Raw genomic sequence first — 57,671 nt, forward strand, 5'->3', positions numbered from 1 at the left:
CTCCACGCCGCGCGACGGCACGACGATCGAGACCGGCGGCTGCTCGTTGGACGGCGGAGGGATGAGACGGCGCGCTTTCAGCTTCGACGATGCAAGCAGGATGCTGGCGAGATTGGAAAGAAGCAAAGCGGAGGAAGCGAAGGCGGCTGTGAGAGCTGGTTCCATCGAGATCTGGTCACTCCGGAAAGGCCGCTCGCGGCTGCTTTGTCAGTCGACAGATGGGCCTTGAGTCGCCGGCAAGGTTTGCGCACACCAACATTGTCATGTGTCACTTAAATGACATTGTTTGTCGGCACCTGCGCTTTGAGGCTGGCAGGACATGCCGCTCTGCGCGTATCAAACCGCATGGCGCGACAAATGTTCCCTGCCGCGCAACCGGAGCAGCCCATGTATCGCGCCGTCACGCGCAACATCGAAGTGCAGGTCAGACCGTTCTACCTGGAGGACCGCTCGGACCCGGCGGAGAACCGCTATGTCTGGGGCTACCAGGTGACGATCGACAACCAGTCGGACGATTTCGTGCAGCTTATGTCGCGTTACTGGCACATCACCGACGGCAGCGGCCGGATCGAGGAAGTGCGCGGCGCCGGCGTGGTCGGCGACCAGCCTGAGCTCAATCCCGGCGACAGCTATCAATACACGTCAGGCTGCCCGCTCTCGACGCCCTCCGGCTTCATGGTCGGCCACTACACCATGCGCAACAAAAAGGGCGAGACGTTCGACGTCGCTATTCCCGCGTTTTCGCTGGATCTGCCGGGGACGCGGCGGACGGTGAATTAGGGGTTTTCTCCCCATCTCTATACGGGGAGAAATGCCCGGCAGTGCAACGAGGGGCGCCGCCGGACTCATGAGGTTATCTTCCACGCACATGACGCAGGCTATGCGCGGCCATTCACCAAAGTTCGCGCTGCCCCTCATCCGCCCTTCGGGCACCTTCTCCCCGTGAACGGGGAGAAGGAAGAGATGCTACTGAGTTGCAAACTCCGCCGGGTCGAAGTCGTACTGCTTCGAGCAGAACTCGCAGGCGACGTGGATGCCGCCATCTTCGGTGCTGTCCTTGATCTCCTGCGCGGAAAACCCCTCGAGGATGCCGCGTATCTTGTCCCTTGAGCAGGAACATTGGTCGGCGACCGGCACGCCGCCGAAGACGCGCACACCATGTTCGTGGAACAGCCTGTAGAGCAGCCGCTCGGCGCCGATGGTCGGGTCGATCAGCTCGGTCGGCTCGATGGTGCCGAGCAGCGCCACCAGCTCGCGCCACGAATTGTCGGCCGGCTCCTGCGTCACGTCACGCGGATCGCCGTCGCCGCCCGAAATGTCCGGCACGCGCATGCGCTCGGGTGACTGCGGCAGGAACTGCGCCAGGATACCGCCGGCGCGCCACTGCTCGCGCGCACCGCCGGGGCCGGGCGTCAGCAGCTTGGCCACCGACAGCCGGAGGTCGGTCGGGATCTGCTCCGACTGGCGGAAATAGGTGCGCGCGGCGTCTTCCAGCGTCTCGCCGTCGAGCTGGACGATGCCCTGATAGCGCTGCGTGTGCGCGCCCTGGTCGATGGTCAGCGCCAAAACGCCGCTGCCCAGCAGCGTCTGCTGCGAGGTCTGGCCTGCGGCCACCAGGGCCTCCAGCCGGTCGGCATCGAAGCGCGCATAGGCGCGCAATGCCGAGGGCGTGGAGAAATCCGCGACCAGCATGTCGACAGGCCCGTCGGTGCGGGTCTGCAGGATGAACTTGCCTTCGAATTTGAGCGAAGTGCCGAGCAGCACCGTCAGCACACAGGCTTCCGCCAGCAGGCGGGCGACCGGCTCGGGATAGTCGTGACGGTTGAGGATGGCGTCGAGCATCGGCCCGAGCTGCACGGTGCGGCCGCGCACGTCGAGCGGGCCTACCTCGAAGGGCACGACATGATCGTCGCCGGCATAGCCGAACTCGCCGAGTTTGGGGTGATGTTCAGTCACTTGATGCGTTTCCAACATGACAAAGCTCCAGGGCGCGGCCATGCGGCCCGGAGGGGTGCATGCGTCCAAACGCGCTTGATTTGCGTGATGGGGCGCAAATAGGCATCGCGCCGCCCCGGATCAAGCGTTTTGAGAGCAAGCGCCTGGAGATCAAGCGCCCAGACACCAGGCCAAAACCGCCTTCTGGGCGTGGAGCCGGTTCTCGGCTTCGTCGAAGACCACCGAATGCGGACCGTCGATGACCTCGTCGGTGACTTCCTCGCCGCGATGCGCCGGCAGGCAGTGCATGAACAGGGCGTCGGGCTTGGCCCTCGCCATCAGCGCCGCATTGACCTGATAGGGCGAGAAGACATTGTGGCCGCGGGCGCGGTGTTCCTGGCCCATCGACACCCAGCAGTCGGTGACGATGCAGTCGGCCTGGTCGACGGCCTCTTCGGGCGAGCGGGTGAAGTGCAGCTTGCCGCCATTGGTCTTCGACCAGTCGATGTGCTTCTGCGCCGGCTCGCTGCCTTCCGGTACGGCGACATTGAGGTTGAAGCGGAACCGCGCCGAGGCCTCGAGCAGCGAATGCAGCACGTTGTTGCCGTCGCCGGTCCAGGCGATGGTCTTGCCGGCAACCGGACCGCGATGCTCCTCGAAGGTCATGATGTCGGCCATCAGCTGACAGGGATGGGTGTCGTCGGTCAGCCCGTTGATGACCGGAATCGTGGCATTCTCGGTCAGCTCGAGCAGCCGCTCATGCGACGTGGTGCGGATCATGATGGCGTCGACATAGCGCGACAGCACCTTGGCGGTGTCGGCAATGGTCTCGGAGCGGCCGAGCTGCATTTCGGTGCCGGTCAGCATGATGGTCTCGCCGCCGAGCTGTCGCATGCCGACGTCGAAGGACACGCGCGTGCGCGTCGACGGCTTGTCGAAGATCATGGCCAGCACCTTGCCTTCGAGCGGTTTGGTCCGTTCGCCGGCCTTGAGTCGCGCCTTGCGTACCACCGCATCGTCCAGGATCAGGCGCAGATCGCCTTCGGAAACGGCGGAAAGATCGGTGAAATGGCGAAGGCTCATCGGGAATGGTTCTCGGGATTACTTCGCGGCGGCCGCGGCGATGGCGTCGGTCAGGCCCTTGGCGCCGGCGCGGATGCGATCGAGCGCTTCGCCGATCTCGGCGTCGGTGACGGTCAGCGGCGGCAGCAGACGAATGACGTTGTCGCCTGCCGGCACCGCCAGCAGATGCTGGTCGCGCAGCGCCATGTTGACCTTGGTGTTGGGCATGGCGCATTTCAGGCCAAGCATCAGGCCGCTGCCCCTGATGCCTTCGATGACATCGGGAAATTCGTCGGCGACCGCCGCCAGGCCCTGCTTCATCAGCAATGCCTTGCGCTGGACGTCTTCGAGGAAGCCGTCTTCCAGCACGACGTCGAGCACAGCGTTGCCGACCGCCATGGCCAGCGGATTGCCGCCGAAAGTGGTGCCATGCACGCCTGCCGTCATGCCGACGACAGCGTCGTCGGTGGCGAGGCACGCGCCCATCGGAAAGCCGCCGCCAATGCCCTTGGCAATCGCCATGATGTCGGGCGTCACGCCGGTCCATTCATGCGCGAACAGCTTTCCGGTGCGACCGATACCGCACTGGACCTCATCGAAGATCAGCAGCAGGCCGTGCTGGTCGCAGAGCTGCCGCAGCCGTTTCAAGGATTGCGTCGGCACCGGGCGGATGCCACCCTCGCCTTGCACCGGTTCGATCAGGATCGCGGCGGTCTCTGGTGTGATCGCCTTTTCGGCGGCGTCGATGTCGTCGAAGCCGACCTGGTCGAAGCCTTCGACCTTGGGCCCAAAACCTTCGAGATATTTGTACTGGCCGCCGGCGGCGATGGTCGCCAGCGTGCGGCCGTGGAAGGCGCCTTCGAAGGTGATGACCCGGAAGCGCTCGGGATGGCCCTTGACGAACTGGTAGCGCCGCGCCGTCTTGATCGCGCATTCGAGCGCCTCGGCGCCGGAATTGGTGAAGAACACCTTGTCGGCGAAGGTGGCGTCAGCCAGCCGCTCGCCGAGCCGGGCCTGCCCCGGGATCTCGTAGAGATTGGAGACGTGCCAGAGCTTGGCCGCCTGTTCGGTCAGCGCCGAGACCAGATGCGGATGGCTGTGGCCCAACGAATTGACCGCGATGCCGCCAGCGAAATCGAGATATCGCTCGCCCTTGTCGGTAACCAGCCAGGTGCCTTCGCCATGGTCGAAGGCCAAAGGGGCGCGGGCAAAGGTCTCGTAAAGCGCCGAACCGCTCATTATATGCGTCTCCGGTACCGGAAAAATCAAAAAGCCGCCAAAGCGGCGGCCTTTGCGGCTTATCGTGTTTTTCGGCCATGAAGTCAACGAAAACGTCGCGCAGAGGCGCGCGGCAAGCTCCCGACGAGACGCCGGCTCATAAGCGACCGGGCAAGTTGGGGAAAACCTAAAAAACCGATTCGTGTTGCACCTGGGACTCTTGTCACCGAGTCAACACATGAGGTAATTGTAGTCGGGAAATAACTAGATTTCGTGCGGCGGACCTAATCACCTAATATATGTGGTGTCTGCCCCGGCAAAGATTGCCGGGTCGGGAATGGATTCCGGCTGCCGCACACTTAGCAGGAGCGCGGTCTCATGAACTGGACTGACGAGCGGGTCGAACTTCTCAGGAAACTGTGGTCGGAGGGCTTGAGCGCAAGCCAGATCGCCGCACAACTCGGCGGGGTCAGCCGCAACGCGGTCATCGGCAAGGTGCACCGGCTGAAGCTGTCGGGCCGCGGACGCTCGACCGCGACGCCGGCGCGTCAGAAGAAGACAACGCAGGGATCTTCGATCCAGAAATCGGTGCCTCGCGCCGCAACCACGCAGCGCCATGTCACGACTTCGATCGGGGCGAACGCACTGCAGGCGCAGTTCGACGCCGAGCCAGTGGCGCGCCACTACATCCGCCCGGTCGAAAACGTCGTCGTGCCGATCTCGCGGCATCTGCAGCTCACCGATCTCACCGAGCGCACCTGCAAATGGCCGAATGGCGACCCGCTGTCGGAAGACTTCAACTTCTGCGGCAACGAGGCGGCTGAAACCGGACCTTACTGCAAGTACCACGCAAGGGTGGCGTTCCAGCCGGCTTCAGAGCGGCGCAGGAGCCGGTAGTTAGGAATAGGGATTGGGGACTGGGCAGTAGGGAATGGGGTAGCGCTCGTGAGGCGCCACCTTATTCTCCCTACTGCCTACTGCCTACTGCCTACTGCCTACTGCCTACTGCCTACTGCCTACCATCACAGCCACCCACTCTTCCGAAATCGCCAATACAAAAACGAGCAGATCAGCGCGATCGAGACCAATACGACGGGATAGCCGTATTGCATCTTCAGTTCCGGCATGTCGTCGAAATTCATGCCGTAAATGCCGGCGAGCGCCGTCGGCACCGCCAGGATCGCCGCCCATGAGGCCAGCTTCTTGGTGTTCGCGGTTTCCTGGCTCTGGCCGACCAGCAGGCTGGCTTCGAAAGCGAAGGCCAGAACCTCGCGCAGGCTGTCGATCTTTTCCTGCACGGTGCGGATATGATCGGTGACATCGCGAAACAGCGGATGCATGGCGGTATGGATCTGCGGCAGGTCGGCGCTGGTCAGCCGGCGGCAGACCTCGACCAGCGGCAGCGCCGCATTGCGCAGGCGCAACAGATCGCGGCGCAGCATGTAGAGCCGCTCGATGTCGGGACCGGTCATCGGCTTCAGCAGCACCCTGTCCTCGATCGCCTCGACCTCGTCCTCGATCTGCTCGAGCACCGGCATGTAGTTGTCGACGATGAAGTCGAGAATGGCGTAGAGGACGAAATCCTCGCCCTTGGCCAGTGAGTGCGGACAGCTTTCCCAGTGCTGGCGCACGGCGGCGTATGAGGTCGAGGGACCATGCCTGACGCTGACGATATAGCCTGAGCCGACGAACAGATGCGTCTCGCCGAAGGTGACGCGTCCGTCGATCAGCTGTGCAGTGCGGGCAACGATGAACAGCGCATCGCCATATTGCTCGATCTTCGGCCGCTGGTGCGGATGTTCGGCGTCTTCGATCGCCAGTTCGTGCAGATGAAATTGCGCCTTGACGCGCAGCAGAAGCTCGCGGTCGGGTTCGAGCAGCCCGATCCAGACGACATGGCCCGACTTCTTGGCCCATTCGCCGGCTTCCTCGATCGGTATATCGGCGATGCGCTTGCCGGCGGTGTAGACGCTCGACGCGATGATGCCGGACGATGCCGGCGCCGGCTTGAACTCTCGGACATATTCCATCGCAGCCTCCTGAGCGCCTGGCCTTGGCCAGGAACCGAGACGCTAACATCCGGGCAGTTTAGCGCAATATGATTAAGCGTTCGAGGGGCGCGCGATCACTTCACCGGCAGCACCGGCAGGGCAACCTTGTCGGTCTTGTCGCCCTTGGGACGCTCGGCCGGCAACTGCTCGCCGGTGACGATGTAGTAGATCGTCTCGGCAATGTTGGTGGCGTGGTCGCCGATGCGCTCGATGTTCTTGGCGCAAAACAGCAGATGCGTGCACGGCGTGATGTTGCGCGGATCTTCCATCATGTAGGTCAAAAGCTCGCGAAACAGCGAGGTGTACATGGCGTCGATCTGGTCGTCGCGGTCGCGAACGAAGCCTATTTTCTCGACCGAGCGCGAGGCATAGACGTCGAGCACTTCCTTGAGCTGGGTCAAAGCGAGTTCGGCAAGCGCCTCGAGGCCGCGAAACAGGCTGGTCGGCTGGCGGCCGTCAATGACGCTGACCACACGCTTGGCGACGTTCTTGGCGAGGTCACCGACCCGTTCGAGGTCGGCCGAAATGCGGATGGCGCCGACGATCTCGCGCAGATCCGTCGCCATGGGCTGGCGCTTGGCGATGATGACGATGGCTTTGTCGTCGATTTCGCGCTGGCCATCGTCAAGCACGATGTCGTCACGAATGACCTTCTGGGCGAGGCCGGGATCGGCATTGACCAGCGCCTGGATCGCCTGCTCGACCATGCGCTCGGCATGGCCGCCCATCGCAGCGATGCGCTTCGCCAGGTATTTCAGCTCTTCGTCATAGGCGCTGACAATGTGTACGGACTGCATGGGCGAAATGCCTTCCTTAAATCTTTGGCCTTTTGAGTCGTTTCCTCGACCCCTGTGCTGATACGCTAGCCGGATGACAGAAAGAAGAAACAGGCAGTTAGCAGATAGTACCGCCTCAGCCTGCCGGCAAATGGACCGTGAACGCCGCGCCCTTGCCAACCTCCGACTTGATCGAAAGCCGGGCGTTGTGGCGCGTCAGAATATGCTTGACGATGGACAGGCCAAGACCGGTGCCTTTCTGCGTGCGGCTGCTCTCCACGTCGACGCGATAGAAGCGCTCGGTAATGCGCGGTATGTGCTCTTCCGGGATGCCCGGGCCATAGTCCCTGATGGTGACATCGATGCCCGGTTCCGGGCCGGCCTCGCCCCGCGCGATCGACACTGTGACGCGTCCGCCAGGCTGGCCGTATTTGCAGGCGTTTTCCAAGAGATTCTCGAACACCTGGAACAGCTCGTCGCGGTCTCCGGGCACGTCGAGCGGCCCCTCGGCGTAGTCGCGTTCGATGACGACGCCGTTCTCGCTGGCGAGCGGGCCTAGTGAATCGATGACGCTGTCGATGGTCTGGCGCAGATCGACCTCGGTTCCCGGCCTCAGGTAAGGCTTCATTTCAAGCCTCGACAGCGACAGGAGATCGTCGATGAGGCGCGCCATGCGGCCGGTCTGGTTCTGCATGATCTGCAGGAACTGCTCGCGCGCCGCCGGATCGTTGCGGGCCGGGCCGCGCAACGTCTCGACGAAGCCCGAGATTGAAGCAAGCGGGGTGCGCAACTCGTGGCTGGCATTGGCTATGAAGTCAGCGCGCATGCGGTCGATGCGGCGCGTCTCACTCTGGTCCTTGAATACCAGCACATAGAGATCGGTGGCGTGGCCGACCGAGGACGCGCTGACCCGGTAGGCCCGTTCCACCGGCAGCTTCTCGGTGTAGTCGACGGCATCGGAGGCGACGGTTCCCGACAGCACGCCGTCCAGCAAGGCCTGCATTTCCGGCGCGCGGAATTTTAGCGACAGCGACAGGCCGGGCGCGATACCGACAAAGGCGGCAAAGGCGGCGGCATTGGCGTGGACGATGGTGGCGGTGCGGTCGAAGATGATCAGCGGATCGGCAACGGCAGCCGCAAGATATTCGCCGGAAAGCCGCTGCAGCCCACTCGCCTCGATCGTGGCAATGGTCTCAGCGGACCGGCTGGCGCCACCGGTTGGCAGAAGCGCGGCGGCCAGCAGCACCGTCAACGCAGCCATGACCACATAGGCGGAGATACCGGCAAACCCATAAACGGCCATGATGGCGATCGCACCGGCGGCAAGCAGCCATCGGCTGTTCCACAGCCGGCCGGCGACGGCTTGCCCCGTGGTTGTCCGCTCTGCGCCGGTGTCAGCCATTCGTGCTTTCCGTGCTTCTGTGCCGGTCTCGCCGAAACTTCCGCTGGACCGGGTTTGAGGCCCCCCATAGCATGAGTCCGCAAGCTGGAAAGGTTCGTCTCGATGAAAAAAGCCAAGGAAAGTCCCGCCGCAGAGCCGGCAAAGGGGCCGCTGAAGATCAAGGTGGACGGCAAGGAGCGGGAGTTCGACATCGAAAACCCCGAGCTTCCCAGCTGGATCGAGGACCACAAACTGACCGCAGGCGACTACCCCTACGACAAGAAAATGAAGAGCGAGGAGTATGACGAGACGCTGGAGCGGCTGCAGATCGAACTGGTCAAGGCGCAGGCCTGGCTGCAGGCGACCGGCAGCAGAGTGATGTCGCTGTTCGAGGGGCGCGATGCCGCCGGCAAGGGCGGCACCATCTCGGTGCTGCGCCAGTATCTCAATCCTCGAACCGCGCGCAACGTGGCGCTGACCAAGCCGACCCCAACCGAAGTCGGGCAATGGTACTACCAGCGCTACGTCGCCCATTTCCCGACATCGGGCGAATTCGTCACCTTCGACCGGTCCTGGTACAACCGCGGCGGCGTCGAGCCGGTGATGGGCTTCTGCACACCGGAACAGCATGCAAAATTCCTCGACGAGACGCCGCATTTCGAGCGGATGATCTCCAATGAGGGCATCTATTTCTTCAAATTCTGGCTCAACATCAGCCGCGAGACCCAGCTCGAACGGTTTCACGACCGCCGCTGGTCGCCGCTGAAGAACTGGAAGTTCTCGCCGATCGATATTGCCGGCATCACCAAATGGGACGACTACACCAAGGCGCGCGACCAGATGGTCGAGCGCACGCACAAACAGTTCGCGCCCTGGATCATCGTGCGGGCCAATGACAAGCGACGCTCGCGGCTGGCCGTCATGCGGCGCATCCTGTTGTCACTGCCCTATGATGGGCGCGATCTCGACGCCATCGGCAAGGAAGATAAGAAGATCGTCGGCGAAGGGCCGTCGTTTCTCGAGAAGTAGAGACTGGCCTCGTAGGCAGAGGCTGAAATTACAGAGCCCACCCCCACACGGAGGTGGGCTCTGTGGCCATTGTCTAAAGCGCATCGCATTTGAACGGATTCACGCGACGCGCTTTAGGTCTTTGTTTCATGCATGTCGTTCTCTCAAAACCGGGGCCACTTTGAGCGACATGCATTAAAGCGCGTCGGGTGAAGACAGTCTCACGACGCCTGCCGCATGCCGAGCATGTGGGGGGTGCCCCTGGCCAACACCGGGGCGTGATGGTTGCGGCGCGAGCGCACGACATCCAGCGTATGCTCGTTGAAGGTCAGCAGTGTGGCGACGACCTGCTGGTTGCCATAGGTGCGCTGGTAACCGAGCGGCGTCGCCAGGAAGTGCAACTGCAGCGTCCGCAGCACCCACACCGGCTCGACCTCGATAATGACCTGATCGACATTGCGAGCAAGGCCCCATTCGACGAAGCCGGCGATCAGTTCGGTGCCGACCGTAGACACGCCGCGCTTGCCATCGCGAAAGCCTGGCGCCACCGCGTAACGGGTTAGCTCCCAGACATTCGGTCCCGAAGGGCGCTTTCCCTCGCAGAGTTCCGGCATCACATCGCTAAGGAGATGCGGCCGTGTGGTCGGCAGCATCCGATGATAGCCTGCAAGCTCGCCATTGCGGATGACAAGGTGGTGTTCGGCCTCATCATGGTCGAATTGATCGATTTCGAGGCCGTCCGGGCGATCGAGATCGGTCCACCGCATCTCATCGACGAAGACCTTGTAACGCAGGCGATGGACGGCCTCCCATAGGTCGGGACGTTCCATCAGTTGTTGAGTGGTAAGGGAAAATAGCATTAGCCGTCTCCTGGGCTTAAGAGGAAGATACGGCCGGGCTTTCCCGAAAAAATTGCGCGAAGGTGTTGGCAAGGATTTCCAGGCTGCCACAGCCGACATGGCTAATATAGCTGCGTCTAAACGCCTCCGCGATGGCGTGCGCCCTGTTGGCGACGCCGAGTCTGCTTTTGGCGTTAAGAAAGCATTAGCCGTCTCAAGAGTACGACAGGGGCCGGTCTTTTCTGAAGATATGACGCCAACAATGCGGCCATAAATTTCGGGCCGCCAGAACCGGCCTAGCTGATATAGCCGTGCCTGACTGCTTCGGCGACTGCCTGCACACGGTTGGCGGCGCCTAGTTTGCTCTTGGCGTTGAGAAGGTGTTTCTCAGAGGTATGCTCCGAGATGCCGAGGATCTGCGAAATCTCCCACTCGGATTTTCCGACCGCCGCCCATTGCAGGCATTCGCGCTCGCGCGGCGTCAATTCAATGTGATCGATAGATTTGCCGGCCGTCGTTTGAAGCTGCATGGCGCGGCCGATGGCATAGGTGGAGGCCAGCGAGACCATTGCGAATTCGGCTTCGGACAGTTCGACCGCCTCACCGCCCAGCGAGACCAGCGCGATCTGGCCTTCGAGCGTGATCAGCGGGAAGGCGAGGCCGTCACGCAGCTTGAACTGGCGGGCGTCGCGCATTACCTCGGCGCTGCTCTTGTCGGCGGGCATGCTTTGAACGGCATCGCGCCATTGGAATGGCGCCCGAAACTGCTTCAAATGGCTGACGACCGGATCGTGGTCGACGTAGTTGCGCGATAAGTAACGCTCCAGCCATTCGCTAGGCCAATCGCAGAGCAGCACATGGTCCTTCGTCTGGCTGCTTGGTGTACCGGGCTGCGGCACCGTTGCGGCTATCAGGGCCGTCAATCCGAAATTCGAGGTGACACTAAGTAGCTGCTCGCACACCGCAGCCGACGTGTCGGCACGCTGCACCCGGTCAATATATTCAAGTGTCCGGTCAAAATAACCCATCGCAACATCTACCCCATGTTGCCTACCGCTCTTGAGACCGATGCTACGTGCCTGCCCCGCACTTAGCCATCAACCCCGGATTGCAAAGCCACATCCTTAGCTTTTCTAACGCCAGCGACCGCCAACCCCAGGCCGACTCTGTGCGGCTATTTGCAACCTCGCCAAAGCATAACCCGAAATTTGCCCTTTGAAATCAAAAACAATTGTGCCTGCGCCGTTTTCGTATCACAAGCCAACGGCCAAGACGGGCGGAGTTTTTTGTGACATCACGCTGGATAACCATCGCCTTGCTGTCGATGCTGATCGGAGTGCAGCCGTTTGCCGGCGCTGTGCGGGCAGCGGAACCGCAGGTGCCGGTGCTTTGGGATGCCAAGGAGCGGCTGCCGAAGCCGGACCTTTCGGCGCTGCCGAGGCTCAGGTTCCTCACCACAACCGATTTCCCGCCCTTCAATTTTCTCGACGGCACGGGCCGACTGTCCGGCTTCCACATCGACCTGGCGCGGGCGATTTGCGCCGAACTCGACATCGCCGACAAATGCCAGATCCAGGCGCTGCCCTGGGCCGAACTCGACGACGCGTTGCAGAAGGGCGAAGGCGAGGCGATCATCGCCGGCATCGCCGCCACGCCGGAGACGCGGGCGAAGTACAGCTTTTCGCGCTCCTATCTACAGTTTCCGGCGCGCTTCATCATGCCGAAGACCAAGGCCTTCGCCGAGCCGATCCTCGACAAATTGCGCTCGAAGCGGGTCGGCGTGCTGGCCGGCTCGGCGCATGAAAAGATGCTGCGCGATTATTTCGGCACCGTGCAGATCATCCGCTTCGACCGGCCGGAAGACCTCTACAGCGACTTGAAGAGCGCCAAGATCGATGCCGCCTTCGGCGACGGCATGCGCTTTTCCTTCTGGCTGGGCGGCACGGACGCCGCCGGTTGCTGCCGCTTCGCCGGTGGACCCTACCTGGCGCCGGAATATCTGGGGTCCGGCATGACCATTGCCACCCGGGCCAGCGACCCAGCGCTGGCCGCAGCCATGGACTACGCGCTGCAGGAGATATCGGTGAAAGGCACCTTCGCCGAATTCTACCTGCGCTATTTCCCGGTCAGTTTCTTCTGATCCGGTTCTCGGTCCAGCTTTTTCTGATCCGGCCCCGGTCAGCTTCCTCTACGGGCTGGATCAGGTCAGCGTGCGCAGGCGGGCCTTCGCCCCGCGCGCGATGGCCGCGGCGGTCAGCGTGTCGAGATCGAGCTCACGCCGGATCAACTGCAGCACCCGCAATTCCTCCATGCGCATTTCGAGATCGACGGCGGCAACTTCGAAGGCGACGGCATAAGCGGTGTCGTGCAGCCGTTCGGGCAAAGTCTCGGCGACACGCTCGAGCACGCCTTCCAATCCATCCTTTTCATGCAGCATCTTCTGGCAGTCCTGCGCAATGGCGATCAGCCTGTCCTGCTTGAAATCCTCGAACACCGGCCAGCTGCGGACGACGTCGCCGATGCGCGCCAGTTCGATATCGGTCATGTCGCGATCGGAAGCCGAGGTGATGACCATCAGGTAGATCAGGGCTTCATGGGTGGACGGCAACGGCATTCAAAACTCCTTGATAGTGATGGTCGAAGGTAGGGACGCTACGGCGCCGTCGCCACGAAAATGCCTGATATCGTTGACGCTCCGCCCTGTCGCGCCTAGAGACCCGGTTGAAAAATCTTACCAGCCGCGAAAGCCGGCCATGACTGGAACTTTGACATGACGGGATCAAACATCGCCGATCTCAACCCCGAAATGCTTGCGGCAGCCGCCGAAAGCAAGGCCTGGCCGTTCGAGGAAGCCAAAAAGATTATCGAGCGCTACAAAGGCGCCGACTTTCCCGAGACCGTCCTGTTCGAGACCGGCTACGGTCCGTCGGGTCTGCCGCATATCGGCACGTTCGGCGAGGTCGCGCGCACCTCGATGGTGCGCCATGCCTTTCACGTGCTGACCGGGAACAAGGTCAAGACCAAGCTGCTCTGCTTCTCCGACGACATGGACGGCATGCGCAAGATCCCCGACAATGTGCCGGATCGCGCAGCCCTCGAGCCTTATCTTCATATGCCGCTTTCGTCGGTGCCCAATCCGTTCGGCGGCGACTATCAGAGCTTTGCCGACCACAACAACGCGATGCTGTGCCGCTTCCTCGACACGTTCGGCTTCGACTACGAATTCGCCAGCGCCACGCAGTACTACAAGGCCGGCCGCTTCGATGCGATGCTGGTGTGCGCCGCCGAGCGCTACGAGCAGATCATGGCGGTGATGCTGCCGACGCTGGGGCCGGAGCGGCAGGCAACCTACAGCCCGTTCCTGCCGATCTCGCCGAAGAGCGGGCGCGTGCTCTACGTGCCGATGAAGCATGTCGACGCCAAGGCCGGCAACATCACCTTCGACGATGAGGGCACCGAGACCACGCTTTCGGTGACCGGCGGGAAGGTCAAGCTGCAGTGGAAGCCGGATTTCGGCATGCGCTGGGCAGCGCTCGGCGTCGATTTCGAAATGTTCGGCAAGGACCACCAGACGAACGCGGTGATCTACGACCGCATCTGCAACATTCTCGGCGGGCGCGCGCCCGAGCATTTCGTCTACGAACTGTTCCTGGACGAGAACGGCCAGAAGATCTCGAAGTCGAAGGGCAACGGGCTGACCATCGACGAATGGCTGCGCTACGCGCCGACCGAAAGCCTCGGCCTCTATATGTATCAGCGGCCAAGGCAGGCGAAAAAGCTCTATTTCGACGTCATCCCACGCGCCGTCGACGAGTACTACACCTTCCTCAACGCCTATCCGCGCCAGGACTGGAAGGAGCGGCTGGGCAATCCGGTCTGGCACATGCATGACGGCAAGCCGCCTTCCATCGACATGCCGGTGCCGTTCTCGCTGCTGCTCAACCTGGTCAGCGCCTCCAACGCGCAAAACAAGGATGTGCTGTGGGGCTTCATCTCGCGCCATGCATCTGGCGTGACGCCAGCGACGCATCCCGAACTCGACCAGCTGGTCGGTTTCGCCATCCGCTACTTCGACGATTTCGTGAAGCCGACGAAGACCTTCCGGCCGGCCGACGATGTCGAACGCGTGGCGCTGGAAGCGCTTGGCAACGCGCTTGCTGGCCTGCCGGCCGGCGCCGACGGCGAAGCGATCCAGAACGCTTCGCTCAACGTGGCGCGCAAGATCGAACGCTATCAGGACCATTCGAAGAAGAGCCCGGACGGCGGCCCTGGTGTCTCGGGCGCTTTCTTCCAGATGATCTACCAGGTGCTGATCGGCCAGGAACGCGGACCGCGCTTCGGTTCGTTCGCAGCCCTCTACGGCATCGCCGAAACCCGCGCGCTCATTGAGCGGGCGCTGGCTGGTCAGCTGGCGGCGTAATTTCCGTCCCGGCCGGCGGCGTGTCTATCGCCGGGGCATCGAAGATCGGTTGCGACGCCGTCGGTGCCACAACAGGCGTTGGCGCCGGTGGCAGGCCGCCAAGATCGGGCGCGGCGCCGAAGACGCCCTTCTTGGCGGCGCGCGCCTTGTCGCCCGCTTCGACATAGGGGCCGGCTGCCGTGGCGCGCGCCCAGCCGTTTTCGACCAGCCACTGGCCGACATCCAGCTTGCCGATGCGGCATTCGGCGGCGATCAGCGCACGGTCGGCCTCCGGCGGCACCTTGCAGGCAACGGCCCGGCCGCGCAGGAAAGACCGGAACGCGGTGCGCGCCCTGATACCGCAAGCCCAGGACTTGCCGCCCTCGGTGCAGGTCTCGTCTTGCCTGACGATGTCGATGCCGGAGACCGTCACGGAATAACCATTGGCTTCGATCAGGCCGGCGGCGGCCGCGACCGGCTGGAACAGTTTTGTTCCTCCCCAGTCGTCGACCGCTCTGCGCCCACGCGGCTTGGGCGGCCCGGCCAGCGCCAGGTCGCTCAGCGGCGCGCGTGGCTCAACCCGTTCAAGTTCTTCTACCGGCAGCGGCGGCGGAGCGATGGCCTCGGGATCGATCGCCCTCGAATGCACCTGAGGCGAGTGCATCGGAGGCTTGACGGGCCGGACCTCGGGGATCGCCGACGTCGCCGGCTCCTCGGGCACGGCCTCGGTGTCCGGGTCGATCTGGTCGACGGTGATGGCGGTGCTTTCGCGATGCAGCGCGCGACCGCCGGCGACGACAATGGCGACCATCACCGGGATCGCCAGGAGGGCTATGAGGATTTGAAGCAGACGCACCGCGAGACCTACTGGCTTGCCCAGACGATCCGCGCCACCCATTCGACATCGCGCATCGCGATGTCGCGGTCCGGGTGGTCGGGGTTGAGCGAAATCAGCACGATCGATTTCGTCGTCTGGCGGTCGAGCACCTTGGCCATGACTTCGCCGGCATTGGTCTTGACGACGACGCGGTCGCCCTTGCGGGTAGCGGCGCCCGGCTCGACGATCAGCACATCGCCATTGCGGTACAGCGGCAGCATGGAATCGCCCTGCACCTTCAACGCATAAGAGGTTTCGGTCGCCCGTGCCGGAAGCTCGACAAGGTCCCAGCCCTGGCCTGAGGGATAGCCGGCATCATCGAAGAAGCCGCCGGCGCCGGCCTGGGCAAAGCCGAGCAGCGGCACCGCCGAACGCTGCGCGGCTACCGAGCCCGAAGCGGCCTTGGCACGGCCTTCGACCAGCCCGGTGAATTCGTCGAGCGAGGCGCCGGTCGCCTCGATGATCTTCGCCAGCGATTCGGTCGACGGCCAGCGCGGCCGTCCATCCGAGGACAGCCGCTTCGATTTGTTGAAAGCGGTGGAGTCCAGACCGGCTCGCCGGGCCAGGCCGGAGGCCGACAACGAATAGCGCTCAGCGAGAGCGTCGATGGCTGCCCAAACTCGGTCATGCGAGAGCAATTCGCTCTCCTCAAAACAGGAAAAAATACCTTTTCCTTCTAACGCGCGGTCATCCGATTGTCCACCGGCGCGCGGCCCGATCCCCTAAAAAGCTGTGTGCGGCGAAGTCGTCATGGATGCCTCAAACTGCCTTGGCAAGGCTGCGCAATCCCTGGTCGGAGCTCATGAAACCCCGCTCGGCCTAGGTCGGCGGTCGCGGTTGAACGGAGCGGGCAAGCGTACTGTTGGACGCGCCAAGGACGCTGTAGCATTTTGATTTGGCGCATGACCCCGAAAATCGATTCCGATTTTCGGGGTCATGCGCGAGGTCGGCGAGCATCATGTAGCGGGCGTTGTTGAGATGGAGGTTGAAGTCGATCTCGGTCGGCAGGCAGCGAAAAGCCAGTCGGCTTTCGCTACCGACCGCATAAGGCCACGGCGCCTTGCCGTGGCCATCATGCGCGCAAGGCGCCCCCAGACGTACATGGGGCGCTAGCTCAAGCGGCCTTCTTCACTTCGCCTTTCGCATAGGGATCGAAGCGCTGGTAGAAGGTCTCGCCCTTCTCGGCCAGGTCGAGCAGCAGCTTTGGCGCCTTGAACTCGGCGCCGTATTTCTTCTGCAGGCCTTTGGCTATTCTGACGAACTCCCTGGCGCCGATGCCGTCAATATAGGACAGCGCGCCGCCGGTGAATGGCGCGAAACCAAAGGCGAGGATCGACCCGAGATCGGCCTCGCGCGGATCGGTGACGATGCCTTCCTCCATCACCCGGGCCGCTTCCAGCGCAATGGTGACCAGCAGGCGCTGCTGCAGTTCCTCATAATCGACCTTCTCGGCCTCCAGCTGCGGATAGAGATCCTTCAGGCCCGGCCACAGCTTCTTCCTGGCGGGCTTGGCGGGATAGTCGTAAAAACCCTTGCCGTTTTTGCGGCCGAAGCGGCCATGGGTGTCGACCAGCGTGTTGATCAACGCCATCTGCCTGGGGTCGACGGCCTTGTCGCCGAGGTCCCTGATGGTCTGCTTCATGATCTTCTGGGCAAGGTCGATCGCCGTCTCGTCGGTCAGGGCCAGGGGGCCGACCGGCATGCCGGCGGCCTTGGCGGCGTTCTCGATCATCGGCGCCGGAACGCCTTCGATCAGCATCTTGTAGGCTTCCGACATGTAGCGCAGCACGCAGCGGTTGACGTAGAAGCCGCGCGTGTCGTTGACGACGATCGGCGTCTTCTTGATGGCGCGCACGAAATCGATCGCGGTGGCCAGCGCCTTGTCGCCGGTCTTCTTGCCCAAAATGATCTCGACCAGCATCATCTTGTCGACCGGCGAGAAGAAGTGGATGCCGACGAAATTCTTCGGCCGCGCCGAATTCTTGGCCAGTGCGGTGATCGGGATGGTCGAGGTGTTGGAGGCGAAGATCGCCGACGATTTCAGCACGGCTTCGGCCTGCTCGGTGGCAGCCTTCTTGACGGCCGAATCCTCGAACACCGCCTCGACCACCAGATCGCAGCCGGCGAGATCGGCATAGTCGGCCGACGGCGTGATCAGCGACAGAAGTCTGTCCTTCTCCTCGGGCTTGACGCGGCCCTTCTTGACCTGATCGGAGATCAGGCTGTCGGAATGCGTCTTGCCCTTTTCGGCCGACGCCATGTCGCGGTCGAGCAGGACGACCGGGATGCCAGCCTTGGCGGTGACAAAGGCGATGCCGGCGCCCATGAAGCCGGCGCCGAGAATACCGATCTTCTTGAACTTGGTCTCCGGCACGCCGGCCGGGCGGCGGGCGCCCTTGTTGAGCTCCTGCAGCGAGACGAACAGCGAGCGGATCATCGCTGCTGCTTCCTTCGACTGCATGATTTCGGTGAAATAGCGCTGTTCGATCCGCAGACCGGTGTCGAACGGCACCAGCAGGCCTTCATAGACGCATTTCAGGATCGCCGCGGCGGCCGGATAATTGCCGTAGGTCTCGCGGCGCAGGATGGCGATGGCCGGCGGCCACAGATTGAAGCCGGCCGGCGTATAGATTTGGCCGCCAGGCAGCTTGAAGCCCTTCTCGTCCCAGGGCTGGACGGCTTTCAGGCCGTTCCTGATCATCGCCTTGGCGGTCTCGATCAGCTTGCCGGGTTCGGCGATCTCGTGGATCAGCCCCATCGCCTTGGCTTTCTGCGGCGACAGCGTCTGGCCGGTGGTCAGCATCTGCAACGCCTGCTGCTGGTCGGTCAGGCGCGGCACGCGTTGGGTGCCACCGGCGCCGGGGAAGATGCCGACCTTGACTTCCGGCAAGGCCATCTTGACCTTTTCGGAGTCAGCGGCAACGCGGCCATGACAGGCCAGCGACAGCTCGAACGCGCCACCCATGCAGGTGCCGTTGATCGCCGAGACCCAAGGCTTGCCCGACGTTTCGAGCTTGCGCCACAAGCCACCCATGCGGCCGGCATTGTCGAACAAAAGCTGTGCCGCCTTCTCCGGGTCCTTGGTCTTCTCCTTGGCAAATACGGCCAGCATCTTCTGCAGCATGGTCAGGTCGGCGCCGCCGGAGAAGCTGTCCTTTCCCGAGGTGATCACCGCGCCCTTGATGGCGGCGTCGGCCACCACATGGTCGATGATCTTCTCGAGCTCGTTCATCACCTCTTCGGTGAAGACGTTCATCGAGCGGTCCGGCATGTTCCAGGTGACCAGCGCGATGCCGTCTGCGTCGGTGTCGACCGTGAAGTTTGTATAAGTCATGTCTCTCTCCTTCCGGCCGAAAATCAGACGCGTTCGATAATCGTTGCGGTGCCCATGCCGGCGCCGATGCAGAGCGTCACCAGAGCGGTGTTCAAATCGCGGCGCTCGAGCTCGTCCAGCACCGTGCCCAGGATCATCGCGCCGGTGGCGCCGAGCGGATGGCCCATGGCGATGGCGCCGCCATTGACGTTGATCTTGTCGTGCGGGATTTCGAATGCCTGCATGTAGCGCAGCACCACTGAGGCGAAGGCCTCGTTGAGCTCGAACAGGTCGATATCCGACAGCTTCATCTTGGCGCGCTTCAGAAGCTTCTCGGTGACGTCGACCGGACCGGTAAGCATCAGCACCGGCTCGGAGCCGATGTTGGCAAAGGCGCGGATGCGGGCGCGTGGCTTCAGGCCCATCGTCTTGCCGGCCTTCTTCGAGCCGAGCAGTACGGCGGCCGCACCATCGACGATGCCGGACGAGTTGCCGGCATGGTGGACGTGGTTGACCTCTTCGACTTCCGGATGCTTCTGCACGGCGACCGCGTCGAAGCCGCCCATTTCGCCAGGCATGACGAAGGACGGGTTGAGCGAGGCCAGCGACTGCATGTCGGTCGACGGCCGCATATGCTCGTCATGATCGAGGATGGTGAGGCCGTTCTGGTCCTTGATCGGTATGACGGAGTTCTTGAAACGGCCATCGGCCCAGGCCTTGCCCGCACGCTTCTGGCTCTCGACCGCATAGGCATCGACGTCGTCGCGCGAAAAACCGTATTTGGTGGCGATCAGGTCGGCCGAAATGCCTTGCGGCACGAACCAGCCGGGCAGGCCGACGGACGGGTCCATGAACCACGCGCCGCCCGAGGCGCCCATGCCGACGCGCGACATCGATTCCACGCCGCCTGCAATGACGATCTCGTCGGCGCCTTGAGCGATCTTGGCGGCGCCGAAATTGATGGCGTCGAGGCCTGAGGCGCAGAAGCGCGAGATCTGCATGCCCGGCGCCTTGTTATCGTAGCCGGCCTCGAAGGCGGCGGCACGCGGAATGACGGAGCCGGCTTCGCCGACCGGATCGACGCAGCCGAAGATGATGTCGTCGACGTTTGCAGTGTCGAGGCCGTTGCGGTCGCGCAACGCTTCAAGCGTCCTGGCCGCAAGCCGCACCGCCGGCACCTCGTGCAGCGAGCCATCCTTCTTGCCCTTGCCGCGCGGTGTGCGCACGGCGTCATAGACATAAGCTTCAGCCATTTGCTTGCTCCTTGCTTTGCCGACGTCGCTCTCAGAGAGAGCGGCCGATCAGCAATTTCATGATCTCGTTGGTGCCGCCGTAGATGCGCTGGACGCGGGCGTCGCGGAACATGCGGGCGATCGGATATTCATTCATGTAGCCATAGCCGCCATGCAATTGAAGGCATTCGTCGACGACTTTTCCCTGCAGGTCCGAGAGCCAGTATTTCGCCATCGACGCCGTCACCGGATCCAGCCCGCCATTGATGTGGCGGGTGACGCAATCATTGTAGAAGACGCGGCCGATGGTGGCCTCGGTCTTCAGTTCGGCGAGCTTGAACTGGGTGTTCTGGAACTCGATGATCGCTTTGCCGAAGGCCTTGCGGTCCTTGACGTAGTCGATGGTCAGAGCAAGCGCGCGCTCGATCATGGCGATCGCGCCGGTGCCGATCTGCAGGCGCTCCTGCGGCAATTGCTGCATCAGCTGGATGAAGCCCTGTCCCTCTTCGTGGCCAAGCAGGTTCGAGGTCGGCACGCGCAGATCATTGAAGAACAGCTCCGACGTGTCGTTGGCCTTCAGGCCGATCTTGTCGAGGTTGCGGCCGCGTTCGAAGCCTTCGGCCTCGTCGGCCTCGACGACGATCAGCGAGGTGCCCTTGGCGCCTTTGGCCGGATCGGTCTTGGTGACGACGATGATGAAATTGGCCAGTTGGCCATTGGTGATGAAGGTTTTCGAGCCGTTGATCTTGTACTGGTTGCCGTCCTTCTCGGCGCGCGTCTTGACGCCTTGCAGGTCGGAGCCGGCGCCCGGCTCGGTCATGGCGATGGCGCCGATCAGTTCGCCGGTTGCCAGCTTCGGCAGCCATTTCTTCTTCTGCTCCTCGGAGCCGTAATGAAGGATGTAAGGGGCAACGATCGCATTGTGCAGGCCGATGCCGAAACCGTCGACGCCGACATGGCCGATCGCCTCGATGATGGCGCTCTCATGCGCGAAGGTGCCGCCGGAGCCGCCATATTCCTCCGGCATCGAGGCGCAGAGCAGGCCGGCGGAACCTGCCTTGCGCCAGCTCTCGCGGTCGACCATCTCGTTCTTCTCGAACTCGTCGTAGCGCGGCGCGATCTCTTCCGACATGAAGCGATGCGCCATGTCGTAGAGCATGCCGACTTCGTCCGCCGCCCAGGCGGGCTTCGGCAAGGAGAGCACTTCGGCTGGATTTGTCATGCCGTTTCTCCCGCGCCAACGTCCCCTCCCCCTCGAGGGGAGGGTGGCCGCGAAGCGGTCGGGTGGGGTCGCCGATGACGTGCTCGACCTTATCTTCGGAATTGACGCGGGTTTGGGGCATTGCGATCATCTCCTACCAAAGCGCCAACCAGCCGGCGCACTGCACGCAAGGACCCCTCCCGGCCCTTCGGGCCACCCTCCCCTCAAGGGGGAGGGGGACGCCAGCCATTTCTAGAACGCTTCCGCAGGCAGCGCCATTAGCGTGTCCGCACCACTGGAAATGCGGGCGAGATGTGCCGATGTCTCGGGCATGATCCGCTCCATGAAGAAGCGCGCCGTCACCACCTTGTTGTCGTAGAAAGCCCCATTTTCGTGGACAGATTGGGAGCCATTGGCGCCGGTCTTGCCGAGCGCGGCCTTGGCCATCTGCGCCCACATGTAGCCGAGCGCCACAAGGCCAAAGAGATGCATGTAGTCGGTGGATGCGGCGCCGGCATTGTCGGGCTTGGCCATGCCGTTCTGCACCAGCCACATCGTCGCCGCCTGCAGATCGTTGAGGCCCTTCTTCAACGCCTTGGTGAACGGCGCCAGCTTCTCGTCGGCACGGTTCTCCTCGCAGAACTCGCCGACGTCCTTGAAGAAAGCCTGCACTGCGCGGCCGCCATTCAGGCCAAGCTTGCGGCCGACAAGGTCGAGCGCCTGGATGCCGTTGGCGCCTTCATAGATCATGGCGATGCGGGCATCGCGCACGAATTGGCTCATGCCGTGTTCTTCGATATAGCCGTGGCCGCCGAACACCTGCTGCGCCATGACGGCATGGTCGAAGCCCTTGTCGGTGAGCACGCCCTTGATCACCGGCGTCAGCAGGCCTGTATAGTCGTCGGCCGCCTGGCGATCCTTGTCGTCGGCGGAGCGGTGGGCGATGTCGGACTTGATCGCCGTCCACAGCGCCAGCGCGCGGCCGGCCTCGTTGAAGGCCTTCATGGTCATCAGCGAGCGGCGGATGTCGGGATGGACGATGATCGGATCGGCTTGTCTGTCCGGCGCCTTGGCGCCAGACAGCGAGCGGCCCTGCAGCCGGTCCTTGGCGTAGGAGACCGCGTTCTGGTAGGCGATCTCGGACAGCGACAGGCCCTGCAGGCCGACGCCGAGCCGGGCTTCGTTCATCATCGTGAACATCGCCTTCAGGCCGCCATTGGCCTCACCGAGCAGCGTGCCTTCGGCCTCGTCATAATTCATGACGCAAGTCGAATTGCCGTGTATGCCCATCTTCTCCTCGATCGACCCGCAGGAGAGCGTGTTCTTCTCGCCCGGATTGCCCGAGGCATCGAGCTTCAGCTTTGGCACGATGAATAGCGAGATGCCCTTCACGCCCGCCGGCGCGCCTTCGATGCGGGCCAACACGAGATGGACGATGTTTTCCGACATGTCGTGCTCGCCGGCCGAGATGAAGATCTTCTGGCCTGAGATCTTGTAGGTGCCGTTGCCGTTCGGCACCGCCTTGGTGCGCAGCAGGCCAAGATCGGTGCCGCAATGCGGCTCGGTCAGGTTCATGGTACCGGTCCAGGACCCCTCGACCAGCTTTGGCAGCCATGTCGCCTTCTGCTCGTCGGTGCCGTGTGTGATGATCGCAGCGATCGCGCCTTGCGTCAGGCCGGGATACATCATCAGCGCCATGTTGGCCGAAACCATGTATTCGGCAACCGCGGTGTGCACGGCATAGGGCAGCCCCTGGCCGCCGAACTCGACGGGCGCCGCCAGTCCCATCCAGCCGCCTTCGCGATACTGGTCGTAGGCTTCCTTGAAGCCCTTCGGCGTCGTCACCGAGCCGTCCTCATGGCGCACGCAGCCTTCCATGTCACCGACGCGGTTCAGAGGATGCATAACGTTTTCGGCGAGCTTGGCGCCTTCGGCGAGGATCGCCTCGACAACGTCGGGCGTCGCGTCGGCAAATCCGGGAAGGTTGGAATATCGCTGATAACCCAGCACCTCGTTGAGCACGAACAGCGTGTCCTGGACCGGCGCCCTGTAGATCGGCATGTGTTCCTCCACCATGCGGGTCTTGGCCGCGAGATCGGGCCCCGAACATGAGGTTGGGGCGGCACGCCGGCCAATGTCGAAAGCGAGATAGCAAAAATTGACGTTTGCGTAAACGTCAATTTTGTCGCCGGGACAAAATTTACCTGTGCCAGCCTATCGGCACGCGCGGTGCATAGCTTTGCGCAAAGCGAGGGGGGTCAAACAAAAAGAGCCGCGCGGGCGGCCGCGCGGCTCTTAAGTTCAAAGCTTTCGCCGGGAGCTGCGGAGCAAAATCAGCTGGCGGCGCTGGCCGGGGCCGAACGCTCGGACAGCATCTGGCGCACGGCCGACATCGAGCCGCTCAACTCGTTGATGGCGTCGTCGATCAGCGCGCGCTGCTTCTGCAGGCGGGCAAGCTGCTTCTCCGACTTGTCGAGAGCCAGCCGTAATTGCTTGGTGTTGGATCCCGTGGGATCGTAGAGATCCATCATCTGCTTGACGTCGCGTAGCGAGAACCCGACCTTGCGGCCGAGCAGGATCAGCTTCAGCCGCGCCTTGTCGCGACGCGTGTAGAGCCGCGTCGCCCCATCTCGCTTTGGATTGAGCAGGCCCTTGTCTTCATAGAACCGCAGCGTGCGCAGAGTCACGCCGTATTTCTTGGCCATCTCGCCGATGCGCACGAGCTCCTCACCGGCTTCGGCAGACATATTGTTGGTGTTGGCCGCGGCTTCGCCGGGCGAAACAAGTTTCATAGTCACTGGCTTTCCCCTGTCGTGGCATCGCGGTCTTGGACCTTGCAACGCCTGAGTGGAAGCGGGGGCATGCTTCCAGTCGTGGTTTCAACTAATTCATCGCAAAAGGCACGAACGGCGCCCCTCTTACGTTTACGTCAATTCTATATCGATAGCCGCCGCATGACGCAAGGGCGTTCTGGGATTGCGAAACCTTATGCCGCACCCCCGGCGCCGGGTCCGAACGGGCACCGCCTGTATTTCAGCAATGCCGTAACTTCTTAAGCTTGGTTAACACCTTGTTTACCACGATGGGTGAAATGTGCGGATGTCGGTCACCCGTGTTTATCCTGTAGCGAATTTTTCACGGTTTTTCGGAGAGCGGGCCTGGCCCGGGAAGCTCGTCTTCCGCCGCAGCAGTGCCGCGCGGCCGCCTTCGTTCCCGACAAGGACTTGGGAAACTGGCAGCAAGCCGGCCATTCTGAAAAACGGACGCATCGATGAACAGCAAGCGGTCCTATCTCGATACACTCAACGCCGGCAGGCCGCGCAGGCCGAACACCACACTTGACGAATTGAACCGCTCGCTGGAAACGCTGGAGCAGCGGCTGGAGCGCAAGCGCGAGGACGCCGCCGAGCGCTTCGATCCGCGCCGGCCGCCCGCAGAGCCGCGCTACGCAAGCGCCCAGCCCTACGCCCCGCCGCGCTGGTACGAGGACCCGCAGCCCACGCCGCGGCCGAAAGGCGCCGGGCCGGCCGGCTTTGACCAGAACTATCAGGCGATCGCGCGCGACATCGACCGCGTGCGCGGCCAGGAAGACAGCGTCGCCGTGGTCGGCAAGATCGCCGGCGAATTGCGTGGCCTGCGCGAGGAACTGCGCCATCAGATGACGGCCGGCCTGCAGCGCGAATTCGCCGCGTTGCGCAAGGACATCGAACGGGCCTTCCAGGCGAGCAACCAATCGGGTGGTCAGGCAGGCGGCTTGCCCGGCAAGGGCAGCGCCGAACTCGGCGTCGAATTCGAGCGGCTGTCCGGCGCCATCCAGACGCTGGCCGAGAAGAGCGACGACCGAAGCGTCAACATGCTGCGGCTCGAGCTCGAGCAGGTAAAGACGGCGCTCGACACATTGGCGCGCGAGGAAAGCGTGCTCAAGGTCGACCGCCGCTGGGACGATTTCGACCGCCGCTGGAGCGCGTTCGAGGACCGTGTCGACGCCGACCAGCGCAACCGCGCCGACGGCCCCGGATTTTCGGCCCTGACCGACCGGCTCGAACAGATCAGCAATGCGGTCCACAATCTGCCGGAATCGCTGTCGCTGCGCTCGATGGAAGAAAAGGTCCGCACGCTTGCCGGCGCCGTCGATCATTTCGTCAGCCAGCAGAGCAACCGCGGCGGCGACACGCTTGGCCTGATCGATGAACGGCTCGACGAGATTTCGCGCGCCATCGTCGCCTCGACCGTCGCCGCACAGGCCAATTCCTTCGACCCCGAACCGTTCGAGCGCATCGAGAAGCGGATCGCCTCGCTGGCGCAGCAGATCGAGGAAGTCGTGCAGGTTCGTCCGAGCGGCGAGGTTCTCGACCGTCTCAGCACGCTGTCGAACAGGGTCGACGAGCTTGCCGGCCGCGCCAATCTGCCGGAACAGGCGATGGAGCGCCTCGGCAAGCAGATCGCGATGATCGCCGACAAGATCGACCGCGCCCCGGCCATGCCCGACGCCGACTATATCTTCCAGGGTCTGGAACAGCGCTTCGACGTGCTGTCGGGCATGATGGAACGTCGGCAGGGCGATGCCATCGAACAGGGCAACATGCTGTTTCGCGATCTCGAGCGGCGGCTGGACGAGGTTGCCGACCGGCTGGACCAGCGCCAGCCGCAGGCTGACAGCGCCGGCATCATGGACGCCATCGATGCACGCTTCACCGCGCTCGCCCAACGCATGGAGACGCGCATTCCCGATCCTGCCAACGAGGCGGCGATCCGCGGCCTGGAAAGCCGGCTCGAAGACATTTCAAGCCGGCTGGAATCGTCGGCCGCGCAGGTCGCCGGCATCGATCCGGCACTGATCCGCAGCCTTGAGGCGCAGGTCTCCAGCCTATCGGCGCATCTGTCGAAGCCCGGCACGCCGCTGCCGGAATTCGAGGACATCAGCCCGCGCCTCAACGAAATCGAGAAGTCGCTGGCCGGAACCCGCGAATCCATCATGGGCGCGGCACGCGAAGCAGCCGAGAGCGCCGTGCGCTCGCTGGCAGATTCCAACGCCAACACCGCGGCCGTTACCGGCCTTGCTCAGGATCTGAAGACGCTGGAAGCGCTGACGCGCCGTTCGGACGAGCGCAATTCACGGACATTCGAGGCGATCCACGACACGCTGCTCAAGATCGTCGATCGTCTGGGCTCGCTGGAGACCAGCGAACCGGCCGAGGCGGTGAGCGAGCTTCTGGATGCCCAGGCCGAGCCGGCGCGGCGGGCCCGCGCTGCACGCGCCTCCAAGATTTCGGTGCAGGACGCGCCATCGATGGATATCGACCAGCCGCTGCCGCTGACCGGAGACATGGCCGATCTCGACGGCCGCGCCGCCGCCATCATGCGCAGCGAGCCGGATATGCGCAGCGACCCGGGTACGCGTAGCGACCCGGGTACGCGTAGCGACCCGGTCATGGGCAGCGAACCCGTACGGCGCTCGCCAGCCGAGGCTGCCGCGGCCGCTGCCCAGGCAGCGCTCGGTTCCGACAGGATTGCCGAGAAAGGCGAAGCCACGGCCAAGAAGTCGCTGTTCGGTGGATTTGCGCGCGCCTTCAGGGGCAAGAAGCCGGCTGACATGCCGCCGCTTGCCGGCTCGGGGCCCAATGTCGACCTGCCGAGCGTCGATCTCGACGAGCCGCTCGATCCGAAGCTCGCCAACCGGCCGTTGGAGCCGGGCTCCGGCGCGCCCGACCTCAACGCCATCATGAAGCGCGTACGCGACGAACGTGGCCCACCGGTGCGCCAAAACTCCGGCGATGCGTCGAAATCCGACTTCATTGCCGCGGCCAGGCGCGCGGCGCAGGCCGCGGCCGCCGAGGCCGACGCGTTGAAACGCCAGTCTACCATGAAGGGCCCGGTCAAGGCGCTTCGTATCGGCGACCTGCTCAAGGCGCGGCGCAAGCCGATCCTGATGGGAGCGGTCGCGATCATGCTGGCGCTTGCCGGCCTCCAGTTGGGCAAGGCCTTCTTCGCCGACCCGGTCGAGGTCGCAAGCAACGATACAGCGCCGATCGTCGCCTCGCAGCCGGTCGAGACTGCCTTGGTCAACGCTGCCAGCCGACCCAAGGCAGAACAGCAGGTAGCCGTTCAGGACGTGCCGGCCCGGATCGTCAGGCAGGCGGAGCCCACGGAACCGCCAGCTGGCAACGATGCGCCAATGAATGCGGCCTCGGTCGCTGGGCCCGAAGTGCCGGCGGTGGAGCCCGCGCCAGCGCCGATGGCTTTGGCCGATCCGGCCCCCGCGCCAAATGCAATGCTGCCGACCACCGCCACTGCGGAACCGGCGGCTGCCGACGCGCAGCCTGCGGCCGCCGTCATGGCGCCCTCGGCCTCGGATACGACGGCCTCGGATACTACCGGCGCCGTTCCGCCGGCTGATGCCGCGGTAGCACCTGTCGTGGCCAAGATAGACGTTCCGGCCGATGCCGGCCCGCAAGCCTTGCGCGACGCGGCTGCCGGCGGTGACGCCAAGGCGCTGTTCGAGCTCGGTTCGCGCTATGCTGAATCGCGCGGCGTCAAGGAAGACATGGCGGCAGCGGCCAAATGGTACGAAAAGTCGGCCGAGCTCGGCTTCGCACCGGCGGAATACCGCATCGGCAATTTCTACGAGAAGGGCATCGGCGTCACGCGCGACGTCAAGAAGGCAAAGACCTTCTACCAGCTCGCCGCCGCGCAGGGTAATGCCAGCGCCATGCACAATCTGGCCGTTCTGTTTGCCATGGCCGCCGACGGCGTGACCGACAATGAATCGGCCGCGCACTGGTTTCAGGCGGCGGCCGATGTCGGCGTCAAGGACAGCCAGTTCAATCTCGGCATCCTGGCGGCAAAGGGCGTCGGCATGAAGCAGAGCCTGGAGGAATCCTACAAATGGTTCGCGCTCGTCGCCAAGACCGGCGACAAGGATGCGGCTGCAAAGCGCGACGAAGTCGCCACTGCGCTGCGCCCCGAACAGCTGGAGCGGGCGCGCGCCGCCACGGAACTGTGGAAGCCGAAGCCGCTCGACCCGGCGTCCAACTCGGCCGACATTCCTGAATCCTGGCAGGAAGGCACGCCGCAGACCACCGCCAGCGTCGACATGAAGAAGGCGGTCAAGAACATCCAGCTCATCCTCAACAAGAACGGCTACGATGCCGGCGGCGCCGATGGCGTGATGGGCGGCAAGACCAAGACCGCAATCATGGCTTTCCAGACCGACAACAAGATGCAGGCGACCGGCGAAATCGACGAAAAGCTGGTGAAGGCGCTGCTGGCGCACAAATAACGGCAGATGCGTCGCTAACGCGACGCCCTTGCCATACATTTGCCTGTTAACTGCTTGAGATGTTTTTTGTTTCGGTAGGGCGACGGGGTTTGATCCCACTGCCCCGGCGGTGCAAGAAAGAATTGGCTTTTCGGTGCGACAATGCCCTGGAATGGCTGCAATCGCCGACAGGCAAACTGATCGAGACTGACGGGTGGGCATCTATCTCCCGATCGCGGAAATTTCCGTCAACGTCTTCGTGCTGCTGGCAATGGGCGCGGCGGTGGGTTTCCTGTCGGGCATGTTCGGGGTCGGTGGCGGCTTTCTGATCACGCCGCTCTTGATCTTCTACAACATCCCGCCGGCAATCGCCGTTGCTACCGGCGCCAACCAGGTTATCGCCTCCTCCTTCTCCGGCGCGCTGTCGCACATGAAGCGCGGCACGCTCGACTTCAAGCTCGGCGGGGTGCTGCTGGCCGGCGGCATCGTCGGCTCGACCGGCGGTATCTTCGTCTTTGCCTTCCTGCGTCGGCTCGGCCAGCTCGATTTGTTTATCTCACTGCTTTACGTCGTGCTGCTTGGCACCGTCGGCGGGCTGATGCTGGTCGAGAGCGTCAATGCGCTGCGCGCGACGCGCAGCGGTGCGGCGCCGGTCTTGAAGAAATCCGGCCAGCACAACTGGATCCACCGGCTGCCGCTGAAGATGCGCTTCAGGGCCTCGAAGCTGTTCGTCAGCGTCATTCCGGTGCTGGGGCTCGGCGCCGGCATCGGCTTCCTGTCGTCGATCATGGGTGTCGGTGGTGGCTTCATCATGGTGCCGGCGCTGATCTACCTCCTGAAAGTGCCGACCAACGTCGTCATCGGCACCTCGCTGTTCCAGATCATTTTCACCTCGGCCTACACCACGCTGGTCCACGCCACCACCAACCAGACGGTCGACGTCATGCTTGCCTTCCTGCTGATGGCGGGCGGCGTTGCCGGCGCGCAATATGGCGCCAAGGCAGGACAGAAGCTGCGCGGCGAGCAGCTCAGGGCACTGCTGGCGCTGCTGGTGCTGGCGGTTGCCATCCGGCTTGCCATCGATCTCTTCGTCACGCCGCCAAACCTCTATTCGCTGACCGCCGCGGGCCTGAACTGATGCCGCGGTGGGGGATTTTTTCGGCCGCCGTTTTGCTTTTCGCCCTCGCTCTGCCGGCGGCAGCGCAATCGCCGAACCCCTTGCCGGAAGGCATCCAGATCGGTCTCTCCACCGACGCCGTGTCGATCACCGCCGGTTTTTCCGGCGCCGACCTGACCATTTTCGGTTCGCTGGAAAATCCCGACCCGCTGGTCGCGCGACAGGGGCGCTACGACGTCATCGTCGTGCTCGAAGGCCCGCCGCGGCCGGTGGTGGTGCGCCGCAAGGACCGGGTGCTCGGCGTCTGGGTCAATCTGGAATCCGAGACCTTCGAGAACGTGCCGGTATCCTACTCCGTCGCCACGACGCGGCCGCTGCAGGACATCACCGAACCCAACAGCTACAAGCAGCTGTCGCTCGGCGCCTCCAACCTTTACATGCAGCCGGCCGAGGTAACCGACAGTCCGGCGACGATCGAGGAATTCACCGTGGCGCTGCGCGAGCGCAAGGCGGCGACCGGCCTCTATAGCGAGAATGTCGGCGGCGTGCAGTTCTTGTCGCAGAACCTGTTTCGCGCCACGGTGCGGCTGGCGCCCAACGTCCCGGTTGGAACCCATAAAGCCCGCGCGTTCCTGTTCAAGAGCGGTCTGTTCCTCAAGGAAAGCTCGGCCCAGCTCGAAATCCGCAAATCGGGCTTCGAACAGTCGATCTTCCGCGTCGCGCATGATTACTCGTTTCTCTACGGCGTCTTCTCCGTGTCGCTGGCCATGATCACCGGCTGGCTGGGCAGGCTGATCTTCCGCAGGGATTGACGCGCACGACCCATTTCCGGGGAAAGGGGGTTCCCCTTTTCTCAGTCTTGCGATAGACCGCCGCCTCCCAACCCTCGGGTTACACGCACAATCATTCGGCAGAACGGTCAGGCCTCTGGACGGCGCGCGCCTTGCGGACGCCTGCCACAGCGACGACCCAATGACAGGAGGCTGCAATGCACCAGGCATTTGGCGGCATCGATTTCGGCACGTCCAATTCTACGGTGGGCGTGATCCGCAACGGCCAGGCACGGCTGGTGGCGCTGGAAGGCGGACAGCCGACATTGCCAAGCGCGGTTTTCTTCAACTTCGAGGACGGTCACACCTATTTCGGCCGCCGCGCCATTGCCGACTACACCGATGCCATCGAAGGCCGGCTGATGCGGTCGCTGAAGAGCGTGCTCGGCAGTTCGCTGGCGCATGAGAAGACGCGGATCAAGGCCCGGCAGATCGGTTTCATCGACATTGTCGGCATGTTCGTCGGCCATTTGAAGAAGCGGCTTGAGGAAGATGCCGGCGCTCCGGTGGAGAACGTTGTGCTCGGCCGGCCGGTGCAATTTGTCGACGACGATGTGGAAGCCGATGCCAAGGCGCAAAGCGAGCTTGAAAAAGCGGCGCGCGCGCAAGGCTTCAAGCACATCGCCTTCCAATTCGAACCGATTGCGGCAGCACTCGACTATGAGCAGGACGTGAAGCGCGAGGAACTGGCGTTGATCGTCGACATGGGCGGCGGCACGTCCGACTTCTCGATCGTGCGCGTTTCGCCGCAACGCGCCCGCTCACGCGACCGCAAGGACGACATCCTCGCCAACCGAGGCATTCATATTGGCGGCACCGATTTCGACCGGCTGCTCAGCATCGCCCATGTCATGCCCAAGCTCGGCTATCTCTCGCCCACAAAAGACGGCAAGCGCAACCTGCCGGCGAGCTATTTCATTGATCTCGCGACGTGGCAGCGCATCAACCTCGTCTATACTGCCAAGGCGATGACGCATCTGAGGCAAATCCGCTTCGAGGCCGTCCGCGCCGACCTTGTCGACCGCTTCATCCATATTGTCGAGCACCGTTACGGCCATGCGCTGGCCGGCCTCGTCGAACGAGCCAAGATCGCGCTGACGGATCAGGCTTCGGCCGATGTAACGGTGGCGCTGCCCGGCGCGGGTTTTGCCGCCGAGATCACGCGAGACGGCCTGGAAGAGACGATTGCCGCCGACATCGAGCGGGTGTCCGCTACGGTGCGGCAGACGATTGCCGATGCTGGCGTGAAAGCGTCCGACATCACCGCCGTGTTCCTCACCGGCGGCTCGACCGCCATCCCGCTGGCACGGCGCGAAATCCTGTCGCTGGTGCCGCAAGCCGCCGTTATCGAGGGCGACATGTTCGGTTCGGTCGGCCTTGGCCTGGCGCTGGATGCACAGCGGAAGTTCGCCTGATCGCTTACGCCGGATTGCTGACGGCCTCAGCGCCGAGATGCGCCTTGAGCGCCATCTGGGCGAGGCTTGCCTGGCGGTCGCGATGGGTGATCATGGCGAAGTCGCGCTTCGGCAGTTCGAGCGGCACCGACCGGAGACTGCCCTCGGCGACGGCGCGTCCGACGACGAGGTCCGAGATGATGGTGGCGCCGGCGCCGGCCTCGACCGCCTGGCGAACCGCCTCGTTGCTCGGCAGCACCAGAAATATCTGCAGGTCGCCAAGCGATATCCCCTCGCGGCGGGCCAGGTCCTCCAGCACCTCGCGCGTGCCCGAACCACCCTCACGGATGATCCAGCGCAGCCCTCTGATATCCGGGCGGCCCGGCGCGATCTCGGCGATTTCGGGATGCGAGGCGGCGACGACCAGCATCAACCTGTCGACGTCGACCTTGGTGCGGCGGAGGATGTCTGACTCGGTGCGCCCCTCGACCAGACCGAGATCGGCGGTGCCGTCGAGCACATTGGCCTCGACCTGCCTGGTGTTGCCGATGCTGACGCTTAAGCGCACCGCCGGGTAGGCTTCATGGAAAGAGGCCAGCCTGCGCGGCAGCCAGTAGCTGGCGATGGTCAGGCTGGCGGCGATCGACAGGCTGCCGGCGACCGTCTGCGAGACATGCTCCAGCACATTTCGGGCGGCGGCGGCGCGTTCCAGCACCGCCTTGGCCTCGGGCAGGAAACGGTGGCCGGTCTGAGCCAGCTCGATGTTGCGGCCGACACGGTTGAACAGATGAACGCCATGCTGCTCTTCCAAAGCGCGGATAGCCGCCGACGCCGCCGACTGGGAGATGCCCAAAAGCTCCGCCGCCTTGGTCATATGGCCGCGTTCGGCAACGGCAACGAAAATGCGCAACTGGTCCAGCGTCATGTGTGCATTAAGAACCAATTCCGATCGAATTTACAAGAACAACTGATTAGACGGATCGATAGCTTTATTCTACTTTTTCAGTCGAAGTTAGAAAGAATTCGCCAACAAATCGCGGCCAACAAAATGATCGGGCGGTTCAGATCCCTGTTTGCGCATTGGACCCGTGGCCTCAGGCGGCGGCTGGCCGGCGATCGATATCATCCTGAAGAACACTATATGCGTGGCCCCGGACCGAAGACGCGGGCCAAATTCGCAGGTAGCAAAAGCACGCCGGCATCATGAACCCAGCTGCGCCGCGCGGAGCCAATTCCGCACCGTCGCAACGGCCGCTTGGCGATACACGCGCGCCTGATGAAGGCGACGGCGTCGACACCTCGCCCGCTATCTCCGACAGCATCGCCAAGACCACCTGTTATATGTGCGCCTGCCGGTGCGGCATCGACGTCCACATCAAGGACGGCAAGGTGCGCTACATCAACGGCAACAAGGCCCATCCGGTTAACCGCGGCGTAATCTGCGGCAAGGGCAGCTCCGGCATCATGCAGCACTACAGCCCGGCGCGGCTGAAGAAGCCGCTGTTGCGCAGCGGCCTGCGCGGCTCGGGCGAATTCCGCGAGATCGAGTGGGAGGAAGCGTTTTCGATTGCGACCGGGCGGCTATCGCATATCCGCCGGACCGATCCGAAAAAGCTCGCCTTCTTCACCGGGCGCGACCAGTCGCAGTCGCTGACCGGCTGGTGGGCGAGCCAGTTCGGCACGCCGAACTTCGCCGCCCATGGCGGCTTCTGCTCGGTCAACATGGCGGCCGGCGGGCTCTACACGATCGGCGGCTCGTTCTGGGAGTTCGGCGAGCCGGACTGGGACAATACGAAATACTTCATGCTGTTCGGCGTCGCCGAGGACCATGATTCCAACCCGATCAAGATCGGCTTGGGTAAACTCAAGGCGCGCGGCGCCAAGGTGGTGTCGATCAACCCCTGTCGCACCGGCTACAACGCCATTGCCGACGACTGGATCGGGATCCGGCCCGGCACCGACGGCCTCTTCGTCTTCGCCCTAATCCATGAACTGCTGAAGGCAGGCCGCGTCGATCTCGATTATTTGCTGCGCTACACCAACGCCCATGTGCTGGTCGTCCAGGAGCCGGGTGCGGCGGACGACGGGCTGTTCCTGCGCGACAGCGACAACAATCTTCTCGCCTGGGACAGAGTGGCGAAGACAACCGTCAACGCAGCCGATGCGGATGCGAAACCGGCGCTGACCGGCAGCTTCACGTTCGCCGGCCGCCGTTGCGTGCCGGTGTTCCGGCTTATCGCCGACCGCTACATGGACGACAGCTACGCACCCGATGCGGTCGCGGCACGATGCGGCATTCCGGCCGACACCATCCGCCGGATCGCTGCCGAACTCGCCCACGTCGCCTTCGAACAGACGATCGAACTGCCGGTTGCGTGGACCGACTGGGCCGGACGGCGGCACGAGACGATCAAGGGACGGCCGGTGTCGATGCATGCCATGCGCGGCATCTCGGCCCACTCCAACGGCTTTCACTCCTGCCGTGCCATCCACCTGCTGCAGGTGCTGCTCGGCACGGTGGACGTGCCCGGCGGCTTCCGTTTCAAGCCCCCCTACCCGCGCTCGGCGCCCCCGGGACCGAAGCCGGCCGGCAAGGTGGTCAGGCCGATGACGCCGCTCGACGGCATGCCGCTCGGCTTCGTCTGCGGGCCGGACGATCTCCTGGTCGACGAGGCCGGCACGCCTTTGCGCATCGACAAGGCTTATTCCTGGGATGCGCCGCTCGCCGCGCATGGGCTGATGCATACGGTCATCCGCAATGCGTGGGCCGGTGACCCGTACCCAATCGACACGCTGATGATGTACATGTCGAACATGGCGTGGAATTCCTCGATGAACACCGTCGAGACCATTGCCATGCTCACCGACCATGACGAAGCGGATAACTACAAGATCCCCTTCATCATCTATTCCGACGCCTATTATTCCGAGACGGTGCCGTTCGCCGACCTGGTGCTGCCCGACACCACCTATCTCGAACGTCACGACTGCATCAGCCTGCTCGACCGGCCGATCAGCCATGCCGACGGGCCGGGCGACGCGATCCGCCATCCGGTGGTCGAATCGGACCGAGATGTCAGGCCGTTCCAATCGGTGCTGATCGAACTTGGCGCTCGGCTTGGCCTGCCCGGCTTCGTCGAGGACGATGGCTCGGCCAGATATGCCGACTATGCCGACTACATCGTCAATCACGAACGCACGCCGGGCATCGGCCCGCTGGCCGGCTGGCGCGGCAAGGACGGCACTTCCGTCGGCAAGGGCGAAGTCAATCCCGACCAGTTGCAGCGCTACATCGGCAATGGCGGCTTCTGGCACCAGGATTTTGCTGAGGACCAGCGCTATTACAAGATGGCCAACCGCTCCTATCTCGACTTCGCAGAGCAGATGGGGTTCATCCCCAAGGCCGAGCCGATCGTGTTCCAGCTCTATTGCGAACCGATGCAGCGCTTTCGCCTCGCCGCGCGCGGTCATGGTCGCGTCCAGCCGACCGAGAGCGAACGCCAGCGCATCGAGACCTATATGGATCCGCTGCCGTTCTGGTTTACGCCGTTCGAAGAGGCCGCGGTCGATCCGCAGAAATACCCGCTGCATGCGCTGACGCAGCGGCCTATGCACATGTATCATTCCTGGGGCTCGCAGAATGCGTGGCTGCGGCAAATCACCAGCCAGAACCGCCTGTTCGTGCACCACCAGACCGCGGCAGTTCTCGACCTGGCCGACGACGACTGGGTGTGGATCGAAAGCATCAACGGCCGGGTGAAGGGACAGATCAAGCTGGTCGACGGGGTCAATGCGGATACGGTCTGGACATGGAACGCCATCGGCAAAAGGCGCGGCGCCTGGGGGCTGAAGGACAACGCCGCCGAGAGCAATCGCGGCTTCCTGCTCAACCACATCATCGGCGACCAGACATCGGCTGACGCGAAAGGCAAACGCTATTCGAATTCCGATCCGGTGACCGGCCAGGCGGCGTGGTTCGACCTCAGGGTACGCATCGTCAAATGCTCTGATGAGGAAGCCGGCTTCACCGAACCGCAATTCGAGCGTTTCAGCCAGCCGCCAAATGTCGAGCCTTCGCCCGACATCCTTCGCTTCGGCGCCGAGTTCCGCGTCAATAGGGAAGCCGTGGAATGACCTGCCTTCCCGCCCATACAGACAAGAAGCTTGGCCTGGTCATCGACCTCGACACCTGCGTCGGCTGCCAGGCCTGCGTCACCGCCTGCAAGGAGTGGAACACCGGCGGCCACATGGCGCCACTGACCGACATCGACCCCTATGGCGGCCGTGTCGATGGCGTCTGGTTCAACCGCGTGCACAGCTATGAGCACACGACCGAGGCGGGCGGGCGCACGGTCAACTTTCCGCGCTCCTGCATGCATTGCGAGACGCCTGCCTGCGTCACTGTCTGCCCGACCGGCGCGTCCTACAAGCGGGCGTCGGACGGCATCGTGCTGATCGACGAAAGCAAATGCATCGGCTGCAAACTGTGCAGTTGGGCCTGCCCCTATGGCGCGCGCGAATTCGATACTGACGTCGGCGTGATGAAGAAATGCACGCTGTGCGTCGATCGCATCTACAACGACAATCTGGCCGAGGAAGACCGCGTGCCGGCCTGCGTTGCCGCCTGCCCGACCAGCGCCCGGCATTTCGGCGATCTCGGCGATCCCTCGTCGGCTGTCTCGCAACTGGTGGCGGAGCGTGGCGGCGTCGACCTGATGCCGGAGATGGGCTACAAACCGACCAACAAATATCTGCCGCCGCGCGCCCAGCGCGCCGCATGGGTGCCGGCGCCAAGGCTCGAGCCAATCACGGCCGAAGGCGGTTTTCTCGGCTGGATCGACCGCATGCTTTCGAACTGACCAATGCATCCAGCCTTTTCCGTCGTCTTCTTCACAACTGCCACAGGAGCGGGCTACGGCCTGCTGGCGCTGCTTGGCGTGCTTGGCGGACTGGGTTTTATCCCGGCCCATTTCTGGCTCGGCCTTATCGGCATGGGGCTGTCGCTCGGCCTGATCGCCGCCGGCCTATTGTCCTCGACCGGCCATCTCGGCCGCCCCGAACGTGCATGGCGCGCCTTCTCGCAATGGCGCAGTTCCTGGCTGTCGCGCGAAGGCGTGGCCTCGGTCGCGACCTTCATTCCCGCCGGGCTGTTCGGCATCGGCTGGGTGTTTTTTGGCCGCACCGGAGGCTGGATGGCCATCGCCGGGTTTCTCGCAACTATCGGCGCAATCGTCACCGTCTGCACCACCGGCATGATCTATGCCTCGCTGAAGCCGATCGCGCAGTGGCATAGCCCGTATACGCTGCCGGGCTATCTCATCTTTTCGGCGATGACCGGCAGCGTGCTGTTGAACGCGCTGCTGCAGGCTTTCGCCATCAGCCCGACCGCCGTTGCGGTAGCCGCCCTGCTGCTGACCTTGCTCGGCTGGGGCTGGAAGCTGGCGACGTGGCGATACAATGACGCGCTGGAGATCGCGACCACCGCCAACACGGCGACAGGCCTCGCCGGAGGGACGGTGCGCTCGCTGGAATGGCCGCACACCGAGGAGAACTACCTGCTCAAGGAAATGGGCTTTCGCATCGCCCGCAAGCACGGTGCAAAGCTGCGGCTGATCACGCAGTTGCTGGCTTTCGCCTTGCCTGCCCTGCTGCTGCTTTCTGTCTTATTCGCTTTGCCCTGGCCATTCGCAGCGGTGCTGTCGGTGCTTGCGGCAACCGTCCAGTTCGCCGGCATGCTGGTCGAGCGCTGGCTGTTCTTCGCCGAGGCCAAGCACACCGTCACCCTCTATTACGGCCGGTAGAGCGTCCCGCCGTCAGGCGGCCCGTGCTCGTGGCGCCGCCGGCAAATCCTTAAGCAGGATTTCGATCGCGGCATCGATTACAGCTGTCCTGCGGTCGTGCGCGTAAAGGCCGTATTGGACCGTGAGCGGCTCGGGCAGGCCGGCTGACGTCTTCAGCACCCGCATCGAAGCAGTGCGCACGGATTCGGGCGGAAGCAGTCCAACGCCCAGTCCGTTCTCGATCGCGGCCTGAAGGCCGGTGACGCTCTGGCACGACAGGACGATCCGGTGCTCCCGGCCGGCGGCGACCAGCGCCTCGATCATCCGCCTGCGCCAAGGGCAGGTTGCGCCGAAGGCGGCGAGATCGAGTGGCCGGTCATGGTCCAGCACATAGTCCTGGGCGCAGACCCACTGCAGTTCGACGTTCCATGTCGTCACGGCATCGGCCGCGACGACGGATGTCGGGGCAATCATGACATCCAGCGCATCCTCGCTCCACAGCCGTCCCAGCGCGACGCTGTGCTCGACCATCGCGTCGAGGCTGATGTCGGGATAGGTGCGATGCAGCCGCCCAAGCGCGGCCGAAAGCGCGGCCGTGGTGACCTCTTCGGCAAGACCAATACGCACGCCGCCGCCAATGCTAGCCTGCTGCAGACGCGCCACCGCTTCGTCGCCGAGAGCGAGGATGCGGGTCGCGTATCCCAGAAAGAGCTCTCCCGCCGCAGTCGGTACGACACCGCGGCCGGTGCGCTGGAACAAGTGCCGTTGGAGCAGGCCCTCCAGCCGGCGCATCTGCATGCTCATCGCCGATTGGGTCTTGCCGGTCTGCGCGGCGACCCTGCTCGGGCTACCTTGCCGGCAGACCGCGACATAGGTGCGGAGAAGGTCGAGGCCGATCTGCTCAGATATCATTTTATTTGAACTCTGATGTCATAGGTATCAGTCTAAAATGATATCTCGCCACGCGCTATCTCACACTCAAGAGAAACAGCGCAGGGAAGAAAACCATGAAAGCGATCCGTGTTCACCGCCATGGCGGGCCAGATATGCTCGCCTACGAAGATGTCGACATCGGCCAGCCCGGACCGGGCGACGTGCGCGTACGCAACCGGGCGGTCGGCCTCAACTTCGTCGACATCTATTTTCGCACCGGCGAATACGCGCCGCCCGCTCTGCCATTCATTCCCGGCAATGAAGGCGCCGGCGAAATCGTCGCCGTCGGTGAAGGCGTCAGCGGCTTCGCGCCTGGCGACCGAGTCGCCTATGTCGAGACGCTCGGCGCCTATGCCGAAGAACGCATCGTGCCCGCGCATTTCGTCGTGCATCTGCCCGACGCCATCGATTTCGAGACAGGTGCGGCGATGATGCTGAAAGGGCTGACGGCGCAATATCTGCTGCGCCGCACGTTTCGCGTCGAGGCGGGCCATACCATCAGGGTGCATGCCGCGGCGGGCGGCGTCGGCCTCATCCTGACGCAATGGGCCAAACATCTCGGCGCGACCGTCATCGGCACGGTCGGTTCACCCGAAAAGGCCGAACTTGCGCGCGCCAATGGCTGCGACCATGTCATCGACTACAGCAAAGAGAATTTCGCCGCACGGGTGAAAGAGGTCACCAACGGCGAAGGCTGCCACGCCGTCTATGACGGCGTCGGCAACGCGACCTTCCCCGCCTCGCTCGACTGCCTGCAGCCGTTCGGCACCTTCGTCAGCTACGGCACAGCGTCGGGGTCGATCCCGCCCTTCGACATCATGCTTTTGATGCAAAAGGGTTCGCTGTTCGCCACCTGGCAGTTGCTGTTCCATCATCTCGCCAGGCGTGAGGACGTCGTCGCCATGAGCGAGGATCTGTTCAGCGTCGTCCTCAGCGGCGCAGTGAAAATCCCGGTGCACACAAGCATGCCGCTTGCCGAAGTGGCGGAGGCGCACCGCCGGCTCGAAGCACGGCAGACGACAGGCGCAACCGTGCTTATACCGTAGAAACTCAGCCCGGCCGCAGCATCGAACCGGAAATGGCGAAGATGCGCGCGGCGCCCATCATATAAGCTATCAACGTCTCGCGGCGGAACAGGCCGGCATAGGCGCGGTCGAGCACGTTGAGCGAGCCGGTATAAGCGCCGAAGGCCGGCATGATCATGCGGCCGCCATCGCCGGCAAAGCAGCGCCGCCGCACCGAGCGGCCCTGCTGGACGATGCGGGCGCAAGGGTGAAGATGGCCGGCAACTTCGCCCTCGGTTCTTATCTTCGACGGCTCGTGGCGGAACAGCAGCGAGCCGATGGCGAGTTCGCGCACCGTCTCGCCGGGCAAATCCGCCGGCGCTTCCGGGTCATGGTTGCCGGCGACCCAGAACCAGTCGCGGCCGGCCATCAATGCTTCCAGCCGATCGCGGAAGGTTTGATGCATGCGCTCGGCGCCGCCGCCGTCGTGGAAGGAGTCGCCCAGGCTGATGACGATGGCCGGCTGGTAGTCCGCGATTACCGCCTGCAGCCGGAGCAGAGTGGCGCCGGTATCGTAGGGCGGGATCAGTGCGCCGCGCCTGGCGAAGGACGAGCCCTTTTCCAGATGCAGGTCGGAGACCGCGAGCAGCCTCAGATCGGGGAAATAGAGCACGCCGCGCGAATCACAGACCGCGCGCTCGCCCGCGATGCCGACAAAGTCGGCCTCGGCGATCAGCGATGCCCGCGCCAGCGAAAAATTCATTCCTCAACCATCCCAGGACCCATGGCTTCCTCGACCAAAGTCGCGGCATCCATCAGCAGCGTTTCGTCGGCCTCGCCGTTCACCGGCATCTTGCCGATTTCGAGCATGATCGGCACGGCCAGCGGCGATATCTGTTCGAGTGCCTTATGCACGATTCGACCCTGGATACGCGAGAGCATGTCGGCAAGTCTGCTGACATCGAGCAGACCGGTCGCCGCGTCGGCGCGCGTCGCCTGCAGCAGGATGTGGTCGGGCTCATGGCTGCGCAGCACGTCATAGATCAGATCGGTCGAGACGGTGACCTGGCGGCCGCTTTTCTCCTGGCCGGGGTGACGTTTCTCGATCAGGCCTGAAATCAGCGCGCAGTTGCGGAAGGTGCGCTTGAGCAGCCAGCTGTCGGCCAGCCAAGCCTCGAGGTCGTCGCCCAGCATGTCCTGGTCGAACAGAGCGCCAAGCGAAGGTTTCCGCGATTTGAACATCGCGCCCATATCGCCCAGCGACCAGATGGCCAATGCGTAGTCGGTGGCGACGAAGCCAAGCGGCCTGGCGCCGGCCCTGTCCAGCCGGCGGGTGAGCAGCATGCCGAGCGTCTGGTGCGCCAGCCTGCCCTCGAAAGGATAAGCGACGAGATAGTGACGGTTGCCGCGCGGAAAGGTCTCGATCAAGAGGTCGTCGCGTTTGGGCAATACCGATTTGTCGGCCTGGAACCGCAGCCAGTCCGATACCTGCTCGGGCAGCTTCTTCCAGCGCTGCGGGTCGTCCAGCATGGCGCGCACCTGCTCGGCGAGGTAAGTCGAAAGCGGAAATTTGCCGCCGCCATAATAAGGAACCTTGGCGTCGCTTCCCGGCGCATTCGAGACGAAGCATTCGTTCTCGCGGATGCCTTCGAAGCGCAGCACTTTGCCGGCAAACATGAAGGTGTCGCCATGCGTCAGCGTTTCGAGGAAGGCCTCCTCGATCTTGCCCAGAGCCCGGCCGCCGTGCGAAGCCGAGCCTTTGCTGCCGGCCTTGACGTAACGCACATTGAGCGCCGGCACCTCGATGATGGTGCCGACGTTCAGCCGATATTGCTGCGCGACGCGGGGATTGGAGACCCGCCACATGCCGTCCTTGTTGAGGCGGATGCGGGCGTAGCGCTCGTAGTTCTTCAGTGCGTAGCCGCCGGTGGCGACGAAATCGATGACGCGGTCGAATGTCGGCCGGTCGAGGCTGGCATAGGGCGCTGCTGTCAGCACTTCCTCGTAGAGATCGTCGGCGCGAAACGGCGCTCCGCAGGCGCAGCCCAGCACATGCTGGGCCAGCACATCGAGCCCGCCATTGACCAGCGGCGGCGTATCCTGGGCGCCCAGATAGTTGGCGTCCAGCGCTGCCCGGCACTCCAGCACCTCGAAACGATTGGCCGGGATGAGGATCGCCTTCGACGGCTCGTCCATGCGGTGGTTGGCACGGCCGATGCGCTGCGCCAGCCGGCTGGCGCCCTTGGGCGCCCCGACATGCACGACCAGATCGACGTCGCCCCAATCGATGCCGAGATCGAGCGTCGAGGTGGCAACGATGGCACGTAAGGCATTGTCTCCCATCGCCTTCTCGACGCGGCGGCGCTGGGTGACATCGAGCGAGCCGTGATGCAGCGCGATCGGCAAGGTATCCTCGTTGACCCGCCACAATTCCTGAAACAGCAGCTCGGCCTGGCTGCGGGTGTTGACGAACAGCAGGGTGGTCTTGTGGCGCTTGATCTCGCGGTAGATTTCCGGCGTCGCATAGCGCGCCGAATGGCCGGCCCATGGCACGCGCTCTTCCGAATCGAGGATCGAGATTTCGGGCTTCGCGCCGCCGGTTACGACGATGAGCTCAGACATATCGGGACTTGCCAGGCCTTTGGGCGGATTCTGGCTCACCAGCCAGCGCCGCAACTCGTCGGGCTCGGCCACCGTTGCCGACAGACCGATCGTCTGCAGGCCGGGCACGATTCTGCGCAGCCGCGCCAGCCCGAGCGCCAGCAGATGGCCGCGTTTCGATGTCACCAGCGAATGCAACTCGTCGAGCACGACATAGCGCAGATCCTCGAAGAAGCGCCCGGCATCGCCGGCCGCAATCAGCAGCGCCAATTGCTCGGGCGTGGTGAGCAGGATATCGGGCGGCGCCAGCTTCTGGCGCTGCCGCTTGTGGGAAGGCGTGTCGCCGGTGCGCGTCTCGATGGTGACGGGCAGGCCGATCTCCTCCACCGGCTTGCCGAGGTTGCGCTCGATGTCGACGGCCAGCGCCTTCAGCGGCGAGATGTAGAGCGTATGGATGCCGCGCCGTGCCATACCGGCTTTGCGTCTGGGGCGGTTGGCCAGTTCGGTCAACGTTGGCAAGAAGCCGGCCAGTGTCTTGCCGGCGCCGGTCGGTGCGATCAAGAGCACCGATTGCCCGGCTTGAGCCTTCGCCAGCAGCTCGATCTGGTGAGCGCGCGGCGACCAGCCTTTTTCGCCAAACCATCTGATGAATGGCTCGGGCAGAAGGACGGCGGCATTTTGTTTGGCAAGGCGCGGCTGCTCGGTCACGCGAAAGAGGTAGCGCGACGGCGCGCGATCGCCAAGGAAAATCGGAACAAAAGGTGATCGGGTGAGTTGCCCTCACCCCGTACGGGGAGAGGATGCCGGCAGGCACGTGAGGGACAGCGCGAGCTTTCAATCGCTGGCGCCGCCCCTCATCCGCCCTTCGGGCACCTTCTCCCCGTGAACGGGGCGAAGGAAGAGGCGCTAAGGCCGCCGAAACCCAGTCGGCCCGCCATAGAGATACCCAATCCGATTAACCGCATCCTTCAGCCCTTCGCGCGAGACCAGCATGGTGTGGCCGTTGGCGTGGATCATGGTCTCGGCGTCGGTCATAACGGCGACATGCCCCTTCCAGAACACGAGGTCACCGCGTTTTAGCCCGGCATAATCGGATCCCGGATCGAGCGGCTCGCCCAGGCCTGCCGCCTGCATGTCGGAATCTCGAAGCACATTGCGGCCGGCCATGCGCATGGCCAGTTGCACGAGGCCAGAACAGTCGATGCCGAAGCCGGAGGTGCCGCCCCAGAGATAGGGCGTGCCGATAAACATCTCGGCGACCGAGACATAGTCGGCGGCGATATCGCTGACCGGGCGCACATGGCCGGCGATCAGCGCCTCGCCGGAAGGCAACAGCGCATAGTGCGTGCCGCGCGTTTCGGCAGCGCCCCTCACCGTCACCGTCGAGCCCATCGACAATTGCCCGCTGATCGGAAAGCGCAGATCCGGGCCTGGATAGAGAAAAGTGCGCGGCGCCGTGACGATGTGGGTTGGCGCATGCTCGCGTGCGCCCAGCATGGTGGCGCCGACGTAGCCGACATAGCCGTCGCGTTCGGCCTGGACCCAGGCCCAGCCTTCGGCTTCCTCGAAGACAAGCACATCGTCGCCGAACAGTACCTGCGTGTTGACGCCGGCATCCGAGCGCGGTGCCTTGCGCACGTCAGCCACGGAGGCCGTGATCCGAGCCCGACGGCCGGTGACGAAGCGATCGGCCGAAACCTCCCCTTTCAGCCTTGCATCGGCGAGGTCGGAACGGAAGGCGTGGAGGCGGGCATCCCTGGCAGTCAAATCGGTACTCGTTCTAATTCATGGATTGATCAGATGGGCAGTTCATGAGCCCTGGCAACGATACCATCCCCGAAGCGCTCGACAAAGAGCGCGCCTTCGACCGTGCGCCGGATCAGCACATTGCGCTTGTCGAGCTCGTCGCGATGGCGTGACACCAGTTTCAGCGCACCCATCGTGTCGAGGGCGCGGGTGATAACCGGCTTGGTAACATTGAGGCGGGCGGCTAGACCGCGCACCGTGTGCGGCGGCGGGTCGAGATAGATGGTGAACAGGATCGCCGTCTGGCGCATGGTGAGATCTGGCGCGCCGGCGCGCACCTGCGACAGCATCACCTGCTGCCACAGCCGCATCGCCTGGCTCGGACGCATCGAAATCGACATCGCCCGAGCATGACGGCAAATTGTTTCGGTTCCGTTTCAGTTTTGGTGGCCGTCTCAGGGCGTCAGGCATAGCGCCTCGAAATGACCCGCTCCAGTGCACGGATGCCTTGCGCCTCGCCGCCGGCGGGTCCGTAGGGGCGATCGGACGGGTTCCAGGCGAAGATGTCGAAGTGCGCCCAGCCCGTTGTCCGTTCGACAAAGCGCTTGAGGAAAAGCGCCGCGGTGACCGAGCCGGCGAAACCGTCCGTGGTGACGTTGTTGATGTCGGCGATCTTCGACGCCAGCCTGCCGTCATAGGGCCGCCACAACGGCATGCGCCACAACGGATCCTCGACGGCCACCGAGGCCGCAGCCAGTTCGGACGCCAGCGCTTCGTCGCCAGTGTAGAAAGGCGGCAGATCGGGACCGAGCGCGACACGCGCTGCCCCGGTCAGCGTCGCCATGTCGATCAGCAGTTCCGGCTCCTCGTCATCGGCCAGCGCCAGCGCATCGGCCAGCACCAGCCGCCCTTCGGCGTCGGTGTTGCCGATCTCGACGGTGAGGCCCTTGCGGCTGGTCAGTACATCTCCAGGCCGGAAGGCGTTGCCGGCAATCGAATTCTCGACCGCCGGGATCAGGACGCGCAGCCGGATCTTCAGCCCGGCAGCCATGATCATCGAGGCCAGGCCCAGCACATTGGCGGCGCCGCCCATATCCTTCTTCATCAAGAGCATGCCCGACGACGGTTTGATGTCGAGGCCGCCAGTGTCGAAACAGACACCCTTGCCGACCAGCGTCACCTTCGGCGCGCCTTCCGGTCCCCAAACCATGTCGATCAGTCGCGGCGCTCCGACCGAGGCCCGGCCGACCGCATGGATCATCGGGAAATTCTGCTTCAGGAGATCATCCCCCTTGATCACCGACACCTCGGCCTTGTGAGTGGCCGCCAGGGTCCGCACGGCCTTCTCCAACTCGTCCGGTCCCATGTCGCTGGTCGGCGTGTTGACGAGGTCGCGCGCCAGGAAGACGCCGTCGGCGATTCGCCGGACATGACCCGCATCCGCGCCGGGCGGCAGCGCGAAACGCAACGCCTTGCCTGATTTCTTGCCGTAGCGAGTGAAGACGTAACCGCCGAGCACCAAGGCTATGGCCGCGAGTTCCGGCTCGGCTGGAGCGGCGGCAAAATGCCAGTCGCCTTCCGGCAAGGCTCTCGCCAGCATGCCGACGGCCAGCGCCCCCTCGCCATCACCGACGCCGAACAAAGCGCCGGCAAGGGAACCGTTGTCGCCGGGCAGGGCCAGCGTCCTGCCGGCTTCGCCGGAAAAGCCGTTGGCGGCCGCCCATGCGGTCGTGGAAGGCGAAAGCGCCAAAGCCTCCAGTCCATCCCTCGCGACCAGATGGACCGGCAAGGCAGTGCTTAGTGTCTCGATGAGTTCGACAGGCATTCGATGGTCTCCGGGAGGCTTGCAGGCCGTCCTCAGTCAAGTGACAGGGACGTCGGATGATTTCAACATCTATGCACAGAGGCCGGACATTGGACATGCCAGGCCAAAGGCTTCCGGCGGGCCGTTCACCGATCCGACGGCTCGCTTTTTAACTGTCCGTTAGGGTTAACAGAATATTTCTGCGGGGATGAAGATGGCCACGTGAATGGCCACGCGCAGGAATGGAGAGCCCCGTGCCGATGCCCACCAACCGCAGGATGAACGTCACGGGCAAACGGTTGGTCACCACGGCACTGCTGATGGCGCTGGCGGCCGGTGTTGCCGGGTGCGGAACCAGCAAGCTCACGACCGGCTCGATCGGGCGCACCAGCGGCAAACCGCTGGAAACCATGTCGGCCAGCGAGTTGCACGGGGCGACCGGGCGGCTGGGCGAATCCTACGCAAAGAACCCCAACGACAAGCGGCTGGCGACAAATTTTGCGGCGGCGCTCCAGATGGACGGCGATGCCGACCAGTCGCTTGCCGTGATGCGCAAGCTGGCGATCGCCTACCCCAAGGACCGCGACGTGCTTGCCGCCTACGGCAAGGCGCTGGCCGCCAACGGCCAGTTCGAGCCGGCGCTCGACGCCGTGCGCCGGGCGCAGACACCGGAATATCCGGACTGGCGGCTGATGTCCGCCGAGGCCGCCATTCTCGACCAGCTCGGGCAGAAGGATGAAGCGCGCCAGAACTACCGCAAGGCGCTGGACCTCAAGCCGAACGAACCCTCGATCCTTTCCAATCTCGGCATGTCCTATGTGCTGGAAGGCGATCTGCGCACCGCCGAGACCTATATGCGCTCGGCAGCCCGGCAACCGAATGCCGACAGCCGGGTGCGCCAGAACCTTGCGCTGGTCGTGGGACTGCAGGGCCGCTTCGACGAGGCCGAGAAGATCGCCTCGCAGGAGCTTTCGCCCGAACAGGCGCAAGCCAATGTAGCCTATCTTCGCCAGATGCTTGCCCAGCAGAACGCCTGGAGCCAGCTCAAGGATCAGGACAAGGCAAAGCCGGCGACCAACTGAGCGCCGCATGGGCGCCGGCCCCGCACAGCGCAAAATCCGTCCCCATATCAAAGCTGAAAAAACAAGTGCCGCACTGCATGGCAATGCGGCACTTTGTATGGCCGCAACGAGGCCTACTGGCTTGAGGAACTGTGCTGGTCGCCGAAGATGCCGCGCTGACTGACCTGAATGCCGGCCGGGCCCAGAATGATAGCGAACAAAACCGGCAGGAAGAACAGGATCATCGGCACGGTAAGCTTCGGCGGCAGGGCGGCGGCCTTCTTCTCGGCGGCATTCATGCGCATGTCACGGCTTTCCGAGGCCAGCACGCGCAATGCGTGCGCCACGGGTGTGCCGTAGCGTTCGGCCTGGACCAGCGCCTGGGACACTGACTTCACCGACTCCAGGCCGGTACGAGCCGAGAGGTTTTCATAAGCCTGCTTGCGCTCCTGCAGATAAGAGAGTTCGGCGTTGGTCAGCACGAATTCCTCCGCCAGCGCCACCGACTGCGAACCGATCTCCTCGGAGACCTTGCGCAAGGCAGCCTCGACCGACATGCCCGATTCGACGCAGATCAGCATCAGGTCGAGCGCATCCGGCCACGCCGCCTGGATCGACTGCTTGCGCTTGGCGGCACGATTGTTGACGTAAAGGATCGGCGCGTAGAAACCGGCGTAGGCGACAAGGATGCAGACGAACAGTTTCACGAAGGCCGGCCGGTCAGGCAGTCCGCCGAGCACGAACAGATAGATCGCTGCCAGCGCGAAACCGACAAAAGGCAGGATCAGGCGGAAGAACAGGAAGCGGGTCAGCGGGTTCTGGCCACGAAAGCCCGCCACCTTGAGCTTCTGCAACGTGCCTTCATCGGCCAACGCACGCCGCAGGTCCAGCCTGTCGACGATGTTGCGCATGCCGATCGACTGCTCTTCGCGCAGCCCCTTGCGGCGACGATCGGCTTCATTGGCAAGCCGCGCGCGCTGCTTGGCGCGCAATTCGTCACGCTCCAGCGCCACCGATCTCATGCGAGTCTTGAGCTGATTGCCACCAAGGGCCGGCAGCACCGTGAAGACGGTCGCGAACACCGCAATGCCAACCAGCAACGCTATCAGGAAGGCAGGATCGGTCAGCGATTTTACGACTTGGTCGGTCATTCGTTTTCAGTCTTTTCGTTTCGAGCTTTCCAAGGTCGGCCTAAACTTCAAAGTTCATCATCTTGCGCATCACCAGAATGCCGATCGACATCCAGACGCCGGAACAGCCGAGGATCAGATTGCCGGTGCTGGTGGTGAACAGCGGCATGATGTAGTTCGGGCTCGACAGATAGACGAGAAGGGCGACGACAAAAGGCAGCGCGCCGATGATGACGGCCGACGCCTTGGCTTCCATGGAAAGCGCCTGGACCTTGGCCTTCATCTTCTTGCGATCGCGAAGCACGCGCGACAGGTTGCCAAGCGCCTCGGAGAGATTACCGCCGGCCTGTGACTGGATCTGGATAACGATGCCGAAGAAGCTTGCCTCGCTGCACGGCATGGTTTCAGCCATGCGCAAGGTGGCATCGGGGATGGACATGCCAATCTGCTGTGAATCGACAATCCGGCGGAACTCGGTCTTGACCGGCTCCGGCGATTCACTGGCGATCAGGCGAATGGCGTCGTTGAGCGGCAGGCCGGATTTGACGGCGCGCACGATGATGTCGAGGGCGTTGGGAAATTCGTTGAGAAACGCCTTGACCCGGCGCGCGCGGCGAAACGAGACGAACCAGCGCGGCAGGCCGAGCGCCCCCGCCAGCAGAGCGCCCGGCAGGACCAGAAGCGGCGCGCCGGCGAGATAGGCAAGCACCGTCAGCGCGATGCCGCAAATGACGGAGTAGATATAGAAACGCTCGATCGAGACCTGCATGCCGGCCTGACGAATCTGGGCCTTCAACGGCGGCTTCTTGACGGCGAGTTCGTTGGTTTTCTGCTTTTCGTCGAGCTGTTTCAGCGTGTCCTGGACAGATTTACGCCGCTTGACCGCCTCCGCGACACGGTCGCGCGAAGCCTTGACGACCGAACGATCGGTCTCGGCGGCCTTGATCGTCTCGAGCCGCTTGCCGGCCTGCTTCTCGTTGCTCATCTTGGTGAACAGGAAGGCATAGGCGACCGCACCGGCGCTGAAGCCGGCGAGCACGATGAACGCCAGTACGGTGGTGTCAATTCCGAACATCGACCTCGGTCCCCAGCGCATATCGCCGTTTCAAGGAAACGGCGATATGCGCTATCGCTTTGTTTTGACGCAATTCCCAAGGGAAAGCGCTACGCGCTTTTCCCGGGAAAACCGCTTCACACTTTTCCTGGAATTGCTTCCAACCTCGATATGCGTCAGTCAGCGCGTTTCTCCATCGATTCCAGCGCATTGGCGAGGCGCTGTTCCTCGCCATAGTAGCGGGCGCGATCCCAGAAATGCGGACGGCCGATGCCGGTCGACACGTGCTCGCCAAGCAGCCTTCCATTCGAGTCCTCGCCCTTGATGTTGTAGAGCACGATATCCTGCGTGATGATGACGTCGCCTTCCATGCCGATCACCTCGGTGATGTGGGTGATGCGGCGCGAGCCGTCGCGAAGGCGTGCTGCCTGGATGATGACATCGATGGAGCCGACGACGATTTCACGCACGGTCTTCTGCGGCAGCGAATAGCCCCCCATGGCGATCATCGATTCGATACGGTTCAGGCATTCGCGCGGGCTGTTGGAGTGGATTGTTCCCATCGACCCGTCATGGCCGGTGTTCATCGCCTGTAGCAGGTCGAAAACCTCCGGTCCGCGCACTTCGCCTACGATGATGCGTTCGGGCCGCATGCGCAGGCAGTTCTTGACCAGGTCGCGCATGGTCACCTCGCCTTCGCCCTCGAGATTGGGCGGGCGGGTTTCGAGACGCACCACGTGCGGCTGCTGCAGTTGCAGTTCGGCCGAGTCTTCGCAGGTGATGACGCGTTCCTCGCGGTCGATATAGTTGGTCAGGCAGTTGAGCAGCGTCGTCTTGCCAGAGCCGGTACCGCCGGAGATGACGATGTTGCAGCGGACGCGGCCGATGATCTTGAGGATCTCGGCGCCCTGCGGCGAGATGGCGCCGAACTTGACCAGCTGATCGAGCGTCAGCTTGTCCTTCTTGAACTTGCGGATGGTGAGCGCGGTGCCGTCGATGGAGAGCGGCGGGGCGATGACGTTGACGCGGGAGCCGTCGGGTAAGCGGGCGTCGCAGATCGGGCTCGATTCGTCGACGCGGCGGCCAACCTGGCTGACGATACGCTGGCAGATGTTGAGCAGTTGCTGATTGTCGCGGAAGCGGATGCCGGTCTGTTCGACCTTGCCGTTGACTTCGATGTAGACGTTCTTGGAGCCGTTGACCATGATGTCGGCGATATCGTCGCGGGCGAGCAGCGGCTCCAGCGGGCCGTAGCCCAGCACATCGTTGCAGATGTCCTCGAGCAACTCTTCCTGCTCGGCGATCGACATTGCGAAATTTTTGATGGCGATGATGTCGTTGACGATGTCGCGGATTTCCTCGCGCGCGCTCTCGGGATCGAGCTTGGCGAGTTGCGACAGGTCAATGGTGTCGATGAGCGCGGAGAAGACCTGGCTCTTGGTGTCGTAGTAGGTTTCACTTTTTTCGCGCTGGATCTTTTTTGGCGGCTCCGGCGCCATCGACGGCGCCTCAACGGCACGGCGAGTTGGCGGGGTTCCCGGCGCTCCAGGCGGCGCTGCCGCGGGCCGGGCAAGTACCGCCATGTCCGCAGGCGTTGCAGTGGCCGGCGCCGCTGGCGCCGGTGCTGGCTGACGGAACTCCGGGGTGAACCGGCCGCCGTCGTCGGAGCCTCTTTTACCAAACATGATCGACTACCAATTCCGTCCAGAACATGATGCCGAAGCGGTTTTCGAACGACATCATGCTCTACTTCTTGATTTGGAGGGGAGCGTCATTTCTTGTTACGCGAGAGCTTGCCGAGCAGGCCGCCAAGGCCTGCCTTCTTCCTGGCCTTGATTTCGCTGCGACCGGTCAGGACATGCGCGATTTCGTTGATCATGCCGACGACCGGGCTCCTGGCATCCATCTCGCCCAGCATGCGGCCGTTGTTGGCGGCATTTCCAAACAACAACGGGTCGAAGGCGATGACCGACATCGGCGTGAGGCTGAGCGGCTCGGCGAAGTCGGAAGCGGAAATCTCGGGCCGTTTCGGCACGCCGGCCTGGTTGATGATCAGCTTCGGCGGCGGATCGTTCGGGCGAAGCCTCGTCAGCATATCGACCAGGTTCTTGGTGTTGCGCAGATTGGCCAGTTCCGGCGTCGCCGTGATGACGATCTCGTCGGCCTTGATCAGTGTGTTCTTGGTCCAGCCCGTCCAGATATGGGGACGTCGAGCACCAGCAGCGGCACGCTGCGCTGGGCGGTATCGATGAGTTGCGTGAAGGCATCGGGATCGAAATCATAGACACGTTCCAGTGTGGAGGGCGCGGCGAGCAGCGACAGATGTTCGGCGCACTGGGCAAGCAGACGGTCGAGATAGACTTCGTCGACGCGTTCGGGCGAAAATACGGCTTCGGCGATGCCTTGCGCGGGGTCCTGGTCGAAATTTATGTTGGCCGTCCCGAAAGCCAGGTCGAGATCGGCGACGACCACTTCCGACTTGAACAGCGATGACATCGCCCACGCTACATTGTGGGCGATGGTCGAGGAGCCGACGCCGCCCTTGGCGCCGATGAAGGCGATCGAGCGGCCGATCGGCTCGGCTTCCGGATCGACGAAGATCGATGACACCACGGAGACGATATCGGCCATCGACACCGGTGCGATGACATATTCGGAAATACCGAAGCGAATGAGTTCGCGGTAGAGACCGACATCGTTGTAGTGGCCGATCACCACGACTTTGGAGGAGGGATCGCAATATTCTGAAAGCTGGGCAAGCTGCTCCAGCAATTGCTTCGGTTCGCTGCGCGATTCCAGCAGGATGAGGTTCGGCGTCGGCGCCGATTGATAGAATTCGATCGCCGTGGCGATGCCGCCCATATGCACTTTCAGATGCGCCTTGGCCATGCGGCGATCCTCGCCGGCCCGCTCCACCGGATGCGCGACACCTTCCGTCTCGCAAAATGCCTGGATCGAAATACGCGGCACCGGCCGCAGCGCCTGCATCGCGGCAATATCCGATTGCGAGCTGTCGCCGCCGTCTCCGGGCGTGTCGTAGGCAAGATTGCTCATCGTTATGCTCTTTTCCGTGACTTCTCTTTCCGGTCTCTACGCTGGACCGGCGCTCCTAATACGTCACTTCCGAACTGCCGAGGAACTCGTCCGAAATACCTCTGCCGCGATAGACGTCGATCACCGCGCCGCGGTTCTCGGCGTCGATATCGGACGACTTTCTTGGCCCGAGCAGATCGGCCGGATTGGCGAGTTGCGCGGCGAGGTTGTTTTGAGACGAGCAGCCGTAATCGGCGTAGTGCTTGTTTTCGGAGGTTGCGAGGATGTCTTCGGGCCAGCGCCCGCATTTGTCGGTCTGGGCTCTCACCGAAATATAGGAAACGCGGATAGGCGCCGAGGCTTCCGGGGAAACCGACTGGTAGGAGGTCACCACGATCCGGTTTCGCTTGATGCCGCTGGCAACCGCCAGCCTGGCGAAATCGCGCGCCGCGGCAGTCGCCGCCACCTCATTGGCCGAGCCGATCGGGGTTGCGATCGTCAGCGCCGGGGCAGCGCTCCTGTCGTAGCCGTCAAGGAAGCCTAGAAACGTGTCGCGCTGCGAGCCGGTCATGCCGCGATCGCCGGCGCCGACCGGGAGGTCCAGCTTCTGGTTCTTCTCGGCAATCACGATCGGATGCGTGGTGCGATAATCATCGGGAATCGCCCCGACCGTGATGCTGTCGCGCTTGGCACAACCGGCGAGCGAGGCCGCGATCGCGATCGCCAGGATCGGCATTGCCGATCGGCTGATCCGCGCACCACCGGACCGCACTGTCGTGGCGACCGCTATGGCCTTCGATGCTGACTGAGACATGTCCGCTCCCCGCTTACTTGTAGATGAAGCCGACAACGCCGTGGTAGCGGCCGTTGGGCTTGTCGGTCTGCATGGTGCCGTAGACGCGGTTGACGCGGCCAAGGAACATGGCCGGGCCATCGCCGGCGGCGTTGAAATTGTCGTCCGGCTTGGCCAGGTCGTTGCGCGCCACCGGCCGCGCCAGATAGGGCGTGATGATGATGACCAGCTCGCTTTCGTTGCGGACGAAATCGCGGCTGCGGAACAGCGTGCCGAGCACCGGGATCTTGGTCAGTCCGGGCAAGCCGTTTACCGCCTGCCTGACGTCGTCGCGGACGAGGCCGGCTATCATCATCGATCCACCCGAAGGCAGTTCCACGGTCGTGTCGGCCAAACGTTTGCGCAGCGATATGACGTTGGTGTCTCCGAAAGAGACCGCGCCTTCGGTGGTCGGTTCGGAAACCGACGTCCTGACCTTCAGGCTGATGCGACCGGGCGACAGCACCACAGGCTGAAATTCCAGGCCGATGCCGTATTCGATTTTCTGAGCCGTCCAAACCCTGTCGGCATTCTGATTGGCATCCGACTTGGCATTTGTAACGGCGCTGACCATATTGTACTCGCCGCCGACCTTGAAGGTCGCCTTCTCACCGGAGACGGCCGTCAAAGTAGGCTCGGCCAGCGTTTTCATGACGCCGGACTGCTCCATCGCAGTGATGTAGCCCTGCAGAGCAGAGGTGGCAAAATTGACCCCCGAACTCGACAACGGCTTGCCTAGGCCGGGGAAGGTGTCACTGGTCGCATTGAAGCTGATGCCGTTGGAGCTGCCTTTGCCAACCATGTTGACGCCGAGCTGCTTCATCACCGAGCGGCTGACTTCGGCCACGGTCACCTTCAGCGTCACCTGGTCGTCGCCGATGATCTGCAGCAGGTTGACGATCTTCGAGACCCGGCGTTCGGCATCCGGATTGTTGATGTCGACGCCGCCATTGGCATTGCCGCCTGCCGCGGTCTGCGAATACTGACCGGTCGTCGCTTCACCGCCGGACACGAAGATGGTTGCCAGATCGACGGCGCGCTTGGCATCGAGCGGCGTGTCCACCGTCCCGGTCAGGACGACGTTGTCGTTCAGCAACTCGACCTTGATCTCGGCATTCGGAAGGAAGCGCTTGAGATAATCTTCCAATCCGGCGACGTCGCGTTCGACGGCCAGATCCAGGCTGGCGATCTGCTCGCCATTGGGACCGAAGACGAAGATGTTGGTTTCGCCCACCGACTTGCCGAACAGATAGATCCGCCTTGCGGTGCGGGTCACCGCATCGGCGACCGCGGGGTTGGCGACCAGGATGTCGTAGGCGTCGCTCGGCAGATCGATGACCACCGATTTGTTGAGGCCAAGCTTGACACGTTGCGTGGCCGACGAGGCCATGACCCCGACGCTCTTTCCGGCGGCCTTGGCGTCGACAAGGCCACTTGCATGGGCTCCGAGAAAAAGCAGACCGATGGCCGCAGCCGTGGTGACCGGCAGTCTAGCGACTAACCTCATTTCCTTGCCCCTACTTCGGAAACTTCGCCCGATTTGATCAACCGCACCGTTCCGCGCCGCCCATTGCCGGAAACGAGGTAGTCGGCTTCATCGGTACCCTTTTCCTTGTTGTCGGTGATCGAGCGCAGCGCCAGCGTCAGGCGATCGGCCATCTGCTGGGCGACGGTGATGATCTCGGCCTGCTGCGGCGTCAGCTCCAGCGTCGCCGTCTGTCCGACCCTGGTCTTCTTGCCTTCCTCGTCCTCCTGGATGGTCTGATCGATCGCCAGGACGCGGATGTTCTTGAGGATGGTCTCGGTGGTGAATCCGCTACCGGCGTTGCCGGTGTCGGATCTGCGGGTCATGATGACGTCGACAAAATCGTTAGGCAGGATAAAGCCGCCTGCCGACGTGTCGGCCGAGATCGCGGTGGCGACGGCACGCATGCCGGTGGGCAGGATCGAAGACATGAAGCTCTGCCCCTCGCCGATCAGCTTGGAGCGCCGCAACGGCTCACCGGTGTACATCGCCATGCGGGCGACGGAGCCCTTCAGCTTCTCCCGCGCTTCGGGTTCGGCGGCACGGGTGATGAAATTCGCATTGATGCCATCGGACGGCCAGGACTCCCAGCTGAGATTGTTCTCAAGCGGGCTTCCCATCGGCACGTCGCCGGAAAGCACGAGCACATCCTGCAAGGCGATGGCCGGCGCCTGCGGGGCATCGACGACGACCTGCTGGGGCGGGACCGCCACCATATTCTTGGCAACATAACCTGCACCACCCGCCGCGGCCACCGCCACGCCCAGAATGATCAGTCGGGATGCTGGCATCTGTCCGAACCCTCGCCTTTAGGCAACCACCTAGCCAGGCCGGACTTTGCAGCGGCAATCGTCAAAACAAGGTTAATACAATGCTTACGATCGTGATTAATTCAAGGTTTACATAATTACACGACCATGCTCCGACAAAATGAAAAAGGCGGCCAAGCCGCCTCTTTTCAGGATCGATGCCGAAAGGGCAGAGGAGGTTCGCTACATCAGGTCGCCAACCTTGCCAATGCCCATTCCATCAAGGGCGAATCGGGATAGGTCAGCAGCCCGCCAATGCCGAGTGCGATGCCATAGGGAACGCCATTCATCTCGTCGGCGAAATGGCGCAGGACCGGATTGTGACTGGTGTAGGTCGCCAGCGGCGATTTCCGATAGAAGAGAATGGCGAGCGTCAGCATGCCACCGATGAACGTCGAAGCGACGAGGTAATTGACAAGGTGAATGTTGAGCCCCATCCAGATGGACGTGGCTGCCAAAAGCTTGGCATCGCCTCCGCCCATGCCGCCGAGCGCAAACAGACCGAAAGTCACGGCCAGCACCAGGCCGCCGGCGGCGAAATGCCAGCCGTAAGTTGCCCAGTCCATACCCGTCAGTGGCGCAACCACGGCAAAGACGGCCACAAGCAGCACCGGCACCCGATTGGAGATTGTCATCGACAGCGCGTCGGAGATCGCCGCAAAAAGCATGCAAAACGGAAAGACAACGAAGATCAGCGCGTTGAGCATCGGTCTCTCATGGTTGGAAAGGCAACGATGGCTGCAGGTTAGGCGGCTTGGGTTAAGGATTGGTGAGTTCTGCTGATGCGGGGCAAATCCCGGGAAATGTCAGGGCGCCAAGCGGCGCAGCAAAGACCAAAGCCAAACGATCTTCAAAGACAAAAGGGCCGCCAGCGAGGCGGCCCTTCCAGTCTACCAGTCGAAACAGGATGCTAGACTATTACTTACAAGCAGCGTTCGTCGGATCCTTCACGCAATCCGCGATGTCCTTGAACTTGTTGTTCAGGGCATTGCCGAGCTGACCAGCGCCAACCATGATGGCAAGCGCGATGAGAGCTGCGATCAGACCGTATTCGATAGCGGTCGCGCCGGATTCGTCCTTCGCGAAACGTGCGATGAGATTAGACATTCGAGAGCTCCTACTCCACGTGTTACAGCACTTCCGTCAACTTCTGTGGTGGTTGATCGGATGCTGCCAATCTACGGAGAAGCTCTTTCAATCGGCTTAATAAACAGCCTTACCGATTCCTTTCCCGCTTCGAACAGCTTGCGTGGTTAACCGTAAACTAAACGCTGGACAGTAGCTCGCCTGCCCGTGAAGAGCTGTAATTTCACGGCTATCGGCAGGATGCATTGTTACATTAGCTGGCAGCAGGATTGGTGCGAATACCCCGGCGCCGGTCAAGGGTTTAACCGTTGGTTCACCAATCTCCTTCATGTTTCTTTGAACAAGTTTTGCCGCTGTGGAGCGCCTTGATGACTGCCATGAAATCGTCATTCCTGCTTGTCGCGCTTCTCGCCGTCCCGGCTTTTGTGCTGCCGGCCAAGGCCGGAGCCGGCATCGAAGTGACGATGAATCAGGCCAAGATCGTCAAACTGACACGCCCCGCCGACACCATAGTCGTCGGCAATCCGGCGATTGCCGACGCCTCCGTCCAGGATGCATCGACGATCGTACTGACTGGCAAGGGGTTCGGCGTCACCAATCTGGTTGTCCTCGACCACGATGGCAGCCCGATCGTCGACGAGCAGGTGACCGTGGTGCGCCAGGACGCGTCGTCCGTGCGTATCTACAGGCGCGCCTCGGTACAGACCATGTCCTGCACGCCCTATTGCGAAAGCTCGTACAAGAGCGACTCGGAAAAGTCGTCCGAAGCCGAGATGAGCGCTGGGCAGTAAGCGCCTCAGTTGGCTCGATTGTCTCGGGAAAGCCGCGTCGGTTAGCGGCCGGTTAATGTCGCCTGGTCGAATTTAACGGTCATTCAAACCGGAGCTAAATGGGTTCTTGATAGTGGTGCTGACGGTACCGCATCAGGATCGCAGGAACGGGATATGGGCGACGTTTTGGACGAGGATTCAGAACGCGAGATCTGCAAGGCCAAGGCAGGGCGCGTGACGTTTGCCCCTCATTTCCTTCGTGATCGGCGCGGCAGCACGGCGATAGAATTCGCGATGCTTGCGCTACCGTTTGCGGCTCTCGTCTTCGCCATCCTCGAGAGCTGCGTTTCATTTGCCGGACAGGAGGTGATGGCCAACATCACCGATGATATCGCCCGTCAGTTGCGTACTGGCCAGTTGAGGCAAGCGGATGTGACGGAAGAGAAGCTGAAGGGCTTGGTCTGCGCCAGACTCGAGATCATTGTCGCGAAGGGTTGCCCCGGTTTGCTGGTGGATCTGCGCCCGTTCAAGACCTTTGCCGGGGCAGCCAGTGCGGGTTTCACGATTTCCGGCTCGACCATCACGCTGACGGGCAAGGATCCGGATACAGGC

General features: G+C 63.1%; 49 protein-coding genes and 2 pseudogenes (2 of these 51 only partly in view). 17 read left to right on the plus strand and 34 right to left on the minus strand.

The genetic code is table 11. From position 1 onward, the window contains the following. On the minus strand, positions 1–165 hold the 5' end (the start) of the coding sequence (locus NL532_RS31285; protein WP_023828432.1) for a ceramide glucosyltransferase. It extends 987 nt beyond the left edge of the window; 165 of the gene's 1,152 nt are visible here — the first part of the coding sequence; it begins with the start codon at positions 163–165; its stop codon lies beyond the left edge, outside the window. Between the two features lie 222 nt (positions 166–387). Here NL532_RS31285 and apaG point away from each other — a divergent pair, with 222 nt between their 5' ends. Beyond that, positions 388–780, plus strand: a complete 393-nt coding sequence (gene apaG / locus NL532_RS31290) for a Co2+/Mg2+ efflux facilitator ApaG/CorD (protein ID WP_023681948.1) — start codon at positions 388–390, stop codon at positions 778–780. 186 nt (positions 781–966) lie between these two features. Here apaG and NL532_RS31295 read toward each other — a convergent pair whose 3' ends face one another. From NL532_RS31295 to NL532_RS31305, 3 genes are all read right to left on the minus strand, one after another. Further along, positions 967–1,998: an Hsp33 family molecular chaperone gene (locus NL532_RS31295; protein ID WP_031195623.1), complete on the minus strand. Its 1,032-nt coding sequence runs from the start codon at positions 1,996–1,998 to the stop codon at positions 967–969. 108 nt (positions 1,999–2,106) lie between these two features. Continuing rightward, entirely contained in the window at positions 2,107–3,018 is a 912-nt protein-coding gene (gene argF, locus NL532_RS31300; RefSeq protein ID WP_023828433.1) for an ornithine carbamoyltransferase, read from the minus strand. Positions 3,019–3,036: 18 nt separating this feature from the next. Then, positions 3,037–4,236, minus strand: a complete 1,200-nt coding sequence (locus NL532_RS31305; RefSeq protein ID WP_023681950.1) for an aspartate aminotransferase family protein — start codon at positions 4,234–4,236, stop codon at positions 3,037–3,039. 357 nt (positions 4,237–4,593) lie between these two features. Between NL532_RS31305 and NL532_RS31310 the strand changes: the two genes are divergently transcribed. Next, a complete protein-coding gene (locus NL532_RS31310; protein WP_023669627.1) occupies positions 4,594–5,112 on the plus strand; it encodes a GcrA family cell cycle regulator in 519 nt (172 codons plus the stop codon). Between the two features lie 125 nt (positions 5,113–5,237). Here the strand turns inward: NL532_RS31310 and NL532_RS31315 are convergent, their stop codons facing one another. The 3 genes from NL532_RS31315 to NL532_RS31325 form a co-directional block, all read right to left on the minus strand. Further along, positions 5,238–6,245 (minus strand): magnesium and cobalt transport protein CorA, encoded by a 1,008-nt coding sequence (locus NL532_RS31315; RefSeq protein WP_023669626.1) that lies wholly within the window; start codon positions 6,243–6,245, stop codon positions 5,238–5,240. Between the two features lie 95 nt (positions 6,246–6,340). Beyond that, positions 6,341–7,063: a phosphate signaling complex protein PhoU gene (gene phoU, locus NL532_RS31320; protein WP_023696693.1), complete on the minus strand. Its 723-nt coding sequence runs from the start codon at positions 7,061–7,063 to the stop codon at positions 6,341–6,343. A gap of 115 nt (positions 7,064–7,178) precedes the next feature. Continuing rightward, complete coding sequence (locus NL532_RS31325) at positions 7,179–8,444, minus strand: ATP-binding protein (RefSeq protein WP_023688695.1); 1,266 nt, start codon at positions 8,442–8,444, stop codon at positions 7,179–7,181. 102 nt (positions 8,445–8,546) lie between these two features. Here NL532_RS31325 and ppk2 point away from each other — a divergent pair, with 102 nt between their 5' ends. Next, positions 8,547–9,452, plus strand: a complete 906-nt coding sequence (gene ppk2 / locus NL532_RS31330) for a polyphosphate kinase 2 (RefSeq protein WP_023828434.1) — start codon at positions 8,547–8,549, stop codon at positions 9,450–9,452. A gap of 200 nt (positions 9,453–9,652) precedes the next feature. Here the strand turns inward: ppk2 and NL532_RS31335 are convergent, their stop codons facing one another. Both NL532_RS31335 and NL532_RS31340 read right to left on the minus strand, forming a co-directional pair. Next, a complete protein-coding gene (locus NL532_RS31335; protein WP_023681954.1) occupies positions 9,653–10,291 on the minus strand; it encodes an acyl-homoserine-lactone synthase in 639 nt (212 codons plus the stop codon). Positions 10,292–10,566: 275 nt separating this feature from the next. Then, entirely contained in the window at positions 10,567–11,298 is a 732-nt protein-coding gene (locus NL532_RS31340; RefSeq protein ID WP_023669621.1) for a helix-turn-helix transcriptional regulator, read from the minus strand. Between the two features lie 296 nt (positions 11,299–11,594). Between NL532_RS31340 and NL532_RS31345 the strand changes: the two genes are divergently transcribed. Then, positions 11,595–12,410 (plus strand): ABC transporter substrate-binding protein, encoded by an 816-nt coding sequence (locus NL532_RS31345; protein ID WP_050588532.1) that lies wholly within the window; start codon positions 11,595–11,597, stop codon positions 12,408–12,410. 60 nt (positions 12,411–12,470) lie between these two features. Here NL532_RS31345 and NL532_RS31350 read toward each other — a convergent pair whose 3' ends face one another. After that, entirely contained in the window at positions 12,471–12,884 is a 414-nt protein-coding gene (locus NL532_RS31350; RefSeq protein WP_023818790.1) for a tellurite resistance TerB family protein, read from the minus strand. A 156-nt stretch (positions 12,885–13,040) separates the two neighbouring features. Between NL532_RS31350 and NL532_RS31355 the strand changes: the two genes are divergently transcribed. Beyond that, a complete protein-coding gene (locus NL532_RS31355) occupies positions 13,041–14,690 on the plus strand; it encodes a lysine--tRNA ligase (protein ID WP_286487863.1) in 1,650 nt (549 codons plus the stop codon). On the opposite strand, the gene NL532_RS31360 is transcribed toward NL532_RS31355, so the two are convergent. The 8 genes and pseudogenes from NL532_RS31360 to NL532_RS31395 form a co-directional block, all read right to left on the minus strand. Next, a complete protein-coding gene (locus tag NL532_RS31360; RefSeq protein ID WP_023828436.1) occupies positions 14,653–15,525 on the minus strand; it encodes a thermonuclease family protein in 873 nt (290 codons plus the stop codon). The two genes, NL532_RS31355 and NL532_RS31360, sit on opposite strands and share 38 nt — an antisense overlap. A gap of 8 nt (positions 15,526–15,533) precedes the next feature. After that, complete coding sequence (locus NL532_RS31365; RefSeq protein ID WP_023681959.1) at positions 15,534–16,184, minus strand: S24 family peptidase; 651 nt, start codon at positions 16,182–16,184, stop codon at positions 15,534–15,536. A gap of 304 nt (positions 16,185–16,488) precedes the next feature. Continuing rightward, positions 16,489–16,649: pseudogene (locus NL532_RS32505) on the minus strand (thioesterase family protein); the annotation flags it as partial. An 11-nt stretch (positions 16,650–16,660) separates the two neighbouring features. Then, positions 16,661–18,880, minus strand: a complete 2,220-nt coding sequence (locus NL532_RS31375) for a 3-hydroxyacyl-CoA dehydrogenase NAD-binding domain-containing protein (protein ID WP_023681960.1) — start codon at positions 18,878–18,880, stop codon at positions 16,661–16,663. Between the two features lie 23 nt (positions 18,881–18,903). Continuing rightward, positions 18,904–20,112, minus strand: a complete 1,209-nt coding sequence (locus NL532_RS31380; RefSeq protein WP_023669613.1) for an acetyl-CoA C-acetyltransferase — start codon at positions 20,110–20,112, stop codon at positions 18,904–18,906. A 31-nt stretch (positions 20,113–20,143) separates the two neighbouring features. After that, positions 20,144–21,313, minus strand: a complete 1,170-nt coding sequence (locus NL532_RS31385; RefSeq protein WP_023681961.1) for an acyl-CoA dehydrogenase family protein — start codon at positions 21,311–21,313, stop codon at positions 20,144–20,146. Between the two features lie 231 nt (positions 21,314–21,544). Further along, positions 21,545–23,353: an acyl-CoA dehydrogenase gene (locus NL532_RS31390; RefSeq protein WP_023681963.1), complete on the minus strand. Its 1,809-nt coding sequence runs from the start codon at positions 23,351–23,353 to the stop codon at positions 21,545–21,547. Positions 23,354–23,625: 272 nt separating this feature from the next. Next, positions 23,626–24,084, minus strand: coding sequence for a MerR family transcriptional regulator (locus NL532_RS31395; protein ID WP_023755140.1), 459 nt, complete (start codon positions 24,082–24,084; stop codon positions 23,626–23,628). A 479-nt stretch (positions 24,085–24,563) separates the two neighbouring features. Here NL532_RS31395 and NL532_RS31400 point away from each other — a divergent pair, with 479 nt between their 5' ends. The 4 genes from NL532_RS31400 to NL532_RS31415 all read left to right on the plus strand — a co-directional run bounded on the left by NL532_RS31400 (position 24,564) and on the right by NL532_RS31415 (position 31,912). Further along, positions 24,564–28,571: an SEL1-like repeat protein gene (locus NL532_RS31400; protein ID WP_023755141.1), complete on the plus strand. Its 4,008-nt coding sequence runs from the start codon at positions 24,564–24,566 to the stop codon at positions 28,569–28,571. Positions 28,572–28,764: 193 nt separating this feature from the next. After that, the gene (locus tag NL532_RS31405; protein WP_023669608.1) at positions 28,765–29,688 is read left to right on the plus strand and encodes a sulfite exporter TauE/SafE family protein; all 924 of its coding nucleotides are present in this window, start codon (positions 28,765–28,767) and stop codon (positions 29,686–29,688) included. After that, on the plus strand, positions 29,688–30,479 hold the full coding sequence (locus NL532_RS31410) for a TIGR02186 family protein (RefSeq protein ID WP_023669607.1): 792 nt from the start codon (positions 29,688–29,690) through the stop codon (positions 30,477–30,479). Before NL532_RS31405 ends, NL532_RS31410 begins: the two co-directional genes overlap by 1 nt. A gap of 176 nt (positions 30,480–30,655) precedes the next feature. After that, on the plus strand, positions 30,656–31,912 hold the full coding sequence (locus tag NL532_RS31415) for an Hsp70 family protein (protein ID WP_023745292.1): 1,257 nt from the start codon (positions 30,656–30,658) through the stop codon (positions 31,910–31,912). 4 nt (positions 31,913–31,916) lie between these two features. Here the strand turns inward: NL532_RS31415 and NL532_RS31420 are convergent, their stop codons facing one another. After that, a complete protein-coding gene (locus NL532_RS31420) occupies positions 31,917–32,816 on the minus strand; it encodes a LysR substrate-binding domain-containing protein (RefSeq protein WP_023699495.1) in 900 nt (299 codons plus the stop codon). A 278-nt stretch (positions 32,817–33,094) separates the two neighbouring features. Between NL532_RS31420 and NL532_RS31425 the strand changes: the two genes are divergently transcribed. Genes NL532_RS31425 through NL532_RS31435 form a run of 3 tightly spaced genes read left to right on the plus strand, consistent with a single transcriptional unit; the run spans position 33,095 to position 37,692 of the window. Further along, complete coding sequence (locus NL532_RS31425) at positions 33,095–36,025, plus strand: molybdopterin oxidoreductase family protein (protein WP_023828437.1); 2,931 nt, start codon at positions 33,095–33,097, stop codon at positions 36,023–36,025. Then, positions 36,022–36,750: a 4Fe-4S dicluster domain-containing protein gene (locus NL532_RS31430; protein WP_023828438.1), complete on the plus strand. Its 729-nt coding sequence runs from the start codon at positions 36,022–36,024 to the stop codon at positions 36,748–36,750. The genes NL532_RS31425 and NL532_RS31430 overlap by 4 nt, the downstream gene beginning before the upstream one ends. Positions 36,751–36,753: 3 nt before the next feature. Continuing rightward, a complete protein-coding gene (locus NL532_RS31435; protein WP_023688708.1) occupies positions 36,754–37,692 on the plus strand; it encodes a dimethyl sulfoxide reductase anchor subunit family protein in 939 nt (312 codons plus the stop codon). Between the two features lie 12 nt (positions 37,693–37,704). Here NL532_RS31435 and NL532_RS31440 read toward each other — a convergent pair whose 3' ends face one another. Next, positions 37,705–38,583, minus strand: a complete 879-nt coding sequence (locus NL532_RS31440; RefSeq protein ID WP_023828439.1) for a LysR substrate-binding domain-containing protein — start codon at positions 38,581–38,583, stop codon at positions 37,705–37,707. Positions 38,584–38,678: 95 nt separating this feature from the next. Between NL532_RS31440 and NL532_RS31445 the strand changes: the two genes are divergently transcribed. Then, positions 38,679–39,650, plus strand: a complete 972-nt coding sequence (locus tag NL532_RS31445; protein ID WP_023828440.1) for a quinone oxidoreductase family protein — start codon at positions 38,679–38,681, stop codon at positions 39,648–39,650. Between the two features lie 4 nt (positions 39,651–39,654). On the opposite strand, the gene pdeM is transcribed toward NL532_RS31445, so the two are convergent. Continuing rightward, the gene (gene pdeM / locus NL532_RS31450) at positions 39,655–40,371 is read right to left on the minus strand and encodes a ligase-associated DNA damage response endonuclease PdeM (RefSeq protein WP_023669598.1); all 717 of its coding nucleotides are present in this window, start codon (positions 40,369–40,371) and stop codon (positions 39,655–39,657) included. After that, positions 40,368–42,872 carry a ligase-associated DNA damage response DEXH box helicase gene (locus tag NL532_RS31455; RefSeq protein ID WP_245270190.1) on the minus strand — a complete coding sequence of 835 codons (2,505 nt, stop codon included), beginning with the start codon at positions 42,870–42,872 and terminating at the stop codon, positions 40,368–40,370. The genes pdeM and NL532_RS31455 overlap by 4 nt, the downstream gene beginning before the upstream one ends. Between NL532_RS31455 and NL532_RS31460 the strand changes: the two genes are divergently transcribed. After that, positions 42,780–42,974 carry a hypothetical protein gene (locus NL532_RS31460; RefSeq protein WP_245260071.1) on the plus strand — a complete coding sequence of 65 codons (195 nt, stop codon included), beginning with the start codon at positions 42,780–42,782 and terminating at the stop codon, positions 42,972–42,974. The genes NL532_RS31455 and NL532_RS31460 overlap by 93 nt on opposite strands. A 141-nt stretch (positions 42,975–43,115) precedes the next feature. Here NL532_RS31460 and NL532_RS31465 read toward each other — a convergent pair whose 3' ends face one another. From NL532_RS31465 to NL532_RS31475, 3 genes are all read right to left on the minus strand, one after another. Further along, positions 43,116–43,976 carry a C40 family peptidase gene (locus tag NL532_RS31465; RefSeq protein ID WP_023828442.1) on the minus strand — a complete coding sequence of 287 codons (861 nt, stop codon included), beginning with the start codon at positions 43,974–43,976 and terminating at the stop codon, positions 43,116–43,118. Positions 43,977–44,005: 29 nt separating this feature from the next. Continuing rightward, positions 44,006–44,356 carry a MarR family winged helix-turn-helix transcriptional regulator gene (locus NL532_RS31470; RefSeq protein ID WP_023669596.1) on the minus strand — a complete coding sequence of 117 codons (351 nt, stop codon included), beginning with the start codon at positions 44,354–44,356 and terminating at the stop codon, positions 44,006–44,008. Between the two features lie 62 nt (positions 44,357–44,418). Next, positions 44,419–45,780 (minus strand): leucyl aminopeptidase family protein, encoded by a 1,362-nt coding sequence (locus tag NL532_RS31475; protein WP_023755150.1) that lies wholly within the window; start codon positions 45,778–45,780, stop codon positions 44,419–44,421. A gap of 239 nt (positions 45,781–46,019) precedes the next feature. On the opposite strand from NL532_RS31475, the gene NL532_RS31480 reads away from it, so the two are divergent. Then, positions 46,020–46,841, plus strand: coding sequence for a tetratricopeptide repeat protein (locus tag NL532_RS31480; protein ID WP_023755151.1), 822 nt, complete (start codon positions 46,020–46,022; stop codon positions 46,839–46,841). Between the two features lie 113 nt (positions 46,842–46,954). Here NL532_RS31480 and NL532_RS31485 read toward each other — a convergent pair whose 3' ends face one another. The 9 genes and pseudogenes from NL532_RS31485 to NL532_RS31525 form a co-directional block, all read right to left on the minus strand. After that, positions 46,955–47,971 (minus strand): type II secretion system F family protein, encoded by a 1,017-nt coding sequence (locus NL532_RS31485; protein WP_023692560.1) that lies wholly within the window; start codon positions 47,969–47,971, stop codon positions 46,955–46,957. 40 nt (positions 47,972–48,011) lie between these two features. Continuing rightward, complete coding sequence (locus NL532_RS31490; protein WP_023669592.1) at positions 48,012–49,025, minus strand: type II secretion system F family protein; 1,014 nt, start codon at positions 49,023–49,025, stop codon at positions 48,012–48,014. Between the two features lie 155 nt (positions 49,026–49,180). Continuing rightward, positions 49,181–50,689 (minus strand): TadA family conjugal transfer-associated ATPase, encoded by a 1,509-nt coding sequence (locus NL532_RS31495; RefSeq protein ID WP_023688717.1) that lies wholly within the window; start codon positions 50,687–50,689, stop codon positions 49,181–49,183. Between the two features lie 86 nt (positions 50,690–50,775). Then, positions 50,776–52,058: pseudogene (locus tag NL532_RS31500) on the minus strand (CpaE/TadZ family protein). 55 nt (positions 52,059–52,113) lie between these two features. Beyond that, on the minus strand, positions 52,114–52,851 hold the full coding sequence (locus tag NL532_RS31505; protein WP_023828443.1) for a CpaD family pilus assembly protein: 738 nt from the start codon (positions 52,849–52,851) through the stop codon (positions 52,114–52,116). A gap of 13 nt (positions 52,852–52,864) precedes the next feature. Then, positions 52,865–54,376, minus strand: a complete 1,512-nt coding sequence (locus NL532_RS31510) for a type II and III secretion system protein family protein (protein WP_023823744.1) — start codon at positions 54,374–54,376, stop codon at positions 52,865–52,867. Continuing rightward, complete coding sequence (gene cpaB / locus NL532_RS31515) at positions 54,373–55,185, minus strand: Flp pilus assembly protein CpaB (RefSeq protein WP_023688721.1); 813 nt, start codon at positions 55,183–55,185, stop codon at positions 54,373–54,375. Before cpaB ends, NL532_RS31510 begins: the two co-directional genes overlap by 4 nt. A gap of 206 nt (positions 55,186–55,391) precedes the next feature. After that, positions 55,392–55,910: an A24 family peptidase gene (locus NL532_RS31520; protein ID WP_023823746.1), complete on the minus strand. Its 519-nt coding sequence runs from the start codon at positions 55,908–55,910 to the stop codon at positions 55,392–55,394. 211 nt (positions 55,911–56,121) lie between these two features. Continuing rightward, positions 56,122–56,310: a Flp family type IVb pilin gene (locus NL532_RS31525; protein ID WP_023699479.1), complete on the minus strand. Its 189-nt coding sequence runs from the start codon at positions 56,308–56,310 to the stop codon at positions 56,122–56,124. Between the two features lie 347 nt (positions 56,311–56,657). Between NL532_RS31525 and NL532_RS31530 the strand changes: the two genes are divergently transcribed. Together NL532_RS31530 and NL532_RS31535 are read left to right on the plus strand one after the other, a co-directional pair. Continuing rightward, positions 56,658–57,080, plus strand: coding sequence for a pilus assembly protein N-terminal domain-containing protein (locus tag NL532_RS31530; protein WP_023681988.1), 423 nt, complete (start codon positions 56,658–56,660; stop codon positions 57,078–57,080). A 153-nt stretch (positions 57,081–57,233) separates the two neighbouring features. Further along, positions 57,234–57,671, plus strand: partial view of a TadE/TadG family type IV pilus assembly protein gene (locus NL532_RS31535; protein WP_050587454.1) — the 5' portion only. Its footprint extends 180 nt past the window's final position; the window shows 438 of its 618 coding nt (coding positions 1–438); its start codon is at positions 57,234–57,236; its stop codon lies off the right edge, out of view.

The sequence above is a fragment of the Mesorhizobium sp. C120A genome, from assembly GCF_030323105.1.
Taxonomy (GTDB): Bacteria; Pseudomonadota; Alphaproteobacteria; order Rhizobiales; family Rhizobiaceae; genus Mesorhizobium.

What these genes read in the sequence shown, in the direction of transcription:
- NL532_RS31495 (WP_023688717.1), bottom strand. Translation starts at nt 50,689, where the DNA reads ATGTTTGGTAAAAGAGGCTCCGACGACGGCGGCCGGTTCACCCCGGAG.
- NL532_RS31475 (WP_023755150.1), bottom strand. Translation starts at nt 45,780, where the DNA reads ATGCCTGTCGAACTCATCGAGACACTAAGCACTGCCTTGCCGGTCCAT.
- NL532_RS31490 (WP_023669592.1), bottom strand. Translation starts at nt 49,025, where the DNA reads ATGTTCGGAATTGACACCACCGTACTGGCGTTCATCGTGCTCGCCGGC.
- NL532_RS31485 (WP_023692560.1), bottom strand. Translation starts at nt 47,971, where the DNA reads ATGACCGACCAAGTCGTAAAATCGCTGACCGATCCTGCCTTCCTGATA.
- pdeM (WP_023669598.1), bottom strand. Translation starts at nt 40,371, where the DNA reads ATGAATTTTTCGCTGGCGCGGGCATCGCTGATCGCCGAGGCCGACTTT.
- NL532_RS31355 (WP_286487863.1), top strand. Translation starts at nt 13,041, where the DNA reads ATGACGGGATCAAACATCGCCGATCTCAACCCCGAAATGCTTGCGGCA.
- phoU (WP_023696693.1), bottom strand. Translation starts at nt 7,063, where the DNA reads ATGCAGTCCGTACACATTGTCAGCGCCTATGACGAAGAGCTGAAATAC.
- NL532_RS31430 (WP_023828438.1), top strand. Translation starts at nt 36,022, where the DNA reads ATGACCTGCCTTCCCGCCCATACAGACAAGAAGCTTGGCCTGGTCATC.
- NL532_RS31325 (WP_023688695.1), bottom strand. Translation starts at nt 8,444, where the DNA reads ATGGCTGACACCGGCGCAGAGCGGACAACCACGGGGCAAGCCGTCGCC.
- NL532_RS31410 (WP_023669607.1), top strand. Translation starts at nt 29,688, where the DNA reads ATGCCGCGGTGGGGGATTTTTTCGGCCGCCGTTTTGCTTTTCGCCCTC.
- NL532_RS31510 (WP_023823744.1), bottom strand. Translation starts at nt 54,376, where the DNA reads ATGAGGTTAGTCGCTAGACTGCCGGTCACCACGGCTGCGGCCATCGGT.
- NL532_RS31425 (WP_023828437.1), top strand. Translation starts at nt 33,095, where the DNA reads ATGAACCCAGCTGCGCCGCGCGGAGCCAATTCCGCACCGTCGCAACGG.
- ppk2 (WP_023828434.1), top strand. Translation starts at nt 8,547, where the DNA reads ATGAAAAAAGCCAAGGAAAGTCCCGCCGCAGAGCCGGCAAAGGGGCCG.
- NL532_RS31505 (WP_023828443.1), bottom strand. Translation starts at nt 52,851, where the DNA reads ATGTCTCAGTCAGCATCGAAGGCCATAGCGGTCGCCACGACAGTGCGG.
- NL532_RS31415 (WP_023745292.1), top strand. Translation starts at nt 30,656, where the DNA reads ATGCACCAGGCATTTGGCGGCATCGATTTCGGCACGTCCAATTCTACG.
- NL532_RS31375 (WP_023681960.1), bottom strand. Translation starts at nt 18,880, where the DNA reads ATGACTTATACAAACTTCACGGTCGACACCGACGCAGACGGCATCGCG.
- NL532_RS31525 (WP_023699479.1), bottom strand. Translation starts at nt 56,310, where the DNA reads ATGTCTAATCTCATCGCACGTTTCGCGAAGGACGAATCCGGCGCGACC.
- NL532_RS31440 (WP_023828439.1), bottom strand. Translation starts at nt 38,583, where the DNA reads ATGATATCTGAGCAGATCGGCCTCGACCTTCTCCGCACCTATGTCGCG.
- NL532_RS31435 (WP_023688708.1), top strand. Translation starts at nt 36,754, where the DNA reads ATGCATCCAGCCTTTTCCGTCGTCTTCTTCACAACTGCCACAGGAGCG.
- cpaB (WP_023688721.1), bottom strand. Translation starts at nt 55,185, where the DNA reads ATGCCAGCATCCCGACTGATCATTCTGGGCGTGGCGGTGGCCGCGGCG.
- NL532_RS31315 (WP_023669626.1), bottom strand. Translation starts at nt 6,245, where the DNA reads ATGGAATATGTCCGAGAGTTCAAGCCGGCGCCGGCATCGTCCGGCATC.
- argF (WP_023828433.1), bottom strand. Translation starts at nt 3,018, where the DNA reads ATGAGCCTTCGCCATTTCACCGATCTTTCCGCCGTTTCCGAAGGCGAT.
- NL532_RS31395 (WP_023755140.1), bottom strand. Translation starts at nt 24,084, where the DNA reads ATGAAACTTGTTTCGCCCGGCGAAGCCGCGGCCAACACCAACAATATG.
- NL532_RS31520 (WP_023823746.1), bottom strand. Translation starts at nt 55,910, where the DNA reads ATGCTCAACGCGCTGATCTTCGTTGTCTTTCCGTTTTGCATGCTTTTT.
- NL532_RS31380 (WP_023669613.1), bottom strand. Translation starts at nt 20,112, where the DNA reads ATGGCTGAAGCTTATGTCTATGACGCCGTGCGCACACCGCGCGGCAAG.
- NL532_RS31310 (WP_023669627.1), top strand. Translation starts at nt 4,594, where the DNA reads ATGAACTGGACTGACGAGCGGGTCGAACTTCTCAGGAAACTGTGGTCG.
- NL532_RS31305 (WP_023681950.1), bottom strand. Translation starts at nt 4,236, where the DNA reads ATGAGCGGTTCGGCGCTTTACGAGACCTTTGCCCGCGCCCCTTTGGCC.
- NL532_RS31390 (WP_023681963.1), bottom strand. Translation starts at nt 23,353, where the DNA reads ATGCCGATCTACAGGGCGCCGGTCCAGGACACGCTGTTCGTGCTCAAC.
- NL532_RS31400 (WP_023755141.1), top strand. Translation starts at nt 24,564, where the DNA reads ATGAACAGCAAGCGGTCCTATCTCGATACACTCAACGCCGGCAGGCCG.
- apaG (WP_023681948.1), top strand. Translation starts at nt 388, where the DNA reads ATGTATCGCGCCGTCACGCGCAACATCGAAGTGCAGGTCAGACCGTTC.
- NL532_RS31385 (WP_023681961.1), bottom strand. Translation starts at nt 21,313, where the DNA reads ATGACAAATCCAGCCGAAGTGCTCTCCTTGCCGAAGCCCGCCTGGGCG.
- NL532_RS31470 (WP_023669596.1), bottom strand. Translation starts at nt 44,356, where the DNA reads ATGTCGATTTCGATGCGTCCGAGCCAGGCGATGCGGCTGTGGCAGCAG.
- NL532_RS31530 (WP_023681988.1), top strand. Translation starts at nt 56,658, where the DNA reads ATGACTGCCATGAAATCGTCATTCCTGCTTGTCGCGCTTCTCGCCGTC.
- NL532_RS31420 (WP_023699495.1), bottom strand. Translation starts at nt 32,816, where the DNA reads ATGACGCTGGACCAGTTGCGCATTTTCGTTGCCGTTGCCGAACGCGGC.
- NL532_RS31345 (WP_050588532.1), top strand. Translation starts at nt 11,595, where the DNA reads ATGCTGATCGGAGTGCAGCCGTTTGCCGGCGCTGTGCGGGCAGCGGAA.
- NL532_RS31350 (WP_023818790.1), bottom strand. Translation starts at nt 12,884, where the DNA reads ATGCCGTTGCCGTCCACCCATGAAGCCCTGATCTACCTGATGGTCATC.
- NL532_RS31480 (WP_023755151.1), top strand. Translation starts at nt 46,020, where the DNA reads ATGCCCACCAACCGCAGGATGAACGTCACGGGCAAACGGTTGGTCACC.
- NL532_RS31335 (WP_023681954.1), bottom strand. Translation starts at nt 10,291, where the DNA reads ATGCTATTTTCCCTTACCACTCAACAACTGATGGAACGTCCCGACCTA.
- NL532_RS31340 (WP_023669621.1), bottom strand. Translation starts at nt 11,298, where the DNA reads ATGGGTTATTTTGACCGGACACTTGAATATATTGACCGGGTGCAGCGT.
- NL532_RS31445 (WP_023828440.1), top strand. Translation starts at nt 38,679, where the DNA reads ATGAAAGCGATCCGTGTTCACCGCCATGGCGGGCCAGATATGCTCGCC.
- NL532_RS31295 (WP_031195623.1), bottom strand. Translation starts at nt 1,998, where the DNA reads ATGGCCGCGCCCTGGAGCTTTGTCATGTTGGAAACGCATCAAGTGACT.